The sequence below is a fragment of the Vibrio aquaticus genome, from assembly GCF_003970385.1.
Lineage (GTDB): Bacteria > Pseudomonadota > Gammaproteobacteria > Enterobacterales > Vibrionaceae > Vibrio > Vibrio aquaticus.
In genome coordinates this window covers 230,686-288,356 of the sequence record NZ_RXZH01000004.1, presented here as the reverse complement: position 1 = coordinate 288,356, position 57,671 = coordinate 230,686, and the positions used below count along the sequence as shown (strand labels likewise).

Sequence of the window (57,671 nt, the reverse complement as noted above, 5' to 3'; positions counted from 1 at the left end):
CGGTAAAAGGATAATTATCATGGCAACTCTAGAACTAAAACAAATCCGTAAAACCTACCCGAAAGCGGATCAAGAAACACTCAAAGGGATAGACATCAGCATTGATTCAGGCGAGTTCCTTATCCTTGTTGGGCCGTCAGGGTGTGGTAAATCAACCCTAATGAACACCATTGCAGGGTTAGAGAATATCAGCTCGGGCGAAATCGTGATTGACGGTAATGATGTGTCTGTGGTTGAACCAAAAGATCGTGACATTGCGATGGTGTTTCAGTCTTACGCGCTGTATCCAAATATGACGGTACGCGGTAACATCGAGTTTGGTTTGAAGATTCGTAAAATGCCCAAAGAAGAGATTGATGCAGAGGTAAATAGAGTCGCAGAGATGCTGCAGATTGATCACCTGCTAGACCGAAAACCATCGCAGTTATCGGGCGGTCAGCGTCAACGTGTGGCAATGGGACGCGCACTTGCCCGCAGACCAAAACTCTATCTGTTTGATGAACCATTATCGAACCTAGATGCGAAGCTGCGCGTTGAAATGCGTCATCAAATTAAACGCCTGCACCAGCAACTGAACACGACCATTGTTTACGTGACGCACGATCAAATCGAAGCAATGACACTTGCCGATCGAATTGCCGTGATGAAAGATGGCGAGCTGCAGCAGCTTGGTACACCACAAGAGATCTACAACAAGCCGAATAATATGTTTGTGGCCGGCTTTATGGGCTCACCATCGATGAACTTCATTAAAACCATGGTCGATCTGAATGAGCAAGATAAGCCAGTGATCAAGGTTAAGGGTAGCAATGGTCAAGAACACCACATTAATCTGCCACCGTCGATGCGAGAGCAAGATGGCAAAGAGGTGGTGATTGGTCTTCGTCCGGAACACATCACAGACAGTGAGAACGCAGAGTCCACGGCGACCACTAAGTTGGATCTGACGCTGGAAGTGCTGGAACCGACAGGGCCAGATACGATTGCGATGATTAAAGTCAATGAGCAAGAAGTCGCGTGTCGCTTGTCGCCAGAATTTGATGTGACTGCTGGGCAAGTGGCGCCTCTTCATTTTGATTTATCGAAAGCGGTGTTCTTCGATGCAAGCAGCGAGCAGCGTATCGATTTTCATTAATATTATTTTTATTGATATGTTTGTTAGTAATTTATGCATTATTGACTAAGCTTATAAACATAGCATGAAGCGAGTGTCATGCATTGTGAGTAGAGGTGGGCAGTCATGTCTCCTTATTGCTCACCTCATCTCTTGTAACGAAAATGGCAGCTATTTATAGCTGCCATTTGTTTTTCATCGAAGTAAACATTCATTGGTGAAATATCACCCATTCGGGAGTCTTCAATGGGTGAAAATCCCCCCAATTCCTTGTTGATAAATTTGAAGTTGATACACCTTGTCTATCTTTTTTAAGTTAAGTTGTTGAATTGTATGTCAAATTAATCTTCTAATTACTTGGCTCAGTTATTGCCCTTAATTATGTATCAACACCCATTGATGGGGTTGTTCATTTAACAAGGAGAATAATAATGTTTAAGCCATTGACCCTACTGTCTGCTTCAATTCTTGCTGTCACGAGCTTTAATGCTGCTGCTAACTGTGATCCAGGTGAAACGGTGATTAAGTTCAGTCACGTAACGAATACAGACAAACACCCAAAAGGTATTGCGGCTTCATTACTCGAAAAGCGCGTTAACGAAGAAATGGACGGAAAAATGTGTATGCAGGTTTTCCCAAACTCGACGCTTTATGATGACAACAAAGTGCTGGAAGCACTGCTCAACGGTGACGTGCAACTTGCTGCCCCTTCTCTTTCTAAGTTTGAAAAGTTCACGAAGAAGTACCGTATTTTCGATTTACCCTTCCTATTTGAAGATGTTGAAGCGGTGGATCGTTTCCAAAACTCAGAGTCGGGTGAAAAGCTGAAAAACGCAATGCGTCGTCGTGGCCTGCAAGGTCTGGCATTTTGGCACAATGGTATGAAACAGATGTCGGCGAACAAACCACTGCTGACGCCTGAAGATGCGCAAGGTCTGAAGTTCCGTGTTCAAGCCTCTGACGTACTGGTAGCTCAGTTTGAACAGTTAGGCGCAAACCCACAGAAAATGTCATTCAAAGAAGTGTATGGCGGTCTACAAACTAAGGTTATCGACGGCCAAGAAAACACGTGGTCAAACATCTACGGTAAGAAGTTCTTTGAAGTGCAGGACGGCATTACTGAGACCAACCACGGCATCCTTGATTACCTAGTGGTGACGTCAAAAGATTTCTGGAAAGGCCTACCCGATGATCAGCGCAACCAGTTAGCAAAAATCATTCAAGAAGTAACGGAAACACGTAATGCTGAGTCTTCTCGAGTGAATCTCGCGAACAAGAACAATGTCATCGAAGCCGGTGGTGAAGTTCGTACGCTGACTCCAGAGCAGCGCCAGCAATGGGTTACCGCGCTTCAACCTGTTTGGAAGCAGTTTGAAAAAGATATCGGTACTGATCTGATTGAAGCGGCGCTAGCGTCAAACAAATAATAATAATCTCCCCCTAAACTTTTGGCCCTCTTAATGCCTGACTAACAGGCATATCGGGAAGAGGGCCTTTCTTTACCTGCGATATAGTGAAGTAGCTTATGGAACAGTCAATTTTTGCCAGAATTGGGAAGGTGACGGATGCGATTGAGGAAACCCTCATAGCGTTCTTTTTAGGAGCAATGACCTTGCTCACTTTTGCCAATGTCATTTTTCGATACGTGTTTAACGACAACATTTTGTGGGCGCTAGAGCTCACGGTATTCATGTTCGCCTGGATGGTGTTAGTGGGCGCCTCTTATGGGGTCAAAAAACATTTCCACATTGGTGTCGATGTCATCATCAACCTTGCCCCAGAGCAGCTACGTAAAGTGTATGCGCTGATTGCGGCTGCATGTTGTTTGGCTTTCTCGATAATGTTGCTGATTGGCTCTTGGAACTATTGGTATCCATTTGCGACTGATCGTGCCTGGTATGAAACCGATGATATCCCAATGCCTGAAATGCTCCAGTTCTTAGCCGATTGGCTCAATGAAGGTGAACGCTATGAAAAAATGCCGCGTTTTATTCCTTACATGGCACTGCCGATTGGTATGGCGTTGCTAACGTTCCGCTTTGCTCAAATCACTCTACAAATCATCTCTGGCAAGTTAGACCGCTTAATTGCGGGGCATGAAGCGGAAGAAGAGCTAGAAGCTCTAAAAGAAGAACTGAAAGATGCGGGTGACGCGATGGAGCCGAAGGTCCCAACAAGTTCAGACAACAACGATAAGAGCAAGGAGCGCTAAGCCATGGAAATCCTATTTTTATTCGTCATGGTGATAGGCTTCATGCTGGTGGGCGTGCCAATTGCCGTCTCGCTTGGTCTATCGAGTATGGTCTTTTTGATGATGCATTCTGATGCGTCATTAGCCTCGGTGGCTCAAACCCTGTTTAATGCCTTTGCTGGTCACTACACATTACTGGCAATTCCATTCTTCATTCTCGCTTCAAGCTTTATGTCGACCGGCGGCGTAGCCAAACGCATTATCCGCTTTGCCATTGCCATGGTTGGCTGGTTTAGAGGCGGTCTAGCGATGGCATCGGTCGTGGCGTGTATGATGTTTGCGGCATTGTCAGGTTCATCTCCGGCAACCGTAGTCGCAATCGGTAGTATAGTTATCGCTGGTATGATCAAAAATGGTTACTCGAAAGAGTTTGCTGCAGGCGTGATTTGTAATGCTGGTACGCTGGGTATTTTGATTCCACCATCGATCGTTATGGTGGTGTATGCGGCGGCAACGGATGTGTCTGTTGGTCGTATGTTCCTTGGTGGTGTAATCCCAGGTCTGCTTGCGGGTGTGATGCTGATGATCGCCATCTATATTGCTGCTCGTATTAAGAATCTACCAAAGCAACCCTTTGTTGGTTGGGGCGAAATGTTCGCAGCGGCGAAAGATGCAAGTTGGGGCTTATTGCTAGTCGTGATCATCCTCGGTGGTATCTATGGCGGTGTCTTTACCCCAACAGAAGCGGCGGCGGTAGCGGCGGTTTACTCATTCTTAATCGCGAATTTTATCTACAAAGACATGGGGCCATTCGCTGACAAAGAGAACAAGAAACCCGCCTTGGTGAAGATCGTTCAAGCGTTCGTGCATAAAGATACCAAACATACACTGTATGAAGCGGGCAAGCTGACCATCATGCTGTTGTTCATTATCGCCAATGCTCTGATCTTAAAGCACGTGCTCACTGAAGAGCGTATTCCGCAAATGATCACAGAGTCGATGCTTTCAGCCGGTCTTGGTCCAATTACGTTCTTGATTGTGGTGAACGTATTGCTTCTGATTGGTGGTCAGTTCATGGAGCCGTCAGGTCTATTGATCATCGTTGCACCGCTCGTATTCCCAATTGCGATTGCACTTGGTATCGACCCAATTCACCTTGGCATCATGATGGTAGTGAACATGGAGATAGGCATGATAACCCCGCCAGTTGGTCTCAACTTGTTTGTCACCGCCGGTGTCGCGAAGATGTCAATGATGCAAGTGGTCAAAGCGGCCCTACCATGGGTAGCCGTGATGTTCCTCTTCCTCATTATCGTGACGTACGTGCCATGGGTATCGACTTGGTTACCAACAACATTAATGGGACCAGAAATCATCACTAAGTAGTGATGGCTAGACTCAATGGTTAGATAAAAAAAGCCCCGGACAGGCAGTCGTCCGGGGCTTTCTATTTATGGGCAAGGGGGAGTCAATTAGGAAACTCCCTAGGTATCAGTTCCGTTGATGAAGTGACTATACCCAAGCCCTGATGAACAAAACGTGAACGAGTTATTCACCTTTGTAGTTATTTTTATCTAAACCGTGTTTCTGCATTTTGTCGTAAAGGGTTTTTCTCGGTAGCTGGAGATACTCCATTGTCTCTTTAATTCGGCCGCAATATTGATTCAAGGCTTGTTCAATCATGCTTTTTTCGAACTCAGCGACTTGTTGGGCTAAGCCGACGTCTTGGCTATCTTGTGCCGACTTATCAAGTTGAGACAGCTGCCCCAGTAACACAAATCGCTCTGCCGCATTACGTAATTCGCGAACATTGCCGGGCCAATCGTGTGCCATCAGCTGGTGGATTTGCTGTGCTTCAATTGCCGGGGCTGACTTACCGTAGCGAGAGGCGGCCACCAATAAGAAATGGTGAAATAGGGTAGGAATGTCTTCCTTTCTTTGCCTGAGAGGCGGTAAATCGAGCGTGACGACATTAAGGCGATAGTAGAGATCTTCACGGAATACCCCTTCAGAGGCCGCCACTTTTAAATCGACCTTAGTCGCTGCGATGACTCGGATATCAATAGGGATCAATTCATTCGAGCCCACACGTTCAATTACTCGTTCTTGCAGTACGCGCAGCAAGCGAATTTGCGCTTGCATCGGCATGGATTCGATTTCATCTAGGAATAGGGTGCCACCTTGCGCATGTTCTAGCTTACCGATGCGGGTGCTATCAGCGCCTGTGAATGCGCCTTTTTCATGGCCATAAAGTTCACTCTCAATCAGGTTCTCTGCCACTGCACCACAGTTAATTGCGACAAAGTTACCTTCTCGACGGGAGCTCTGTTCATGGATAGAACGAGCAAACAGTTCTTTACCTGTCCCGGTTTCACCAAACAATAAAATATCGGCATGGGTGTCTGCGATGTGGATGATGGTGTCACGCAAGCTTTGAATTGATGGGGTATCGCCAATGATACGAGGCCCAAGAGTTTGGCTGGCTTTTAAACTGCGTTTGAGAGCTTGGTTTTCAAGTGTCAAAGAACGCTTATCGATGGCTCTGCGAGTGGTGTCGATGAGCCTTTCAATCGGAAACGGTTTTTCGATAAAGTCATAGGCGCCATTTCTGAGTGCATTGACCGCCATTGATATATCACCGTGACCTGTAATCAAGATCACCGGAATGTCTGGGTCTTGGTGCGAGATGCTCGCTAAGATATTTTCCCCTGATAAACCAGGTAAACAAATATCGGTGATGACGACTTTTGGCAGTCCTTGTTCTTTAATTGCGATCAGCGCGTCTTCAGCATTGGCAAAGAAGCAAGCTGAAATCTCTTCAAGCTCGAAGCTCTGTTCAATGGCAAGACGAATATCGCTCTCGTCGTCGATAAAAATGACATCGTACATCGACTTTCCTTACTGGCTTTTAGTTATTGTAGATCGAGCTATTGTTGGCAGTGATAGTGTGAAACGTGCGCCACCTAATGGAGATTCACTCACCGTTAGCGTTCCCTTCATGGCTTGAACGATTTGGTGCGAAATTGAAAGCCCCAGACCAAGTCCATTTTTCTTAGTGGTATAGAAAGGCTCGAACAGCTGAGCTTGCAGGTCAAAAGGAATGCCGGGGCCATTGTCGTCCACCATAATGACAACGCGCTCTTGGGTTTGGTGCGCGCTAAGGTTCACTTGTTTATTACTGCTGTGCTCTAAAGCTTGTATTGCATTGGTCAGCAAGTTGATCAGCACTTGTTCCAATTGAATCGGGTTGATGTTGGCCTGCGCTAAATCATCTTCGATATCGAGTTGGATCTTCACCAACTGAGACTTGAACTGCGGCGCGAGAAGCTCATGCGCGGCAATAAGAATGGGGGCCAGTTCTGCCGGTGAGACTTCGTTGCTATCGCTTTTCTTGGCAAAAGAGCGGAGCTGATGACTGATCTTTGCCATCCGGTCGGTTAACGCAGAAATTCGGCTCAAGTTCTCATCAACTCGATGATAATGAGTTTTCTCTAAAAAGCGGCGACCATTGTCTGCAAAGCTCCGAATGGCCGCTAAAGGGTTGTTCAATTCATGGCTGATGCTGGCCGACATTTGACCGAGTACAGCAAGTTTTGCTGCTTGAATCAGTTCATTCTGGGTTTGGCGCAGGGCATGTTCGGCTTTGGTTCGTTCACCAATCTCAGCTTGTAACTCTGAAGTGCGTTCCATAACGAGAAATTCGAGCTTTTGCTTGGCTTCGAGCTGTAGCTGTTCGAATTGACGCTTTTTGAGCTGACGCTGAAAAGAGAGCTGCATCGACAGATAGACAATCACAAAGATCAATGTCGTGATAAGCCAAAAGCTTAACGTAGACCACAGTAAGGTGATTTTGGATGTGAGTACCCGAAGTGTCAGAGGGTGATTGCTCAGTTGGCGAGATGAAATCAAATAATCATTTTCAAATCCGGGAATAGTCGGGTGAGTCAATTGTGAATGCTTAGCATCGAGATCACCAGAAAAGCCAAATGAACGAATCGGTCTATCCAAATATTGGCGACTGTTGATAATGGTTTGTCGATCATGTTCAGACAAGGTGCTTAGGCTTTTGAATAGCCAGTTTTCGTGGCTTGACATGAAGATGACGTTGTACGGGTCAGTGGCGACGAAAATATTGGTCTTGTTTTGCCAGTTGGCTTCGATCGCCGTGAGATCCATTTTGATCACGATGACCCCAATGGTTTCAGCGGCGTAAGTAACAGGGTAAGAAAAGTAGTAACCGCGCTGTTTTGAGCTTGAGCCTAGGGCAAAGTATTGGCTTGGTTTGCCTTGAATGGCTTCTGAGAAGTACGGTCGCCAAGCGTAGTTACGGCCGAGGAATGAACGTTCTAGGTTCCAGTTACTGGACGCGATGGTATTACCAAACTCATCAAGCAGATATGTGTCGGTGGATTGAATGGTCTGATTGACTTGTTCAAGGTAGCGATTGGTCAATTCAATTTGTGCACTGTTAGTTGGATGCTGTAGCGCTGAGATGAGAGCTTTGTTCTTGGCGATCAATTGCGGTAAGTGCGCATATTTATCGAGCTTACTCGAAATAAACTCGGCAAAGCGTTCGAGTTGTTCATTGTGGGCTTGATACAGTCCGTGTTGGCTTGCATTCCATACCCAATTTGAACCAACCAAAACAACAACGAGATAGAGTATGGCTAAATAGAACTTACTTTTGCGAAATGCCATTTTCTACTGCCTTCTATCCCGGTCTCGAACGTCCATAGCGTAAAGGGTTTTGTTATGAATGTGTTTAATAAGGTTAATAAATTGAGGGGTAAAACCGGACTTAGATCTAGTTTTAATCTTTAATCAAAAAAAAAGATTAGTTTCTCTTGAAAAAGGCATTAATGTCCCCATTTCTGGAAACAAAGAGAGCGTTATTGGCGCTTTTTTTAGCAGTTAAGTGAGTTTTTAGGTGAATCCCGTAGGGATCGTGGGGCTAGACTCGACAGCTACCGATGAGGTCGGTAGAATGCTGCGTCTAAATTTTTATCCTGAGGCTAATCGGAGATACCTTTTAAACGAAGCAATTCGTAAGGATATCGCTAATTAGTCCGATGATTGATTCGTCAGTTGTCGATACTCGATTTATAGAAGAGTACTCATAGAGTACAAACAAGGATGGGCTCTGTCTTCGGAGTAGAGCACATAAGCTCAGATATCTGAGCCAGTTTTGAGGTTAATGAATAATGCAAGTTACTGTTGAAACGCTAGAGGGCCTAGAGCGCCGTCTAAACATTACTGTTCCTGCTGCAAACATCGAAGATGCTGTAACAGCTGAACTACGCAACATCGCAAAAAACCGTCGTTTCGATGGTTTCCGTAAAGGCAAAGTGCCTCTAAAAATGGTTGCGAAGATGTACGGCAAAGCAGTACGTCAAGACGTGATGGGTGAAGTAATGCAACGCCACTTCATCGAAGCGATCGTTAAAGAGAAGATCAACCCAGCAGGTGCACCTACTTTCGCTCCTGTTGAGTCTGCAGAAGGTCAAGACCTAGTATTCAACGCAACTTTCGAAGTTTACCCAGAAGTTGAACTAAAAGGTCTAGAGAACATCACTGTTGAAAAACCAACAACTGAAGTTCAAGACGCTGACGTTGAAGAGATGATCGAAACTCTACGTAAGCAACAAGCGACTTGGACAGAAGTTGAAGCAGCCGCTGGTGAAGGCACTCGCGCTACTATCGATTTCGTTGGTTCAATCGACGGTGAAGAGTTCGAAGGCGGTAAAGCTGAGAACTTCCCACTAGAAATGGGTGCTGGTCGCATGATCCCTGGTTTTGAAGACGGTATCGCAGGTAAGACTGCTGGTATGGAATTCGAAATCGACGTGACTTTCCCAGAAGATTACCACGCAGAAAACCTAAAAGGTAAAGCGGCTAAATTCGCTATCAAAGTAAACAAAGTTGAAGCTCGTGAGCTTCCAGAACTAAGCGACGAGTTCGTTTCTAAGTTCGGTGTGGCTGAAGGTGGCGTTGACGCTCTTAAAGCAGAAGTTCGTAAGAACATGGAGCGTGAACTTAAGCAAGCTGTTAAGAACCGCATCAAAGAGCAAGCAATCGACGGTCTAGTTAAAGAAAACGACATCGACGTTCCTGCAGCTCTAATCGATCAAGAAATCGGTACTCTACGTCAGCAAGCTGCACAGCGTTTCGGTGGCAACCCAGAAGCTGCAGCTCAGCTTCCACGTGAGCTATTCGAAGAGCAAGCTAAGCGTCGCGTAGTTGTTGGTCTTCTTCTAGGTGAAGTAATCAAGTCTGAAGAGCTAAAAGCTGACGACGAGAAAGTGAAAGCACTTATCGAAGAAATGGCGACGGCATACGAAGATCCAACAGAAGTTGTTTCTTACTACGAGCAGAACGAGCAAATGATGAACAACATGCGCAACGTTGCTCTAGAAGAGCAAGCTATCGATGCAATCATCGCGAAAGCTCAGGTGACTGAAGCGAACGTTAGCTTCAACGAGCTAATGAACCAGCAACCTGCTGCTTAATAAGCAATAAATTGCTGAGAAGGTTGACTTAGCGTTAACTATTCTGCTAACAATGGTCCGTATGATATGTATCATACGGGCCATTTATTTTAGGGACATAAGAATATGAGCTACCAAGAAAAAAATACAATGCCATCGATTATGGACGCACTAGTACCAATGGTGGTTGAACAGACTTCCCGTGGTGAACGTTCTTACGATATTTATTCTCGTTTGTTGAAAGAGCGTGTAATTTTCTTAACAGGTCAAGTGGAAGACCACATGGCAAACCTTGTCGTGGCCCAACTGCTTTTCCTAGAATCTGAAAATCCTGACAAAGACATCTTCCTATACATCAACTCTCCAGGCGGTAGCGTAACAGCGGGCATGTCAATCTATGACACAATGCAGTTCATCAAGCCAAATGTAAGTACCGTATGTATGGGTCAAGCGTGCTCAATGGGTGCCTTCCTTCTAGCGGGTGGTGCGCCAGGTAAACGTTACGTTCTACCTAACTCTCGCGTGATGATTCACCAGCCTCTAGGCGGTTTCCAAGGCCAAGCGTCTGACATTCAGATCCACGCGCAAGAGATCCTAACGATCAAGCAAAAATTAAATACACTGCTTGCTGAACATACAGGCCAACCATTAGAAGTGATTGAGCGCGACACGGATCGTGACAACTTCATGGCCGCGGATCAGGCAGTTGAATATGGTCTAGTGGATGCAGTTCTCACTCATCGCGGTGAATAACTAGCAACATTGCCATATATTGATATACACTCAAGTCATACGAGTAAAGGCTAAGAGGTTAGCGAATGACAGATAAAAGCAAAGAGAGCAGTAGCAGTAAGCTTCTATATTGCTCTTTCTGCGGCAAAAGCCAGCACGAAGTTCGCAAGCTAATCGCTGGTCCGTCAGTTTATATTTGTGACGAATGTGTCGACTTATGTAACGACATTATCCGTGAAGAAATTAAAGATGTTCTACCGAAGAAACAATCGGAAGCACTGCCAGTGCCAAGAGATATTCGTGAACACCTTGATGACTACGTGATTGGCCAAGATTACGCGAAGAAAGTGCTCGCAGTAGCCGTTTATAACCACTATAAGCGTTTACGTAATGGAGATACGACGAGCGAAGGTGTTGAACTTGGTAAAAGTAACATTCTTCTCATTGGTCCTACTGGTAGTGGTAAAACACTTCTGGCAGAGACACTAGCTCGTTTCCTAGATGTACCATTCACAATGGCTGATGCAACTACGCTAACAGAAGCGGGTTACGTTGGTGAAGATGTAGAAAATATCATTCAGAAACTTCTACAAAAATGTGATTACGACGTAGCGAAAGCAGAACGTGGTATCGTGTACATCGATGAAATCGACAAGATTTCTCGTAAAGCTGAAAACCCATCAATTACGCGCGACGTATCTGGTGAAGGTGTTCAGCAAGCGCTGCTAAAACTGATTGAAGGCACGGTTGCTTCAGTACCACCACAAGGCGGTCGTAAGCATCCACAGCAAGAGTTCCTACAAGTAGATACCTCTAAGATTCTATTTATTTGTGGTGGCGCATTTGCTGGTCTTGATAAAGTGATTGAGCAACGTGTTGCGACAGGTACTGGTATCGGCTTTGGTGCAGAAGTGCGCTCTAAAGACGAAACCAAGACAGTGGGCGAACTGTTCACTAAAGTTGAACCAGAAGATTTGGTTAAATATGGCCTAATCCCTGAGTTCATCGGTCGTCTACCTGTTACGACAACGCTGACAGAGCTTGATGAAGATGCGCTGATTCAGATTCTATGTGAACCTAAGAACGCATTGACTAAGCAATACGCAGCTCTATTTGAGCTAGAAGATGCTGAACTAGAGTTCCGCGAAGATGCCCTACGTGCAATCGCTAAGAAAGCGATGGAGCGTAAAACAGGTGCTCGTGGCCTACGTTCGATTCTTGAAGGTGTGCTGCTAGAAACGATGTATGAACTGCCATCAATGGACGACGTAAGCAAAGTTGTGATTGACGAGTCAGTGATTAAAGGTGAATCTGATCCACTGCTGATTTACAGCAACTCAGATAACCAAGCTGCAGGCGCAGAATCTTAATAAGATTCACATAATTAGACATCAGTAGAAAGGGAGTAATCAATTACTCCCTTTTTTTTATTCTTTCATTGAATCCAAACAATTAAGCCCCATATACTGCAGATAGGACTAAGCGGAAGAGAGAATAATATGAACTTGGAACGTTCCGAACGTATCGAGATCCCCGTACTACCTCTAAGAGATGTAGTCGTTTACCCGCACATGGTAATTCCACTGTTTGTTGGCCGAGAAAAGTCGATTGCATGCCTTGAAGCGGCAATGGACAACAACAAGCAGGTATTGTTAGTAGCGCAGAAAGAAGCGGATACTGATGAGCCAACGCAAGCGGATATGTTTGACGTTGGTACCGTTGCGACTATCCTTCAGTTACTTAAGCTACCAGATGGCACTGTAAAGGTGCTAGTTGAAGGTCAGCAACGAGCTAAAATTAACCACTTTATTGAGAATGAGTTCTTCTTTGCCGAGGCGGAATACCTAACGACTTCTGAGTTAGATGAGCGCGAGCAAGAAGTGATCGTACGCAGTGCGATCAATCAGTTTGAAGGCTTTATTAAGCTCAATAAAAAGATCCCACCAGAAGTTCTGACTTCCCTGAACGGTATTGATGAAGCGGCGCGTCTAGCGGATACAATCGCAGCGCACATGCCTCTTAAACTTGCAGATAAGCAAGCGGTTCTTGAGCTACTTGACGTGACAGAACGTCTAGAGTTCTTAATGGGCCAAATGGAATCTGAAATCGATCTGCTACAAGTCGAGAAGCGCATTCGCACTCGCGTTAAGAAGCAGATGGAAAAATCACAGCGTGAGTACTATCTGAATGAGCAAATGAAAGCGATTCAGAAAGAGCTTGGTGAAAGCGAAGATGGCGTTGACGAATTCGAGACTCTAAAGCAGAAGATCGAAGAATCGAAGATGCCTCAAGAAGCGCGTGAGAAAACAGAACAAGAACTGCAAAAGCTAAAAATGATGTCACCGATGTCAGCGGAAGCAACCGTAGTTCGTGGCTATATTGACTGGATGTTAGGTGTGCCTTGGAACAAGCGTTCTAAAGTGAAAAAGAACCTAGCCAAAGCTGAAGAGATTCTAAACGAAGACCACTACGGTCTAGAGCGTGTTAAAGAACGTATTCTTGAGTACTTAGCGGTTCAAAACCGAATCAATAAGCTCAAAGGCCCAATTCTATGTTTGGTTGGTCCTCCTGGTGTGGGTAAGACGTCTCTAGGTCGCTCTATTGCTGCTGCAACCGGCCGTAAATACACACGTATGGCATTAGGCGGCGTGCGTGACGAAGCGGAAATTCGTGGTCACCGTCGTACTTACATCGGCTCAATGCCGGGTAAGCTTATCCAGAAGATGTCTAAAGTTGGTGTGAAGAACCCACTTTTCCTTCTTGATGAGATCGACAAGATGTCTTCAGACATGCGTGGTGACCCGTCATCAGCGCTACTTGAAGTTCTAGACCCAGAACAGAACAACGCCTTCAACGACCACTATCTAGAAGTCGATTACGACCTTTCAGATGTTATGTTCGTTGCAACCTCGAACTCGATGGATATTCCTGGGCCACTCTTGGACCGTATGGAAGTCATTCGTCTATCGGGTTACACAGAAGATGAGAAACTGAATATCGCTAAGCGTCACCTTGTTGAGAAGCAAGTGAAACGCAACGGTCTGAAGCCTCATGAGATTGAGATCGAAGACTCAGCGATTATTGGTATTATTCGTTACTACACGCGTGAAGCGGGCGTACGTAGCCTAGAGCGCGAGATTTCGAAGATCTGCCGTAAAGCCGTGAAGAACATCCTGCTAGACAGCGACCTTAAGTCTGTAACGGTTAACATGGATAATCTGAAAGAGTACTTAGGTGTTCAACGTCACGACTTCGGTAAAGCGGACGAGAGCAACCGCATTGGTCAAGTAACAGGCCTAGCGTGGACTCAAGTGGGTGGTGATCTGCTGACTATCGAAACGGAGTCTATGCCTGGCAAAGGTAAGCTGACTCAAACAGGCTCGCTTGGCGATGTAATGAAAGAGTCGATTCAAGCCGCGATGACAGTGGTTCGTTCACGTGCTGAGAAACTGGGTATCAACTCAGATTTCTACGAAAAGCGTGATATTCACGTCCACGTGCCAGAAGGTGCTACGCCAAAAGATGGCCCAAGTGCGGGTATCGCGATGTGTACTGCGCTTGTTTCTAGCTTAACGGGTAACCCTGTGAAAGCAGAAGTCGGTATGACCGGTGAAATTACCCTACGTGGTGAAGTTCTCCCAATCGGCGGTTTGAAAGAAAAACTGCTTGCAGCACACCGTGGCGGCATCAAAACGGTACTGATTCCAAAAGACAACGAACGTGATCTGGAAGACATTCCTGACAATGTAATCGCTGATCTTAAGGTCATTCCGGTGCAATGGATTGATGAAGTTTTGAAAGTTGCGTTGGAAAAAGACCCATCAGGCGTTGAGTTTGCAGCAGTAAAATAGTGATATGTAGCAAAAATAAGTAAAAGATTACGCTGATAAGCACAAAAAGGCTTGTCAGCGTTTTTTTTGGACGCTAACGTTAGCGACGATAGCTTCGAGCCTTGTTACATAAGGGTTTGTTGCTAATTTGAAATGAAATGGAACGTTTAGCTGCCTATAAAAAAATAACCAGGCGGCACAAAGGGGAATCACAGTGAACAAAACACAATTAGTAGAAAAAATTGCAGAAAACGCAGACCTATCAAAAGCTTCAGCTGGCCGTGCACTTGATGCATTCATCGAAGCAGTAGGCGACACTCTGCAATCTGGTGATCAAGTTGCCCTAGTTGGCTTCGGTACATTTAGCGTACGTACTCGTGCAGCGCGCACAGGTCGTAACCCTAAAACTGGTGAAGAGATTCAAATCGCAGAAGCTAAAGTACCAGCATTCAAAGCAGGTAAAGCTCTAAAAGATTCTTGCAACTAATCAAAAAATCGCCACTTAGGCTGATTTTTTCGAACCTTTTTAAATTATGCGCATCTTACTGATGCGCATTTCTTTTTCTGGTATTATCGCGCTAACCAATTTTTATTTTAATAAAGTATTTCGTCCTTTGTTTTAGTGTGTTCAGAGACGATATATAAGCGGAGAGTAGTTTAAGTATGATGGACCGATTGCGCGAAGGCGTTAACAGCATCGCGGTTAAAATTATCCTAGGACTTATCATCCTATCTTTCGTATTTGCGGGTGTTGGTAGCTACATTGTTGGCGGTTCAAACAACACAGCAGCGAAAGTAGGCAATGTTGAGATTGGCCGTGGTGAGTTTGAGCAAGCTTACCAAAACGAACGTAATCGCATGCAAGCTCAGCTGGGTGATTACTTCTCGAACCTATTGGCTGACCCTAGCTACGTAGAGTCTTTCCGTAAATCTGTCCTTGACCGCATGGTTAACGACTTACTTCTAGAGCAGCATGCAGAGTCACTTGGCCTGCGAGTGAGCGATGCGCAAGTACGTACTCTCATTCTAGAAATGCCTCAGTTCCAAGTTGCAGGTCAATTCGACCAAGAGGTTTACCAAACAGCATTACGCCGTGCAGGCTTCAACGCAGAAAGCTTCGCGGAATACTTACGTCGTGACCTAGTACGTAACCAGCTACTCACAGCAATTCAAGGCAGTGATTTTGCGCTTCCAGGTGAAGTAACGGCACAAAGTCAGCTTCTGACGCAAACTCGTGAAATCAAAAAAGTGACATTATCGCTTGAAGATTTTGCAGCGAAAGCTCAGCTGTCTGATGAAGAAATTAACGATTACTATCAACAAAACCCAGAGCGTTACACTCGCCCTGAACAGGTAAAAGTTGCGTATATCGAATTGTCTGCTCAACAGCTAAAAGACAGTATCGTAATTTCTGACGAACAAGCGAAGAAATACTACGACGAGCACCTTGAGAAGTATTCTTCTGAAGAGCAACGTCGCGTGAGTCACATTCTTATCGAAGGTGACGATGAAGCAAAAGCACAAGCCATTCTTGATGAGCTGAATGCCGGTGCTGATTTCGCAACATTGGCGGAAGAAAAGTCTGATGACTTCGGAAGTGCGTCAGAAGGTGGCTCACTAGGTTGGATCGAACGCGATGTGATGGACCCAGCTTTTGAAGATGCAGCCTTTGCTCTGAAAACAGCGGGTGACACGACAGGTCTAGTAAAGTCTGACTTTGGTTACCACATCATCAAGCTAGACGAGTTGAAAGATTCGGTTGCTAAGCCTTATACAGAGGTTGTAGCTGAAATTAAGCAAGAGCTTAAAGATCAAGAAGCCGTTGACCAGTACTACGAATTACAAAGTGAGCTAGAAACGGTTGCGTTTGAGTTCCCTGATTCACTGGATGATGCAGCAAAAGCGATTAACGCTAAGATTCAAACAACGGACTTCATCTCTCAAGTTGATGCTCCTGCATTACTCACAACGCCGGTTGTACTTCAAGCAATCCTTAGCCCAGAAGTGAAAGAAGACGGTCTTAACTCGGAAGTGATTGAAATTGCCCCTGAGCATGTGATTGTTGTTCGCGTTGAAGATGCACGTGACGAAATGGTTCTGCCATTAGAAGACGTACGTGAACAGGTGACGACTACACTAGCGAAGGTAAAAGGCGAGCAGAGCGCTATTGAGCTGGCTGATAAGCTTGTAGCCGATCTTAAGCAGGGCAAACAAGACCTGCTAGGTGAAAACGCGTTAGTGTTTGGTGAATCTGAAACGGTCGATCGTAGCTCTCCACTTGCTGATGTTGTTTTTGCAATGGCAAAACCAGCAGAAGGTGAAGTTGGATTTGCACAGGCGAAAGATCTGAACGGTGACATCGTTGTGGTTGAGTTGACGGAAGTTTCTTCTATGTTTAACACAATGTACAACGAACAGATTGCTCAGCAAATGACACAATCAAATGCTCAGCAAGACCTCGCTGGTTTAATCAGCATTTTGCGTAAAACAATGGATATTGAATACTTTGTTGTGACGCAATAATTGATATCTGTGTAATTGATACATTACTTAAAACGGGCCGCGATTGCGGCTCGTTTTGTTTTTGTGGCTGCTGACTTTTTCAAGGCCGAAGGTTGGGTAACCTATTCGATGTTATTTAACGCAAAAGGAGTTACCTATGTTAGGACGAATCATTTTACTCACCTTATTGACGTTTGCTTCTCCAATCAGCTTTGCTGAATCGGCCAAAGTAAACCCAAAATATGAAGGAATTGAAATCACGGTCAACATTAATGAAGCGAGTGCTGAAGAGTTATCTGCTTTGCTCAGCGGTGTTGGGCTTAAGAAAGCGCAAGCCATTGTGGCGTACCGACAACAAAATGGTGCGTTTGGTTCGCCTAATGATTTGGCTCTAGTCAAAGGCATTGGTGAGGCTACGGTAGAAAAGAATCTTTCTCGTATAAAACTCTGAGCATAAAAAGAGCGCCTAGACGCTCTTTTTTGAAATTCCCTATTATCCACCTAGAACCTCCTTCTATTTCCCTCTATAATTTCACGCCAAACGAAGGTCATGAATTGAGTCATGCACCGAAAATAACGTGGAGTAAAAGATGTCGTCTCATACACCGGTCGTAACCGTTGATGGACCAAGTGGTGCAGGTAAAGGCACGCTTTGTATGCTACTAGCGAAACAGCTAGGTTTTCATTTGTTAGATTCGGGCGCTATTTACCGCGTTCTTGCACTGGCAGCGATTCACCACGGTGTCGATCTTGAATCTGAAGAGGCGCTGGTACCGCTGGCTACTCACCTTGATGTACAGTTCATCGCTGAAGGCGACCTTGTAAAAGTCATTCTTGAAGGCGAAGACGTTTCTGGTGAATTGCGTAAAGAAGAGACAGGAATGGCGGCATCAAAGGTAGCGGCTCTACCGCGAGTTCGTGAGGCATTGCTACGTCGTCAACGTGCGTTCGCTGATGGTGAAGGGCTGGTTGCCGATGGTCGTGACATGGGTACGGTCGTTTTTCCACAAGCTGAAGTAAAAATCTTCCTTGATGCCAGCGCAGAAGAGCGTGCGAATCGCCGCCTTAAACAGTTGCAAGGCAAGGGTTTAGATGTTAAATTTGACGACCTTTTGAGCGAGATCCAAGAGCGTGACGATCGAGATCGTAACCGCCCAGTGGCACCATTACGCCCTGCAGAGGATGCGCTTTTGCTAGATTCTACGTCGATGACTATCGACCAAGTAGTAGAAAAAGCACTACAATATATCAAATCTAAGCTAGTCGCCTAGGCGGCTAGGTCAGAGCGTTGGTCGCAAGGATGATGACTGGCGAATTTAATAACCCCATGCGGTAGGATACCCGTGGACGTTTAATTTATTGAAGATTAAATAAATGACTGAATCTTTTGCTCAACTCTTTGAAGAGTTTCTAAACGAAACAGAATTCCAACAAGGCAGCATCGTTAAAGGTACTGTAGTAGCTATCGAGAACGGTTTCGTTCTTGTTGACGCTGGTCTTAAGTCTGAATCTGCTATCCCTGCTGAACAGTTCAAGAACGCTGCTGGCGAACTTGAAGTTGAAGTTGGCGCTGAAGTAGACGTAGCTCTAGACGCTGTTGAAGATGGTTTCGGTGAAACTCAACTTTCTCGTGAGAAAGCGAAGCGTCACGAAGCTTGGATCGTACTTGAGAAAGCTTGTGAAGAAGCTGAAACTGTTGTTGGTATCATCAACGGTAAAGTTAAAGGCGGTTTCACTGTTGAACTAAACGGTATCCGTGCTTTCCTTCCTGGTTCACTAGTAGACGTGCGTCCTATCCGCGACACTGCTCACCTAGAAAACAAAGAGCTAGAGTTCAAAGTTATCAAACTTGACCAGAAGCGTAACAACGTAGTTGTTTCTCGCCGTGCAGTTATCGAATCTGAGAACAGCGTTGAGCGTGATGAGCTTCTAGAAACTCTACAAGAAGGCGCAGAAGTTAAAGGTATCGTTAAGAACCTTACTGACTACGGTGCATTCGTAGACCTAGGCGGCGTTGACGGCCTACTACACATCACTGACATGGCTTGGAAGCGCGTTAAGCACCCTTCTGAGATCGTTAACGTTGGTGACGAGATCCAAGTTAAAGTTCTTAAGTTCGACCGTGAGCGTACTCGCGTATCACTAGGTCTTAAGCAGCTAGGCGAAGATCCATGGGTAGCAATCGCTAAGCGTTACCCAGAAGGTCACAAACTATCTGGTCGCGTTACTAACCTAACTGACTACGGCTGTTTCGTTGAAATCGAAGAAGGCGTTGAAGGTCTAGTACACGTTTCTGAAATGGATTGGACTAACAAGAACATCCACCCATCTAAAGTTGTTAATGTTGGCGACGAAGTTGAGGTTATGGTTCTTGAAATCGACGAAGAACGTCGTCGTATCTCTCTAGGTCTGAAACAGTGTAAAGCTAACCCATGGCAATCTTTCGCTGAAGCGCAAGCTAAAGGCGACAAGGTTACTGGTAAGATCAAGTCTATCACTGACTTCGGTATCTTCATCGGTCTAGAAGGCGGCATCGACGGTCTAGTTCACCTATCTGACATTTCTTGGAATGTTGCTGGTGAAGACGCAGTACGTGAGTACAAGAAAGGCGACGAAATCTCTGCAGTAGTTCTAGCAGTAGACGCTGAGCGTGAGCGTATCTCTCTAGGCGTTAAGCAAATGGAAAATGACCCATTCAATGCTTACGTTTCTGAGAAGAAGAAAGGCACTCTAGTTAACGGTACTGTTGTTGCTGTTGACGCTAAAGGCGCTACTATCGAGCTAGAAGAAGGCGTAGAAGGTTACATCCGCGCTTCTGAAGTTTCTCGCGACCGTATCGAAGATGCGTCACTAATCCTAAGCGCTGGTGACAGTGTTGAAGCTAAGTTCACAGGTGTAGACCGTAAGAACCGCGTAATCAACCTATCTATCAAAGCTAAAGATGAAGCTGAAGAGCAAGAAGCAATGGCTACACTGAACAAAGCAGACGATGCTTCATTCGGTAACGCTATGGCTGACGCTTTCAAAGCAGCTAAAGGCGAATAATTTAATCGCTTTTAAGAAAAAGGAGCCGAAAGGCTCCTTTTTTATGCTTGGGTTTTAACTAGTGGTAATACCAATCTCTTCAAGCTACTCTGAAAAAAGCACTTTTTCATTGTACACATTGCTCAAATATTGACTAAAATTGAAAGCAAGTGTTTGTTGGAACTGGTATTACTTACTATAATAAGTGATAAATTACTCTATGAGGGCAACTATGACTAAGTCTGAATTGATTGAAAGATTGTGTGCAGAACAAACACACCTTTCAGCGAAAGAGATAGAAGATGCTGTAAAAGATATCTTAGAGCACATGGCGGGAACGCTAGAAAGTGGCGACCGCATCGAGATTCGTGGTTTCGGTAGCTTCTCTTTGCACTTCCGTGAGCCTCGAGTAGGCCGCAACCCTAAGACGGGTGATAAAGTTGAGCTAGAAGGTAAATACGTTCCTCACTTTAAGCCAGGTAAAGAGTTACGTGAGCGCGTAAATCTAGGGTAATCTTCGTATTACATTGATAAAAAAGCGGCATACATAAGTATGCCGCTTTTTTATAGCTCGAATTGCTTAGATAACCATGGTTTGTTTGGAGCTTTTACTGCATAATCGTACGGCAGAACTAATCTTAGGTGATGGACTATGAAAATTATAAAAATCGTTCTTGTACTGGCCCTATTCTTAATTGCACTGGCATTAGGCTCTCAGAACCAAGCTATCGTGACTTTTAATTACCTACTTGCTCAAGGTGACTTCCACCTGTCAACGTTACTAGGTGTGGTTTTCGTCACTGGATTTGGCTTCGCGTGGCTAGTGTTTGGTAGCTTACATTTAAAATCTCAGCTCCAGGTTCGTAAGTTGAAGAAGAAACTCAATAAGCTTTCTCCTTCCACTGAGCAACCGACTCAAGAGAAAGCTTAACAATAATTACTAGGTAGGCTGTTACTTGATGTTAGAAATTCTCTTCTTGCTACTACCGATTGCCGCCGCTTACGGCTGGTATATGGGTAATCGAAGTGCTCAGCAAGATAAGCAGAAACAATCTAATCAAATTTCCCGTCAATATGTGACGGGTCTAAACCTGCTTTTGTCGGATCAGTCTGACAAGGCAGTCGATCACTTTATTGAACTTCTTCAAGTCGATAACGAGACCATAGATACCCACCTTGCTTTGGGGAATCTTTTCCGTTCTCGTGGTGAAGTTGATCGTGCTATTCGCATCCACCAGAATCTCATCTCTCGCTCTGGTCTGACAATCGATCAGAAGAACATTGCTCTGCAGCAATTGGCTAAAGATTACATGGCATCGGGCTTTTTAGACCGTGCGGAAAAAATCTTTGAACAGCTGGTTGATGAGCCCGATCACCGAGAAAATGCACTGCAGCAACTTGTTGCCATTTACCAACAAACTCGCGAATGGAATAAAGCCATTCACTATGCCGCACTGTTGGTGAAAATGGGTCGTAAGCGTATGCGCACCAGCATTGGCCATTTTTGGTGTGAGCTTGCGATGTTAGAAAAGGCGGAGGGTAACCACTCTCAAGCGAAACAGAATTTTAAGCGAGCGCTGACGGAAGATCCTAAATGTGTTCGTGCAAGCATCGCGCTTGGTAAGATCTATCTCGAAGAAGAAGATTACAAACGCACACTTCAATACTTAGAAGCAGTTTTAGAGCAAGACAGCGATTTTGTCAGTGAAGTATTACCGACACTCGCAGAATGTTACCACCACCTTGGCCAAGAAGATGAGCTACTCAACTTCTTACGTCAATGCATCGTGAATAAGGCCGGAGTATCGGCAGAATTGATGTTAGCGCAGATGGTGGCAAAACATGATGGTGTGGCAGCAGCTCAAGAGTTACTGACTCGTCAGCTTGTTAAAAACCCGACCATGAAAGGTTTCTATCGATTAATGGACTACCATTTGGCGGAAGCAGAAGAGGGTCGAGCGAAAGCAAGCTTGGACACCTTACAGAAAATGGTAGGTGAGCAGCTGAAAGTAAAACCGCATTATCGTTGCCGTAAGTGTGGTTTCTCAACCCATGCGATGTATTGGCATTGCCCCTCTTGTAAAGGGTGGGGCACGATCAAGCCTATTAGAGGGCTTGATGGTGAGTAAGTTATTCCCGATTGGGTATTCCAATCATTGATGAGCAGCGGTGATCCCGCTGCTTTTTTTCGATTTGTTTATAGTAAGTTAGGAGATGAAATGATCGACCAAAAAGTTATTGTTGCACTGGACTATGATAACCAAGCAGACGCACTCGCTTTTGTTGATAGAATTGACCCAAGCTCTTGCCGCCTAAAAGTAGGCAAAGAGATGTTTACACTATTTGGTCCTGATTTCGTTAAAGAGTTGCATAAGCGTGGCTTCTCAGTATTCCTAGATCTTAAATTTCATGACATTCCTAACACGTGCTCTAAAGCGGTTCGCGCTGCAGCAGAGATGGGTGTTTGGATGGTCAACGTACATGCAGGTGGTGGTGAACGTATGATGACTGCATCACGTGAAATCCTTGAGCCTTATGGTAAAGACCGTCCGCTTCTCATCGGCGTAACGGTATTAACTAGTATGGAACAAAGTGACCTTGCCGGTATTGGTTTGAATGTTGCTCCGCAAGAGCAGGTAATTCGTCTCGCTAACCTGACAAAAAATGCGGGTCTTGACGGTGTGGTTTGTTCTGCGCAAGAAGCATCCATGCTTAAGAGCGAGCTGGGTCAAGAGTTTAAACTGGTTACTCCGGGAATCCGCCCTGCAGGTGCAGCAGTGGGTGACCAGAAACGTATCATGACGCCAGTTGATGCGATTCAAGCAGGCTCGGATTACCTAGTTATTGGCCGACCAATTACTCAGGCCGCTGATCCAGCCGCTGTGCTTGCAGAAATTAACGCGACACTAAAATAGAGATTTCTTATCTCAGTTGTTAAAGCCAGCAATTGCTGGCTTTTTATTTGCCAAAACTTTATAGAACGTCAGTAAATAAGGTGTACACTTTAGGTTCAACAATATAAGAAACAAAGAGTTGTCTCTTTGCTTAAGGTATATATGGAACCTTTGAACCCAAAACCTAAACAGTGGTTATCTTGCTTTTTCTTCGTCTTGGCGATGTCACTGAGCCCTTCTATTTTTGCTGAGCAAGTAATAGATACTCCGGTCTCTCGCTCAGAGCAAGTGATCAATACGATCAATGCAGAGCTAAAAGATCTCTCCGATACCTTGAGCAGCACAACGGGTGAAGAGCGTGATGCACTGCAACTCAAGTTATTTCAAAAAAATGAAGAGTTGAGATCATCTCTAGCAAATGCGATCAACAGAGAGTCGATTCCTCGAGAGACCCTGATTGCTCAGGTCGACCTACAGCAAAACTATTCGCGCGGGGCGATGACTTACCTTGAAGAAAAAATCAAAGTTCTCAATGAGCAAATCAACAAAGCGAAAGATGACGAACGACTGACTTTACTTAACGACTATCAAGAACTGCAGCATTATTTAGATACCGTCATCGAAGCTAACTGGCAGAACATCGAGTGGCTAAAGCAGCTGGATGTGGATGAGACTCAAGCTGAAGCACAGTTTACAGATTTGGTAAGAAAGCGTCTTAGGTTGATGGCTGCATCGGTCGAGTATTTTACTCAACAAGTGAGTGCGGTTGGTAAGCAGCTCTCTGCGAGCCCAGAATCGGAGAAATCTTCGCTGCAGTTGAGCCAATTGGTGATCAAACAGCGTTTAGAGATTGCAGTTGATAGCCTTAAGTCGTTGATCTCGATTGGTGATCAGCTCGATATTGATACCGCCGAGTATAAGCGTTTGTTGTTTGAGGTCACAGGCAGCATCACTCAAGACCTATTGGACGGCAAAGTCCTACTTTCTATCGTTACTCATTGGTCGACGAGTCTCTGGGATTGGATTGCGAATAACGCCCCACAGCACTTGTTCCAGCTATTCGTGTTTGCCTTAATCTTACTGGCGACCAGTATGATGGCAAAGATCACTCGTAAAGTGATCAGTAAAACCGTCGTCTCTAAGAACCTTAAGCTCTCGCAGCTTATGCAAGATTTCTTCATTGGCATGTCAGGTAATATCGTTTGGATAATCGGTATTATGGTGGCGCTCTCTCAGCTCGGTCTTAATCTTGCTCCTGTTCTAACCGGTTTCGGTATTGCCGGTGTGATTATTGGTTTTGCGTTGCAAGACACGCTCTCAAACTTTGCGGCAGGGATGATGCTGCTGATCTATCGTCCATTTGATGTTGGTGATTTTGTCTTTGCCGGTGGGGTAGATGGAAAGGTAAGCCACATGAGCTTGGTGAACACCACAATTAAGACGTTCGACAACCAGATCATCATTATTCCTAATGGCAAGATATGGGGAGATGTGATTAAGAACGTTACCCATGAACGCGTACGCCGCGTTGACATGGTATTTGGCATTGGTTATACGGATGATCTTCTAAAAGCAGAGCAAGTACTGACGGACATTGTAATGTCTCACCCGTCGGTTTTACGCTCGCCTGAGCCAAACATCAAAGTCCACACATTGAACACCTCATCAGTTGACTTCATTGTACGCCCTTGGGTGAAAACAGATGATTACTGGGATGTGTATTGGGATGTAACGAAAGAAGTGAAACTCCGATTTGATCGTGAAGGTATCTCGATTCCTTTCCCACAGCAAGATGTCCACTTACACATGGTAAAAGAGTCCGAATAAACAAAAAGCTCACTCAGAAATCTGAGTGAGCTTTGACTTAGGAAGGAGCAGAAAACGAGGGATAAATGAAACCGTTAGCTTGCCGCTGCGTTAACGACGGCTTGGTTAAACTCTCCACGTGCTAGCTGCGCTTGATCCGATGCTTCTAGTTTACGTTCTTGAGCTTTAGCCACTTCGCCTAGTGCAACTTGCAGTTCACTGCTTAGCTCTTCAGGGATATGGTGATCTGTAAACTCTTCTTCGCCAGAATGTTCTAAAGCGAATGCACGAATCTTCTTTTTCACCGCAAGAACATGAGCCAGGGCAGCTCGTTCTAATTCAGCCGCTTCCTGCGCCGCATCTTTACTGCGTTCGAAGCGAGCCAGTGCCATACCCTCAGATGACCAAGGGTCCATATCTGGCAGCTCTTCAATATTGATCGTCGGCTCGACATAATCTTCTTGATGGCGCAAGTCCAATGACGTCGCACGTACCGCCGAAATCATCAGCATGACTGAGATCCCTAAGAGTGGTAAACCGCCGACAATGGCTGCAGTTTGCAGAGTGCTCAATCCCCCCAAGAACATCAGTACTGTAGGTAAGAATGACAGGGTAAATGCCCAGAACAGACGGTTCCAGCGCATAGGTTCTTCTGTCACGTTGTTCTGTACCACAGACGCTAAGATGTACGAGATTGAATCAAACGTCGTCGCGGTAAAGATGATACACAGTAGTGTGAATACAGCGATAACCAGTGTGCTCATTGGTAGGGCATTCAGCATAGAGAAAATCGCTTTTGTTGCGCCTTCCGTGTTTAGAATGCCAACGACGTCAAGCTCTCCTGAAAGTTGTAGAGAAAGACCGTAGTTACCAAGAATCATGAAGAATAGGAAACAGCCAAGTGAGCCAAAGAAGATAGAGCCCGATACCATTTGCTTAATCGTGCGACCACGAGAAATACGTGCAACGAACAAACCCATGCTAGGAGCAAAGACTAACCACCAAGCCCAGTAGAAAATCGTCCAATCTTGTGGGAAATGAGTATCGTCAAATGTGCCGTAGCCACCAAAAGGTTCTGCCCAAGTCGCCATGACGAAGAAATTAGACAGCATACGACCAATAGAATCTAGTCCAGTTTCTAGCATGAAGATGGTTGGACCGACTGCCAGGACGAAGGCCAAAAGCCCCATCGCTCCCCAGAAATTGATGTTACTGAGGATCTTGATGCCTTTCTCCATACCCGCATAAGAAGAGTAAGCGAAAATCGCCGTACAGATCAGCAGGATGGCGATTTGGCTCATTGTGCTTTGTTCGATGCCAAATAGGAAGTAAAGACCTTCACCAATAAGTGGAGCAGCAAGACCGAGTGTGGTTGCGGCACCACCGAGTAGGCCAAAGATAAATAAGATATCAACGATTTTGCCTGCAGCGCCTCGTGTACGCTCTTCACCAATCACAGGCATAAGCGCGCTAGAGACTTTCAGCACTGGCTGTTTACGCACGTAAAAGAAATAAGCGATTGGCAGCGCTGGGATTAGGTAGATAGACCACGCGATAGGTCCCCAGTGAAACAAACCGTAAGTGGCAGCCCAACGCACAGCTTCTTCACTGCCAGGCTCAAGTTGAAACGGAGGTGATTGGTAGTAGTAGGCCCACTCAATACAACCCCAGTAAAGGATACTCGCGCCGATACCGCCACAAAATAGCATGGCTGCCCAGGACGCAGTGGCAAACTCAGGCTTTTCGTTAGGTTCACCAAGTTTGATTTGGCCCATGTCGCTGAATACAACATAGATCATAAAGAAGAAGGCACTGATGCCTAAAGCAAGGTAAAGGAAACCAAGCTTGTCAGTCATGAATGTTTTGGCGACTGCAATCCAGTCTGCACCTTGTTGAGGGAATAAAATTAGAGGAAAAATGATGCTCAACAGAAGGGCGATGGCGCCAAAGAAGGTTGGCTTATCAATAAGCGCAAAAGAGTTTCTCACAAGTTAACTTTCCATAAAAAATCGTTACTTGATTATGGAGTGAGCAGGGCCAAGGCGACAAACGAGGTTGTTTGTCGAGATGACCAATAATATTAATACAAACTAGAGTATGGCTAGGAGAATACCACCAACGGTTGCCGCTGCGGAAAGGTATTGCCCTGCTGAGTATGAACCATCATCCTCTTCTTCGATTTTATCAGGGTGATCCATGCCTAATGCTCCATGAGCAAATGACTCCACTTTATCGCCGACGCTCTTGCCGTCTTGCGGAGCCGTTTTACTCTCTTTCTCAATTTCTTGAAGCGCAGCTAAAAGCGCCTTGCCTTCATCAGAAAGGGTAACGGTATTCTGCTCTACTTTAAGTGGCGCAGAGCTTGCCTGTTGGCTTGCATTGGTTGCTTGAGGCTTTACCTGCTGGGTAGGGGACAGCTTAGCTGGTTCCATTCCTACTGGGGTCATGATGATCTCCTTACCTTATCCTCAGACAATATATCGGCGGTCTCGTGAAAAACTTGTGCAAAATATGCAATATTTGTATAAAAATAACTCAAGCATAAACTGTGCCGAATTTGTCACGGAGAGCGCTTCTCCGACTTTTCTTACAAGCATTTATCGCGCCAAAAGCACATCCCTACGCTATATACACTTCAATGTATCATCACGCTTGGATAAATGTTGGTAGGCGGCCATGCGATGTTCCATTTGTACATAGCGCTCTGGTGGTGGAAGCACATTGAGTACAAAGTCACTATTTGGATTATTATCTTCTGGATTGGAATATGGCGTAATCACGACAACGTTTAGGCTGGGATTACGTTTTAGGATAGAAGCTTTGGTCCCGAGCCCCTGCTCAGTATGAAACTTGCCAGCAATATGCAGCACTTGAGTCCCTGAGTGCTCTGTTAAGTAGTTTGTGATGCTTTCAGCCATGGTTTCATCCCAAGTCACTTGGGCGGCATATTGGTTCTGAGTCTGTTCCGGACTGCCATGGTGCATCGAAGCCATAAACTTTTCTTTATAGGGGCTGTCCGCCGTATTGATATCGGCTGCAACATAGTCTCTCTTATGAGGTGGAAGCACTTCCAAATATTCAATACCTTCGCGGCCGATACAACGCACAATCGGTTTTGGTGCGTTGGCGGCAATCACGTCGAGCTGTTTCTGTTTCGCCAGTTCAACGAGGGGGCGGTAATCACTTTCGTAGTTTGGCCATGCATTGCCGCTTTTAATAAGAAATTGTTCACCAATTTTGCCCGCTAAATAGTGATCGACAACGGTCTGCTTATCTCGGGTAAATTGCTCCATTGATAACGCGACTGGGCGTTGGTCTGAAAGTGCATCAAGAAGATCGGTTTGAAAGCGATGTATGCCGGAATGCGTGTGCCATTCTCCAACCAAAATGACATCAGCCTCAAGAAGGCTTTTAGGAAGACTTGTTAATGAAATGGGCTCAAGTACTGGGCTATACAGCTGATAGTCGTAGAAATGGCGTACTTTTGTTTCTGTCGAGTCAGATGTAAATCCAGAGCAAGCGGTCAAAGCCAATGTGGTAAGGGATAGGGCAACAAGCCGAAACATAACAACCTCCATTCATGTTCAGGACAATAGTAATGGAGGCGTTAAGATAACTCAATGCAAATGAGAAGTGTTCTCTATATTGCTAGGTTGTTTTGCGATAAACCCGAATCATAAAGTCTGCCTCGCACTCATACAGTGTAGTGGACTTTAGTTTGTCTCTTAGTTCTTCAGAAGCTTTCCAAGCAAAAGGGGTCATTTGCAACAAATCATGCGCATCACCATCAGATAATGCCATGGTGTAGTTGAGCTTTTCTTCATGCTCTAAAGTGAAGCCGTTGAGTAATTCTGGCTCTTCACTGTGCAGACGGACATCTGAGTAAATCTCTTCTCTAAGCTGATAAAGGTGGCGAGCAGCGGGTGTCACTGTCATCACTATGCCTGTGTCAGTAACGACTCGCTGGAGTTCCTCTGCTTTGCATGGCGCATAAATTCTGAGGACAGCATCAAGACTACCGGATTCAAAAGGTAAACGATGGCTAGAGGCGACACTGAATGCACAATTTAAGTATCGTTTGGCAGCGTATCGAATCGCTACTTTAGAAATATCGAGACCGTAGACCTTTGCGCTAGCATCTTGCTCAAGCAGTGCGTTTGCAACAGCAGTGGTGTAATACCCTTCACCACAACCAATGTCTAATAGTGTGTGGTTTGTCTTAACCAGTCGCTCTGCACTTAATGAAGCGATACGTGATTTTAGAGGTTGGTAATGATCTTTTTCTAAGAATCGACGCCTCGCCTGCATCATCTCTTTATTGTCACCAGGATCTTTTGAACGTTTGTGCTGAACAGGCATTAGGTTGATATAGCCTTCTTTCGCTAAATCAAAAGCATGATTTTTTTCACAGCGGTAACTGCGTTCGTTCAAAGTGATAGGTAGATGACAAAGAGGGCAGGTGTAAGACATAAATAACTCAGTTCGGTATTTGTGAGCGCAGAGTCTAGCAGGAAGTGCTTAGATGAAAAAGTGTTAGTGATAGATAGCCCCAACCTTGGCTGAGGCTAATGGAGTAGCGATGATTACTTAGAGTAAACCGTGGTAACAAGCTGGTGGCTTTCACCCGGTTGCAGCGTTTTTCCTTGCTCAATTGATGGCGCATGGAGGGTTGATTCCACACACAAGAATGTCTTGTACCCATCATCTTGCATGTCGCTCATACCTTGTGCTCCTTCAGCCCACGGGTTCCACAATACTGCCGAGTTGTGACCTTGGTTTTCAACAATCACAGAACGTTTAAGTACAGGGTCTGAAACCGTAATCTGAGCTGCAGGTTGAGTGTAAACTCGGTCGATAGTGTCAGTCAGTTGCAAGGTCTCACCACCCTGGCACACTTCACCACCTTTAAGGCCATCGATGTATTCAGGGCCCATGCCTGTCGTTGTCGTTTGCTCGATATCACCCACGGTTAGGTAAGTGTGTAGCGCACCTGAGAAGGTCCAAGCCTGAGTATCGGTATTGGTTACGTCTAGTGTGACTTTTAGTTCATCACCAATCTCAACCAATAGGTGAGCCTGGAACTGATAAGGCCAAACTGCCAATGTTGATTCTGAAGGAAGTAAACCAAGCTCTACAATCACGCCGTTTTCACTTTCGCGATGTTCTAGCAGGGTCCATTGACTGTTGCGGGCAAAGCCGTGCGCTGGGGCTGCAATACGACCAAACCATGGCCAGCAAATCGGAATACCACCACGAAGAGCCGCTTTCCCATCAAAGTTCGCTTGCTCGCTCATCCAGATCAGATCTTCTTGACCTTCGGGCTTAAATGAAATGACATGGCCACCATGGAGACAGATACCTGCCGTAGCCTTATCGTGAATAACACGAACGATTTTGGTTTGATCGATCTCAACAATGGTTACGTTATCGGATAGGGCGGTAAGGGTTGGAAGAGATTTTAAATCCATATTCTAGGTCCTCAACAGAAAGGCTGACTCAAAATTTAGATACAAAAAAGGCGACTCGAGAGCCGCCTTTTACAAGATTCTGCGCTAAACGCTTATCTTAAAGTAATGAATTACTTAGAGATGTGTGCGATTAGGTCTAGAACTTTGTTTGAGTAACCGATTTCGTTGTCGTACCAAGATACAACTTTAACGAATTTGTCAGTTAGAGCAACACCAGCTTTAGCATCGAATACTGAAGTCTGAACTTCACCGATGAAGTCTTGAGATACAACTTGATCTTCAGTGTAACCTAGAACGCCTTTAAGTTCGCCTTCAGAAGCTTCTTTCATTGCAGCACAGATTGCTTCGTAAGATGCAGCTTCTTTTAGGTTAACAGTTAGGTCAACTACAGAAACGTTAGCAGTTGGTACACGGAAAGCCATACCAGTTAGAAGGCCGTTTAGTTCTGGAAGAACAACGCCTACAGCTTTAGCAGCACCAGTTGAAGATGGGATGATGTTCTGAGAAGCACCACGACCACCGCGCCAGTCTTTAGCAGAAGGACCGTCTACAGTTTTTTGAGTAGCTGTAGTTGCGTGAACTGTCGTCATAAGACCAGATTCGATACCGAACTTGTCGTTAAGAACTTTAGCTACAGGCGCTAGACAGTTAGTAGTACAAGAAGCGTTAGAAACGATGTCTTGACCAGCGTAAGTTGAATCGTTTACGCCCATAACGAACATTGGAGTTGCGTCTTTAGAAGGACCTGTAAGAACAACTTTCTTAGCACCAGCAGTGATGTGCTTACGTGCAGTCTCGTCTGTTAGGAAAAGACCAGTTGCTTCAGCTACAACGTCAACGTCGATAGCATCCCACTTAAGGTCTTCTGGGTTACGCTCAGCAGTAACACGTACAGTCTTACCGTTAACGATTAGGTTACCACCTTCAACTTCAACAGTACCGTTGAAACGGCCGTGAGTTGAATCGTACTTAAGCATGTATGCCATGTACTCTACGTCGATTAGGTCGTTAATACCTACTACTTCGATGTCGTTACGCTCTTGCGCTGCACGGAAAACGAAACGGCCGATACGGCCAAAACCGTTAATACCTACTTTGATAGTCATTATAGTTGCTCCACAACTTAATTTCTGATTAAAGATAACTGGTAGTAAAATTACATAATCCAGTCAAAATCTGCAACTGATAATCGGACTTAACTTGTTTAAAGTCAAAAAAAAGCATCGCTTTTTTTCACAATTAGTCGCAAATGGTTATCTTTTGAACGGATTACTGGTTCTTTCCCTAACCAGTTGACGTAAAATAGAGAAGATGCTGACAGCGATGCTGAAAGTTTAACCATCTCGTTATGGGTTCAAAGTATGTGCTACAAAGGCAATCGTTCGCAAGTTTTTCGCGAAAAAAGTCATAATAAAAAATGAGAATATGGAGAAATTATTCCGTGAAATATAAGGTAGAAAAGGTCGTGAAGCCAGATGAACACTGGCGTGAGGTGTTATCTGATGAGGAGTATCGAGTATGTCGAAATCAAGGTACAGAAGCCCCTTTTAGCGGTAAGTTGCTCCACAATAAGCAAACAGGTGTCTATTCTTGCACTTGCTGCCAAGCGCCACTTTTTCAGTCAGATAATAAATATGATTCAGGTTGTGGGTGGCCTAGCTTTGATGCCCCTATCAATGACAAGGCTATTCGCTATTTAGAAGATCTGAGTCACGGAATGACTCGAACGGAAATCCGATGTGCGGCCTGTGATAGCCACTTAGGTCACATTTTTCCAGATGGACCTAAAACGACGGGGGAACGCTTTTGTGTCAACTCGGTGTCGTTAATTTTCAACAATTCATAAAAAAAGCGGTGAATTAGTCACCGCTTTTTGTTTTATCCTTTCATTTCTTTACTTTTTTCGAAATGTGGGAATCATTGCTGCTGTAAAGGTGCCATTTTTGATCGCGTCTTCAATATTCTCGGCGATATCATCTAATTGGTCATAGGTGCTTTGGTCAAAGCCATACAACAGCTGCAACTCACTTTGGGAGGCAACGGGCACCTCATGGCTTTTCGCCACTTCTGTCCATATATAGGCTTCTTCCTTAAGCCCAAGTCGATACGTGGTACTGGCGAGTGACTTAAATACTTCCGTATTCACCTTGTTTCTTCCGGTGAGTTCCAATGAATGGAGAAGGAGGTGGCGTGTTTTCTGTTGATCTCGGCTGGTATAAAATGTCGCGAGTGCGTATTGCATCTCTGCGGTTTCGAGAACCGGAGTACCTTCTAGCTGTAAAAACTGCCTTTGTGCTTGGGTGCTGCCAGTTTGGCTCCAAAGAAAATAGAACGCCTCAGGGGAGTTGGCCATTTCTAATGCTGAAATGATGCTTTCTAAGTCTTCACCTGCGTTGACTAAGGCGCTAAAACGGCGCTCTTTAAGGTTAGACTGATCGATGGGTTGGATCTGTGCCGCCAATTCTAGGCATTTTTTGTATTCAGCAAGAAGGCCATACTCTTTTATCTTGTTCTCATCATTTGGGTTTTTCTGTAATTCATAGCGGTGCCAAATGAGGTCAGTTCTAGGGATTCTGCATTGACCATCACCCATATTCAGCCGTTCACACTGTAAGCCAGGGTTGTTGCTACATAGTTGCTCTGTATTTTTGTTTGATTCAAAACAGCCTGCTAAGGCAAAGCCCATGCTAAACAGCGTAAGCGCTTTAATTGGTTTCATACTGATGCTTGTGATCCGTTACACTTAATTATTGTTGTTTCCTTGACTCACTCTACTAGCCAGTTAATGTTCATCTTAAATTTCCAAGATGAATAGTTAGGATAGACCATGGACGCAGAGCAGTTAATTGATGCGATTACTCCAGAGGCTTATGAGCGCCTACTTTTTGCTGTAGAAACAGGAAAGTGGCCTGAGGGTAGCCCACTTTCACAAGAGCAGCGAGACTCTTGCATGCAAGCTGTGATGTTGTATCAATCTAAGCATAATTCAGAAGCGCAACATATGACAGTCGCAAAAGGTGGGGAAATCAGTTTTAAGTCTAAAGCTGAGCTCAAAAAACAGTTCCAGCAAGGGCAAGACGACATCGTGCGAGTAAACCCTAATAACGAACAGTAATGAAAAAGGCAGGATTTCCTGCCTTTTTTAGTTTACCCACAACACTTTTTAAATTTTTTGCCACTGCCACAAATACAGGGATCGTTGCGGCCTACTTTTAAGCTTTGTACCGATTGTGAAAGGCGTGGGTCTTGTTCTGGTTCCGGAAACGTCCCATCAATGTAATACCACAAGTCATTTTCTCTCACAAAGCGCGAGCGTTCTTCTAGGCAATATTGTTGACCTTCTTGGTTAAACGTTGCTTTGAAGATGACAAAACCTTCATCAGCGTGGCTGCCTTCTGTTGATTCAACAACTTCCAATCCACACCAATCGCTGTCAATCGACTCTGCTATTTCTTCTCGCTGCTCCTCTGCATGACAGCTCGGGTGATAGGTATCAACAACGTAATCGACTAGGCCTTTGACGTGTGCGCTGTAGCGAGAACGCATGAGCTTTTCAGGTGTTGTGGCTAGCGCGTGATTGTGATGAATAGGTTCGCAGCACTGGCTGTAGTCGGCTGTGCTTCCACATGGGCAGGTGGTCATAGTGTTTCTCATTAATTGGTTTTAACGCTTAGCAACTCAGCAGTCCATTTCACGGACTCGTCGTAACATTCACTCAGAGTTTCCTGATCGAGTGCGAGCTTATTGCAGTATCCGTTGACTTCATCCCATTCCGCTTTTTCATACGCCACGGTGAGGGCAAGAATATCGCCGAGTGCACCTTGGTGGCTGATGATCGCGTCTTTAACGGAGTCATCGACAGAAATCTCTTCAACAATTTGCTCTAAGGGTCTATCGAGCAAGCTATCTAAGAGTGAAAACATACCTGTTAAGAACGCTTGGCCTGACTCAAGCTTCTGGTCCAATTTTGCCCCAACCAGTTCACAGTATCGAGCTCGTTGAATGGATAACCCATACAGGTAATCGGGTTTGCTATTTTGGGTAGAGGCAATGGCCACCAGCGAGATGAATTTACGTAGTTTGTCTTCGCCCAAATAGACCAATGCTTGTTTGAATGAGTGGATTTTCGTTCTCACGATAGAAGAGGCATTCACAAAAGAGAGCAGTTTGTAAGACAGTGTCACATCTTTGCTGATGAGTGATTCAATCGCAGCGTAGTTGATGTTCTCTTTAGAAATCTCGGTGATCAGCTGAACGACAGCCATAAATGAGGGCTCTAATGACTTTCTCGTGATCATTTCGGGTTTACTAAAGAAGTAGCCCTGGAAATATTGAAAGCCAGCGGTTCTCGCTTGCTCAAACTCCTCGTAGGTCTCGACTTTTTCAGCGATGAATTCAATATTAGTGCCACTCAAACGCATAATAAACATCGCCGCTTTTTCGATAGAGACTTGGCGAATATCGAACTTAATGATCGAGATATAAGGCAAAAACGCTTTCCACTCCTTGCTTGGAATGAAGTCATCAAGTGCGATTTTGTAGCCTAATTTCGCCATCTCTTTTACTGCTTCCAACAGTTCTGCCGTTGGCGCGCAGTCTTCGAGAATCTCCACCACCAAGTTTCCGCTCGGGAACAGAGTCGGTACTCGATTAATCAAACTTTGATAAGGGAAATTCACAAAGCCGAGTTTATCACCCAGTGCTTCGTAATGAGTGGATAGAAAATGGTCAGAAAGTAATCGGCTTGTCGCCTGTTCAGGATCGATTTCTGGGAAGGTGTTTTGAGGACCATCCCTAAATAGCAGCTCATATCCCACGGTTTGCTTTTCTTTGTTAAGAATAGGCTGTCTAGCAATATAAGAGTATTTCAAGGTAAGTGCTGTGCTCCGTGTAATCGTCACCACAAAAAACCGGAAAGCGTCGTTTCTGAGTATGTGGTTAAGCCGACATTCTAAAATCAGTGTCAATAAGCTCTGTTGTTTTTGTATTTCTTTTACAGAGGCTTACTTTATTTGGAACCGTTGCCAAAAGGTCTTTGTTGTAGTTCGAATGTGTTTTTATCGTACACCAGTACAGAACCTTGTGTATACCAGTCGCCTAACACAATTCTAGTATACTTAGTGTCGTTTCTATCAAATGAGTGGACGTTGGGTCTGTGCGTATGGCCATGTATCATAAGGTCGACATTATAATGGTCCATTACGCGTACAACTTCGCTTTGCGTCACATCCATAATATCGAGCGATTTGGTTTGCTTGTCCGTTTTGATATCAGACTGAACCTTGCTGACGATTTTCTGCTTCAAAAACATAGGAATGCGGTTAAACACCCATTGCAGCCAGGGTTGATGAACTTTGGCCCGAAACTCGAGATATTTAACGTCTTCAGTACAAAGGGTGTCTCCATGTAAGACAACGGCCTTTTGACCATAGATATCAATGACGGTTTCATCACTAAGTAAGGTAACACCTGTCTGTTTTGCAAAGCGTTTACCAACCAGAAAGTCTCTATTGCCCTGAGTAAAAAAGCAGGGAACACCAAGTTCAGTGAGCGTTTTAAATTCATGACGTATCGAACTGGCGAAGTCTGATTTGTCGTCATCGCCCACCCAAAATTCGAATAAGTCACCGAGTACGTATAGGGCATCTGCGTGGATCGCTTCTTCACGCATGAATTTCACAAAGCACTGGTTGATTTCGGGTGTAGCAGGGGATAAGTGCAGATCGGAGATAAATAGTGTGGTCATAGTCAAATAGTAAGAGAGCGCATAATCATGCGCTCTCTCAATCCAAGATTATTCTTCGATTGTAGTACCGGTGATCAGTACGTCTTCTAGTGGTACATCTTGGTGCATGCCGTAAGAACCCGTGCTCACGCCTTTGATCTTCTCAACAATGTCCATGCCTTCGATAACTTCACCAAATACACAGTAACCCCAACCGTCTAGGCTTTCGCTACGGAAATCTAGGAACGTGTTGTTGTTTACGTTGATGAAGAACTGAGAGCTCGCTGAGTGCGGTTCCATAGTACGAGCCATCGCCAACGTACCCACTTTGTTGCTTAGGCCGTTGTTCGCTTCGTTTTTGATTGGTGCACGACTTGGCTTCTCACGTAGGCCAGACTCCATGCCACCACCTTGAATCATGAAACCATCGATAACACGGTGGAATAGTGTGTTGTCGTAGAAACCATCACGGCAGTACTGTAGGAAGTTTGCGCTTGTTTCTGGTGCTTTTTCTTCATTTAATTGAATTTTGATGTCACCAAAATTTGTGTGAAGGGTGATCATGATTATGTCCTTTACATAGGTTTTTGACTTGAGCTAAGGATTCTATCGTAACTTTTCGTCTGTGAATACGTGAAAAGTAATGGTTGAGAGGTGAGTATTGGTGTTAACGGTGTCTTTTTGCTCAATTGAGGGATTACGAAATAGGACATGAGTTGATATACTGGTGCACTATTTTGTTTCACCCAATTATTAGATAGAGATCATGTTAAAGATATATAACACACTCACAAGACAGAAAGAGGAATTCAAACCAATCACTGCCGGTAAAGTTGGCATGTATGTCTGTGGGGTAACCATCTACGATCTCTGTCATATCGGTCACGGTCGTACTTTCGTTTCTTTTGATGTGGTTTCTCGTTACCTACGTTATCAAGGTTATGATCTAACGTTTGTTCGCAACATCACTGATATTGATGACAAGATCATCAAGCGCGCGAACGAAAACGGTGAATCTTGTGACTCTTTGACTGAGCGCCTGATCGGTGAAATGCATGCAGACTTTGATGCGCTAAACATGAAGCGTCCAGATGTCGAGCCTCGTGCGACAGAATACATCAAAGAGATCATTGAGCTTGTAGAAACTCTGATTGAGCGTGGCTTCGCTTACGTCGCTGACAATGGCGACGTAATGTTCGAAATCGCGAAGTACGACGAGTACGGCAAACTTTCTGGCCAAGACTTAGACCAGCTTCAAGCGGGTGCTCGTGTTGAAATCGAAAGCGCGAAGCGCAGCTCTCTAGACTTTGTTCTTTGGAAAATGTCTAAACCAGGTGAACCTACATGGGAATCGCCATGGGGCCCAGGTCGTCCAGGTTGGCACATCGAGTGTTCAGCAATGAACTCATCAATTCTTGGTAATCATTTCGATATTCACGGCGGCGGTTCTGACCTTCAGTTCCCTCACCATGAAAACGAAATCGCTCAATCATGCTGTGCGCACGGCACTGACTATGTGAACACTTGGATGCACAGCGGTATGGTGATGGTTGACCGTGAGAAGATGTCTAAGTCTCTAGGTAACTTCTTCACTATCCGTGACGTTCTAAGCCATTACGATGCAGAAACCGTGCGTTACTTCCTAATGTCAGGTCACTACCGTAGTCAGCTGAACTACAGCGAAGATAACCTGAATCAAGCGCGCGCCTCTCTTGAGCGTCTATACACGTCACTACGCGGTCTGGACTTATCAGTAGAGGCGACAGGTGGCGATGAGTACGTTGCTCGTTTCACTGAGGCGATGAACGATGACTTCAATACGCCTGAAGCTTACTCAGTACTGTTTGACATGGCTCGTGAAATCAACCGCATTAAGGGTGATGATGTGGCTACGGCAAGTACACTGGGTGCAGTAATGCGCAAACTTGCTGACGTTATCGGTATTCTCCACCAAGATCCTGAAGCCTTTTTGAAAGGCGATGCGGGTAACGATGATGAAGTGGCTGAAATCGAAGCGTTGATTAAGTTACGTAATGACTCTCGTGCATCAAAAGATTGGGCAAACGCCGATATGGCACGTGATAAGCTGACTGAAATGGGTATCGTCTTAGAAGATGGCCCAGAAGGCACAACGTGGCGTCGTAAGTAATCGATAAACGTATGTTATTTTAAGGGCTGTTTATTCAGCCCTTTTCTTTGATTTTTATAAATATTTATACAGGACACGACAGTGGCTCAGATGTATTTCTATTACTCGGCGATGAATGCGGGTAAATCAACCACTCTTCTTCAATCTTCTTTTAACTACCAAGAGCGTGGTATGACGCCGGTGATCTATACCGCGGCGCTTGATGACCGTTACGGCGTAGGCAAAGTGAGCTCTCGGATTGGTTTGCAGTCAGAAGCTCAGCTATTCAATGCAGAGAGCGATCTTTACCAAGAAATCGTCGCTTTAAATGAAGTTGAAAAACGCCATTGTATTTTGGTTGACGAATGTCAGTTCCTTTCTAAAGAGCAGGTTTACCAATTAACAGAAGTGGTCGATAAACTGCATATTCCCGTGCTTTGTTACGGTCTGCGTACAGACTTCTTAGGTGAGCTTTTTGAAGGCAGTAAGTACCTACTTTCTTGGGCAGACAAACTGGTTGAGTTAAAAACCATTTGTCACTGTGGCCGCAAAGCGAACATGGTTATCCGTACTGATGAACATGGTGTGGCGATTGCTGAAGGTGATCAAGTCGCAATCGGTGGTAACGACCGTTATGTATCTGTGTGTCGAGTGCATTATAAAGAAGCACTAGGTAAATAGCCTTTCTTATCTTAAGTGGTCACCTAAGCAGGTATTATTCCACAAGCCGCTAAATTGGCTCTTTTGCCAGTGGTGACATCAGCGGTTTTAGCGCATGCATGTTACATAATACCTTCTTAGGCAACCAATCATACTCTGGAACAACATGAACGGGCATTGCGAACAAGCATGCGTTAGCCTATGAACTTTGGGCTAGCGAAGATCTCAAACAAGCGGATTGTAGAAGCAATACTTGTTTATGTTGTTTGAGTTTGGGATGACTTTAGGAAACAAAAAAGCGAAGCACTGGGCTTCGCTTTTTTGTCTGTATTCGACTAATTCGGAATGCGCTAGGCAGTCAGAGATTAACGAGCACGGAAGACGATGCGACCTTTAGATAGATCGTATGGAGTCATCTCTACAGTTACTTTGTCACCAGTAAGGATACGGATGTAGTTTTTACGCATTTTACCAGAGATGTGAGCAGTAACTACGTGACCATTTTCTAGCTCAACACGGAACATTGTGTTTGGTAGAGTATCAAGGACTGTGCCTTGCATCTCAATTACGTCTTCTTTAGCCATTTAATCCTCTTTTAAAAATGGACAATTCTTACCGGCGCATAATGCCGATAAAAATGAATTAAGTAAAGTTGGGGCGTATTCTACCCTTGCCAACGCTGATTTACTAGCCTTTGATGACGTTGAAATCGGACTTTATAGTTCATCGCAGGGCATTCATCGATCTGATACCCCAAATAAAGCCACTGCTTACCTTGCTGTTGGCAATACTCCAATTGATATAAGACGCCTAGAGTGCCGAGTGAAATCTCATAGTCTGGGTCATAAAAGGTGTAGAAGGCACTGGCGCTATTAGACAGAATATCCGTCACTGCGATGGCGATCAGCTTGCCGTGATCATAGACATGCAAGTATTGCGTATTAAGCCAAGCACAGTTAGAAAAAGAGGCAAATTCGGATTTCTTTGGTGGGTACATTGAACCATTTTGGTGGCGCGCTTCAATGTATCGAGCGTACAATTCAAACCAATCTGTATCCATGTCACTTTTCAATTGCCAGTCAAAAGATTTCGCTTTGTTGAACAGGCGCTTTTGACTTTTCGATTGGGTAAAATCAGGGACTGATACACGCAATGCTTGGCAAGATTGGCAAAGATCACAGTGAGGCTTATAAATGGTGTCGCCGCTACGTCGAAAACCATTCGCCAATAACACTTCATAGCTTGAACCACAGTGCATTCCAGGATCAAGCGCCACCGCCACTCGCTCCTGACGGTCAGCGAGATAACTGCACGGGTGGCAATCGGTTAATCCTATACGAATTTGTTGTAGATCAGAGCTCATCTATCTCCCCATTGAGATTGGTTATCCATTGATTGTTAAAGCAACCATCGGCTAAAGGCGCTTCTTTTAAGGATAGCAGCCTTTGCATGAAATCTTCACGTTCGAGCTCTTTTGCGCCCAAAGACTCAGTGTGTGGATTTAATACTTGGCAGTCAACCAGCTGCCCGCCATGCTTTTGAAAATGTTCGCAAAAGTACCACAGCGCTACCTTAGAGGCGTTGGTCGCTAAACTAAACATCGACTCACCGCAAAAAAGTTGCCCCACAGAAAGACCGTACATGCCCCCAATCAGCTTTTCATTGTGCCATACCTCGACCGAATGACAGTGACCTTGCGTCGCTAATTGTTTGTAAGCGGCACGCATATCGTCATTGAGCCAAGTTTCTTCTGCAGGGCGAGTGGATGCACAGTAGTCAATGACATCGTCGGTGGCTTGGTTGATACTGACAGTATATTGATGCTTTTTTTGAAATCTTTTGAGACTTCTTGAACAATGAAATGTCTTAGGATCGAAAGTGGCACGAGGAGAGGGACTCCACCATAAAATGGGTTCTCCCGGGCCATACCAAGGAAAGATACCGTTTTGATAGGCAAACAGAAGCCTTGCTGGGTCTAGGTCGCCTCCGACCGCGAGCAACCCATTCGGGTCATTGAGCGCATCAAAAGGTGATGGGAACCAGATTTCATCGGGATCAAGCTCTGTAAGATAACGTGCCATGCAATATAGGGGACAGAAATGAAGAAGTTACTATGGATCATATTGGTTTTTCCACTTATTGCCAATGCAGCCTACCAAAGAAATACCGCAAGGCCAGTGAACGAAGTGGTCTTTGGTTCGGTGGAGACGGTTAGGTATATTACCCAGCAGGAAATCATTGAGTCGAAAAGCTCCGGGTGGGAAACCTTACTAGGCGCAGTTGCTGGTGGCTTGATTGGTAATCAATTTGGTGGCGGTACCGGCAAAGAAGTCGCGACGGCAGTAGGAGCGGTTGCTGGGGCAGGTATAGCCAGAAATCACGCCAATCAGACTTATAAAGTAGAATACCGACTCGTTGAGATACTAATAAAAACCGAAAAGGGTAAGCTAATAGATGTGATCCAAGATATCGACAGCAACATGCTTTTTGAACGTGGAGACAAAGTCCGCATTCTCTATTTTGATGATGGCGTAAGAGTCGATAAAGAGTATTGATAGACCTTTTTATTCGTTCTGAGCTGACCACATAATTATTCAGTTTTATTCGTGTTTTAGCTCTGGTTTTAACGAAGCTTTTTAGATAGTCTGCAAGTACGAAGAATATTCATCGCCTCGTTTAGGAAGACGAGGTGAGCAAGGAATGACGATTTTAATGGAAAGCCTTACGTTACAACCTATCAATAAAGTCAATGGTGAGGTCAACTTACCAGGTTCAAAAAGTGTTTCAAACCGAGCGTTGCTACTTGCTGCGTTGGCGAAGGGCACAACACGCCTTACTAACCTTCTCGATAGTGACGACATTCGTCACATGCTGAATGCTCTTACTCAATTGGGTGTGAACTACACGCTGTCTGCAGATAAAACGGTATGTGAAGTCGAAGGTTTAGGTAAACCTTTCAATGCACCAGATGCTCTTGAGCTGTTCTTAGGTAATGCCGGTACAGCGATGCGCCCACTGGCTGCGGCGTTGTGTCTAGGTGGTGGTGAGTATGTACTGACTGGCGAACCTCGCATGAAAGAGCGTCCAATCGGTCACTTAGTGGATGCACTGCGCCAAGCGGGTGCAGAAGTGGAATACTTAGAAAACGACAACTATCCGCCGCTTAAAATTCATGGCACAGGCCTGAAGGGTGGTACGGTTGAGATTGATGGCTCAATCTCTAGTCAATTCCTGACTGCATTCCTGATGTCAGCACCACTGGCTGAAGATGATGTGACGATTAAGATTATTGGTGAGTTGGTTTCAAAGCCATACATCGATATCACGTTGCACATCATGGCTCAGTTTGGTGTTCAAGTTGAAAACAACGATTACCAAGAGTTTGTGATTCGCAAAGGCCAGTCTTACGTTGCACCGGGCGATTTCTTAGTGGAAGGGGATGCGTCATCTGCGTCCTATTTCCTTGCAGCCGCCGCGATCAAAGGCGGTCAGATCAAAGTAACAGGCATTGGTAAAAACAGTATCCAAGGTGATATTCAATTTGCTGATGCGCTTGAAAAAATGGGCGCTGAGATTGAATGGGGCGATGACTACGTGATTTCACGTGTCGGCGAGCTAAAAGCGGTTGATCTAGACTTCAACCATATCCCTGATGCCGCGATGACGATTGCTACCACAGCGCTATTTGCAGAGGGAACAACGGCGATTCGCAACGTGTATAACTGGCGTGTAAAAGAAACGGACCGTCTAGCCGCGATGGCAACTGAACTGCGTAAAGTCGGGGCGGAAGTTGAAGAAGGTGAAGATTACATTGTAGTTACTCCGCCAGCTCAACTGACGCACGCTGCGATTGATACGTACGATGACCACCGCATGGCAATGTGTTTCTCGCTAGTGGCGCTCAGCGATACCCCAGTGACCATCAATGACCCGAAATGTACTTCTAAGACATTCCCGGATTATTTCGATAAATTGGAAGGTTTAAGCTCGTAACAGGCTGAAAGAGTTAAGAGTCCAATATACCGTCATTCCATAGAGTGACGAAGGAGCGAGTAGGGAATCTTTGTTAGTTTTCTACTTGCTTCAAGAGATCCTCAACTCACTTGTTCCTCGCTCTCGAGGATGGCGTATTAAGTCATTGAAAACCAAAAAGGGTTGGCACTGTGCCAACCCTTTGCTTTTCGTCTTTGTTAGTTTTCTAACGTAAACTCTTTCGATAAATGATGCGCAAGGTATTTAAACATGTTAAACACAGCGGTTGTTTGTGGTGTTGGTAATCCGTTGTCATCCAAGAAGTAGTTGCCTTTAAAGACTAAAACGCCTTCTTTTTCTTCAACGCTGTCGGTTCGCATACCTTCCAAGTAATCGTCGTGTTCTTGAATAACATGGTTGGCAATCATCAATAACTCAGCGTGTGAAATGACTTTTTTCTCGCTCATCGGTAATACCTTTGTTGTTTTATTTGAACCCGAAGTTTTGTGCTATTCATCGTAAACGGGCATGCTTTAGCGAAATTGTATGGAACTCTGCTAGAAATTCAAATGCGATAGATCAAGTTACAAAAGACGTATCTGTAGGAAACGATGAACGTGGGTTTTGTGACTGGTGACTAAAAAAGTCGTCTTGCACTGGCGTAAAGATTCTTTGCCCGTTTAGTATGTGCCCGCTTTCTATATCTATAAGCGCGGCAAGGTTTCAGCGAATGTTGGGTTATCAATAAAACATCGTTGATTTGTCGAGCAGTCAATTGAGAAATTTAAAAAAGATATTGATCTTCTTGCAATCTCGCTCAATAGTAAAAAAAGAAGCGAAGTTTTAAGTATGTTGTGCGTTAATTGCGCACTCGATAAAGGACACTTGAGTCAATTATGGGTAAGTCACTGGTTATTGTGGAGTCGCCGGCCAAAGCGAAGACCATCAATAAGTATTTAGGTAAGGACTTTATTGTTAAGTCCAGTGTAGGTCACGTACGTGATCTGCCGACTGCTGGCCAAAGTACCGGTCAGAAGGCAGCTGCTGTTTCGACCAAGGGCTTGAGCGCAGAAGAAAAAGCACGAATCAAAAAAGAAAAAGATCGCAAATCACTGATTAAGAAGATGGGTATCGACCCTTACCACGGCTGGGAAGCGAATTATCAAATCCTACCGGGTAAAGAGAAAGTGGTTGCGGAACTGCAAAAATTAGCGAAAGACGCAGACCGCGTTTATCTCGCAACCGATTTAGACCGCGAGGGAGAGGCTATCGCTTGGCACCTTCGTGAGATCATCGGTGGCGATGAAGAGCGATACAAACGCGTTGTCTTTAACGAGATTACGAAAAATGCTATTCAACAGGCGTTCGAGAAACCGGGCGAACTGAGTTTGGATGGCGTTAATGCGCAACAAGCGCGCCGTTTCATGGACCGTGTGGTTGGCTTTATGGTCTCACCACTGCTTTGGAAAAAAGTGGCACGTGGTTTGTCTGCTGGGCGTGTACAGTCGGTTGCGGTGAAACTGCTTGTTGAGCGAGAGCGTGAAATCAAAGCGTTTATCCCTGAAGAATTTTGGGATATCCATGCGAACACGAAAACTCAAGACAAAACCGATTTCCGTTTACAGGTAGCACAAAAAGATGGTGTTGCGTTTAAGCCAGTCAACGAAGCTGAAACACAATCAGCGGTGGCGGTATTAGACAAAGCACGTTACGAAGTGTGTAAGCGTGAAGACCGCCCAACGTCGAGTAAGCCATCTGCACCATTCATTACTTCTACTCTGCAACAAGCGGCAAGTACGCGCTTAGGTTACGGTGTTAAGAAGACAATGATGCTTGCTCAGCGACTGTATGAAGCGGGTTACATCACCTACATGCGTACCGACTCGACTAACCTGAGCGCAGAAGCCGTAGAAACGGTTCGTGGTTTCATTGGCGATGAGTTTGGTGACGCATACCTACCGTCTAAGCCAAATGTTTATGGCAGTAAGGAAGGCGCACAAGAAGCGCACGAAGCGATTCGTCCTTCAGATGTTGCAGTGAAAGCCGACGACCTTAAAGGGATGGAAGCAGACGCTCATAAGCTCTATTCACTGATTTGGAATCAATTTGTCGCGTGTCAGATGACACCAGCTAAATACGATTCAACAACAGTAAGCGTGAAAGCTGATGAGTACACGCTAAAAGCGAAAGGCCGTATTCTTAAGTTTGATGGTTGGACTCGTGTTCAGCGCCCACTGGGTAAAAACGAAGACCAAATTCTACCGGCTGTACAAGTTGGCGACTCCATCGAGCTTGTGACGCTTGATCCTAAGCAGCACTTTACTAAGCCCCCAGCACGCTTCACTGAAGCGGCACTGGTTAAAGAACTTGAAAAACGTGGTATTGGCCGTCCATCAACGTATGCGTCAATCATCTCTACCATTCAGGATCGTGGTTACGTAAAAGTTGAGCAGCGTCGATTCTACGCTGAGAAAATGGGTGAAATTGTAACTGACCGTCTAGATGGCAGTTTCGATGAGCTTATGAACTACGAGTTCACTTCTCGCATGGAAGAGAAACTTGACCAAATCGCTGAAGGTGATGCGAATTGGAAAGGCGTACTCGATGATTTCTTCAATGACTTTACTGGCGACTTGTCAAAAGCAGAGTTGGACGAAGAAGAAGGCGGTATGAAGCCTAACCACATCGTTTACACGGATATTGAGTGTCCGACTTGTTCTCGCCCTATGGGAATTCGCACAGCATCTACAGGTGTCTTCCTTGGTTGTTCGGGTTACGCGCTGCCACCGAAAGAGCGTTGTAAGACAACGATCAACCTAGGTGATGAAGAAGGCATTATCAACGTTCTTGAAGAAGACGTTGAAACGGCTGCACTGCGTGCGAAGAAACGTTGTCCAATTTGTGAAACCGCGATGGACGCGTACCTAATCGACGACAAACGTAAAATGCACGTTTGTGGTAATAACCCGAACTGTGAAGGTTACATTGTCGAGCATGGTGAGTTCAAAGTGAAAGGTTACGATGGCCCGGTTGTCGAGTGTGACAAGTGTGGCAGTGACATGGAACTTAAGAACGGTCGTTTTGGTAAATACATGGACTGTACTAGCCAAGAGTGTAAGAACACGCGTAAGATTCTTAAGAATGGCGAAGTAGCGCCACCAAAAGAAGATCCTGTGCACCTTCCTGAGCTTCCATGTGAAAACTCAGACGCGTACTTCGTACTACGAGATGGCGCATCGGGCTTGTTCCTAGCGGCAAGTACGTTCCCTAAATCTCGTGAAACACGCGCACCATTGGTTGAAGAGCTCGTACGATTCAAAGATCGTATTTCGCCTAAGTTCGTGTACCTGACAGAGGCACCTGAAAAAGACCCAGATGGCCTACCAATGGTTGTTCGCTTTAGCCGCAAGTCGAAAGAGAACTATGTACGTTCTGAAGTCGATGGCAAGCCATCAGGCTACACGGCGCTTTACGTTGATGGTAAGTGGGAAATCACGGATAAGCGTAAGAAACCTGCCAAAGCAAAAAAGTAACACATAAGTTGTAAGAAAAAGCAGCCGAAGTGGCTGCTTTTTTTATGCGATAACTTTCATTACCTTTTCATGATGATGCGATCGTTGCTTTATTCTGATACTTTGCCTCTTTTCTATGATAAGGATTCTCGTTTCTGATTTTGACAATTTGAACACTAACACCTATTGGTTTAAAGGTTCAGTTGGAAGGACGCCATGAAACAGAGAATTAAATTACTATTATTAGTGGCGATCAGCAGTCTTGTCTTTGTGGTCGTTTCCTATCAAATCTCGAGGCACGTTATTGATCAAGTTGTCGCAGACTTGCTGTGGAAATACGCGAGTGTTTCTGCTCATTACGATGCCCACATGCTCCTTCCACCCATTATCAAAGAAGCTCAATTCGCAGAAAAGATTGCCAAGCACCCCAATATTACTTCTTGGGGGCAGAATAGTGGTGATGATGTCTATCGACAGGTCGGTGAAGAAACGCTTGAAAATTACCGTTGGCAGTTTAAGTCAAAAAACTTTTTCATTGTTCTCGATGATGACCTTGGGTACTACTACAACGATGTCGACAGTGTTCAAACTGGATCGTATTTCCGCCATTACTTAGAACCAGGGTCATCATCGGATCAATGGTATTTCGAACAAAAGAGCAGCGGTAAACCACTCACGGTCAACATACAGAAAGATACGCGCCTTGAACTGACTCGGCTTTGGATCAATCAAAGCATTTATAAAGATGGTCGTTTCTTAGGCATTGTCGGTACCGGTATCGAAACCTCTTCTCTCTTTGAGCAGCTTGTCCATCATCACAGCAGTGAGCTTAGAACCATGTTTGTTGATGAGGATAAACGGGTACAAATGGAATTTGATGGGGAAAACGTCGAATATCCGCAAAGAGCCGCGAGTAAGGTGAAGCCTCACCTGTATGATTTGGTCAGTAACCCAAGAGATTACCAAGCGCTCGAAGAATTGATGTTGCGACAAAAGCGCGGCATGGAGTCAGAGGTGTTGGCCGTTCAACAGGGCAAAGGCAGTGCCGTTGTCGCGATTAAATATATCGAAGAGCTCGGGTGGTATGAGCTCACCTTCGTCAGCGTTGATGAAATGATGCCAGCTTGGGCTGCATACGCCATTTATATACCCTTAACGCTGGCCACTTTTGCCTTTGGTTTAGCCTGCTATATCTATGTTGTGCGTAACTGGCTAATACCCACCGAACAATGTAAGCAGCGTCTAGCCACAATCGCCTCCGGGGCCGCTGAATTAAAGGGCACAGCCGACCATCGCCTTCTTGAACTTGATTGTTATCTTGACGTGATTGATAAGGAGCTCTGCCATAGCCGCTGTGGGGTAGAGAGCTTGGTGGCGATGAAAACCAAAGCCTTAGACGAGCTGACCATCTATGACCCCGTCACACATCTACACAACAAACGTGGCCTAGAGCAAGAACTCAAAAAGGAGCTTGCCCGCAGTGCGAGAGAGCGGTATCAGTTTGGGTTACTTTGGATTGATACCAGTCTTCACAAAACAATCGATGATTCTAAAGAGAACAGCGGGTATGAACAAGCCTTGATGATGGTGGCGGAAGGTCTGTTAGAAGCTGTCCGAGAGTACGATGTCGCAGCTCGTTGGGCGGATGATGAATTCCTTGTTTTGGTCAGGAGCGAACAGGCAAAAACGCTGCGCCAAATCTCTAAGCGAATCATGCATCATATTGAAAAAGAAAACCGTGCCAGCAATAGAGAGACGAGTGAGATTGAGCTCTCCATTGGCGGTATCCTCGTCACCCCGGATATGTCAATGCGCCAAGCGTTAGCGTTAACCGACAGTTCTCTCTATATTGCGAAATCCGAAAGGTCTAGCCGAATCTACATTCATACTCCTCCCACAAACAGAAAGTCTGCTTAGTATCTTAGCGCTATTTTATTGATTATATGAACAGTACCGCCTGCGAGTGAAGTCACGCTCTTGTAGGTGTAATGTTAACTAATTGTGTGTGTGCAGCGAGATAGTGTGAGCTATATCAGGGCGCTAAAAAGTAATCAATGTGACCCTAGAGGTACAGCATATTTTAAATTGTAATCTTCCTGAAATACGATAAGTTATAATAAACGTTTTGCACAGGTAGGGATTGAGTATCTGGTCGGTACCCACAACTTATAGATGTCTGTGCTATGGCTGCATGCTTGGTCACTTTATGGTGGCTGAGTGATAAGGAATTAAGGCGAATCCCCCTAAAATCAGATTCGCCAATACAATAAATAATAAAATGGAGAGAAATAATGGCTGGTGTTTTGGGAATGATCCTTGCTGGAGGGGAAGGGTCACGCCTTCGTCCACTAACGGAATCTCGCAGTAAACCCTCGGTACCCTTCGGCGGTAGCTACCGTCTGATTGACTTTGCACTGAATAACTTCGTAAATGCAGACCTCATGCGCATTTATGTACTGACTCAGTTTAAGTCTCAATCTCTGTTCCACCATATGAAAAAAGGTTGGAACATCAATGGCATTACAGATCGCTTTATTGACCCAATCCCTGCTCAAATGCGTACGGGTAAGCGTTGGTATGAAGGAACAGCGGATGCGATCTACCAAAACCTGCGCTTTATGGAGCTTTCAGAGCCTGAGCAAGTGTGCATTTTTGGTTCTGACCATATCTATAAAATGGACATTAAGCAGATGCTTGATTTCCACAAAGAAAAAGAAGCTTCTCTTACCGTTTCAGCTCTGCGTATGCCTCTATCAGAAGCGTCACAGTTTGGTGTGATTGAAGTAGACAAAGAAGGGCGCATGGTTGGTTTTGAAGAGAAGCCAGCGAACCCTAAATCTATCCCAGGTGATCCAGAGCATGCACTTGTGTCGATGGGTAACTATGTCTTCGAAGCTCAGAGCTTATTTGCTGAGTTGATTGAAGATGCAGATAACCCAGATTCATCGCACGATTTTGGTAAAGACATCATTCCAAAAATGTTCCCTCGTGGTGACGTGTTCGTTTATGACTTCAGTACTAATCGTATTACCGGTGAAAAAGAAGAAGTGTATTGGCGCGATGTCGGTACCATCGATGCGTACTGGCAAGCTCATATGGATCTTCTAGAGAAGGACGCACCGTTCTCGCTCTATAACCGCAAATGGCCTCTGCATACTTACTACCCACCATTGCCACCTGCAACCTTTACCGACTCAGACAATGGCCGAGTTCAAATCATTGACAGCTTAGTGTGTAACGGCAGCTACGTGCGTGGCTCTCGTATTGAAAAATCCGTGCTTGGTTTCCGCAGCAATATCGCATCAGCGTGTGATATCAGTGAAAGTATCCTACTTGGTGATGTGAAAGTGGGTGAGGGCTGTGTGCTACGCCGAGTCATTGTTGACAAAAATGCTGATATTGCCCCTGGGACACAAATCGGTGTTAATCTAACTGAAGATAAAAAGCACTATCATGTCTCGGATGATGGCATTGTTGTTATTCCTAAAGGAGCACGAATTGGCTACTAAGAATCTCTCCATTCTCTTTGTAGCATCAGAAGTTGAAGGTTTGATCAAAAGTGGTGGCTTAGCCGATGTGGCTAAGGCACTGCCGAAAGCGCTTTCCACGCTTCAACAAGATGTTCGTATTACGTTGCCTGCCTATCAAAAAATGGCAGGCATCGAGCAAGCAGAAAACCTGTTAGAGACGCAACTTGAGCATTGGCCGCATACCGCCTACTCAGTAAAAGCTTTGCAAGTCGACGGGGTTTCTGTTTACGCGATTGATTGCCCTCAGTACTTTGACCGTCCTGAAATGTATGCCGAAAACAACCAAGCGTACAGTGACAACGGGGAGCGCTTTGCGTTCTTTAGTGCAGCGTGTTTAGACATGCTGCCTAAGCTTGGTTTCCAACCGGATATTGTCCACGCGAATGATTGGCATACGGGTTTTGTTCCGTACTTGCTGAAACACCGTTATGGGCAGGCACCGTTTTTCGCCAATACGAAAAGCGTCTTGTCGATTCATAACGCTGTGTTTAAAGGTGTGTTTAGCTATGAGGAGCTCCAAGTCCTACCTGAGATGCACACTCGTTATGCGCCAGACGCAGCGGTAAGCCACACTCATGTCACTATGCTACGAGCAGGTGTCTTGAATGCAGACAAAATCAATGCAGTGAGTCCAACTTACGCTCAAGAACTGAAAACGGAACTGGGTAGCCACGGTATGGCGGCCGAGTTCCAACAGCGATCGTCTGACTTAGTGGGTATCTTGAACGGCTGTGATTACTCAGCGTGGAGCCCACAAACGGATAGCTTTCTGCCTGTGAACTACAAGGCCAACCGCCAAAGCATGGTTCGAGGCAAAAAAGCGTGTAAGCGTGAATTGCAGCAGCGTGTTGGGTTAGAGCAGCAAGATGTCGCGGTTTATGGCATGGTTTGTCGTTTAACTAATCAAAAAGGCATTCACTATCTGTTGCCGATTTTGTCTGAATTTCTTAAGCACGATGTTCATGTTGTGATTGTGGGTACCGGAGACCCTGTTCTTGCGTCTCAGCTGAAAGAGATCGAAGCGCTACATAGTGACAAATTCTCTTTTGTTGAAGCGTATAGCAACGAGCTTGCGCATTTGGTGGAAGCTGGTTCAGATTTCTTCCTAATGCCGTCCGAGTTTGAACCGTGTGGTTTAAATCAGATCTACAGTATGGCTTATGGGACGTTACCGATTGTCCGTGGAGTCGGAGGCTTACGTGATAGTGTGAACGATTACGATGAGGATCCTGATAATGCAACAGGTTTTGTGTTCGATGCACCAGAGCCAGCCGCATTGTTGAATGTGCTTCAACGTTCGCTTTTGCTGTATGCTCAACAACCTAATGAGATAAAAAGAGTGCAACTGTACGCGATGGGGCAGAACTTCTGTTGGAACAAAGCAGCAGATGAATACCTTGCTCTCTATCACAGTGCAACTAGAGCATAAACTCAGGAAAAGGCGTCATATTGGCGCCTTTTGTACACTTTTAACCGCTTTTTCACTTAATCTAACAAAGAAATAGAGCGGACAGGCTGCTTTACTTCTATCCTTTGTGTTACTCTCCCTCATCATAATTGCGCGAACCGAATCTAACCTAATATGAGCGAAGCTTTACTTTTCCACAAAACATTTCCCCATCCTACCAGTAAGGAATGGGTGGTATTTGTGCATGGTGCTGGTGGCAGTTCATCCATTTGGTTTAAACAGATCAAAGCGTATAAACAGCATTTCAACCTGCTGCTTATTGATTTGCGTGGTCATGGCAAATCTAATCAACTGCTTAAAGAGCTGATTTCAAATCGGTACACCTTCAAAGCCGTCACTCAAGACATTTTAAAGGTGCTCGACCATCTCAAAATTCAATCCGCGCATTTTGTTGGAATGTCTCTTGGTACCATCATTGTTCGAAACGTGGCAGAACTTGCCGCGGAACGCGTTAAATCGATGGTATTGGGCGGCGCAGTGACACGTCTTAATACGCGCTCTCAGTTGTTGGTGAAGCTTGGGAACATGTGTAAGCACATTGTCCCTTATATGTGGTTGTACAGCTTGTTTGCGTATATCGTTATGCCTCAAAGAGCGCAAAAAGAATCTCGCCACTTGTTCATTCGAGAAGCAAAGAAGCTGTGTCAGAAAGAGTTTAAGCGTTGGTTTATTTTGACGTCTGAGGTGAACCCTCTGATGCGCTATTTCAAAGACCGTGAATTACCCATTCCGACACTCTATTTGATGGGCGACAGAGACTACATGTTTATTCAACCGGTTAAAGAGATGGTGGCTGCCCATCGAGACAGCCAATTACTGGAAATCGAAAACTGTGGGCACGTGTGTAATGTAGAGCGCCCAGACGAGTTTAATCATCACTCGATTGCTTTCATTCAAGAGCAAATCAAAGCCTAGTCATTTTATGAAGCGCTTGTACCACATTGCCAACAAGCGCCAAATTGCCCCTCATTGATCTCACCACACCCATTACACTGCCAATTTTCTTGATGTTGGCTTGCTTCATACTCTTTCAGGGTTTGTTGAGCGAGCGCTAACTTCTCTTCATCGAAAAGCCATACGTAAGGGGCACTGCTTTCGCCAAACGGTATTTCACCTTGCAGTCCAAAGATGCCTTCCCCCCGAACTTCACAATGAATACGTTGCGTTTTAAGAAGCTCACAAACGATGTGAGCCTCGGTTGGAGTTGACGCGGAATACACTTTCATGACGCGTTTCCATTCGGCGCTGAGGGTTGGGTTCTGAGCTTACCCATTACCCACTTAGCGATAACAGGGAATAGGCCTAACAGAGCAAATGAAGCTAATACAGTCGGAGAAACGATACCGGATAGCGACTCAATTTGAGCAAGTTGTGTGCCTGCATTTAGGTAAACAGCCGTTCCGGGTAACATGCCCAACTGACTGACTAGGTAAAAACGCAGTGTTGAAAGTGGTGTGAGTCCCATCAATAGGTTGATTAAGAAGAATGGGAATACCGGGATCAGTCTTAACGAGAACAGGTAAAACGCGCCATCTCGCTCAACACCTTGGTTGATCGCATTCAGTTTATCGCCAAACTTCGACTGCACCCAATCTCTGAGTAAATAGCGGCTACTCAAAAATGCTAACGTTGCGCCAATGGTACTGGCGAAAGAAACTAGGATTAGGCTGGTCCAAAAGCCAAACAGAGCCGCCCCAAGCAGTGTAACGACTGCCGCACCAGGAATAGAAAAGGCGGTAATGGCGACATACGCGATGAAGTAAGTCGCGGCAGCAATGGTGAAGTTATCAGCGATAAATAGCGCTAATTCTGCCTGCTGAGCCTTGGCGTTGTCTAACGTGAGGTATTGACCAAAATTGACGCCTAAAAGGACGATTAATGAGACGAATAAGACGCCAAGGATGATTTTTTTATTCATTGTACTGCTCCATCAGAATAAGGCTGAGATAGCTCAAGTGTTATTAGAGTAGACAGACAAAGCAAGTAAGAAATTTCAAACAGATAGAAAAAAGTCAGCCCTGAGGCTGACTTTTAAATAGTGAGGTTAGTGATTGAGCTGGTTAAGCAGCTCATCTCTGCGAGTCTGAGGTATCACGGACCAATGTGTTCCTTTGATTGCCCCTTCCAATGCCCACAGTAACTCAACGTTAATATCCGCAGAGTGTGAAGAGCGGATCGCTTCAAAAGCTTTGACTGCCCCGGTTTCTTCAAGGTTTTCAACGCTATCGATGCCTGCTTTTTTTAGCATGCGCTCGGTGGCCAACCTTAAGTTAGGTAAATCTTTGAGCCTATTTGGTTTGGTCTGCGCTTGAGTCTGTTTTTCATTGTTCGCGGCATGCAATGCAGCACGAGCGATCTCAATGGTTTTCTCTGAATCATCTGCCCAATCTTGTGCCAAAGCAAAATACTTTGTCACGACGGGGAAGCCGCGCTTCTTATAAACATAAGGTTCTAAGTCGAGTGACTTAAATTTTTTAGCAAGAGCATCATCCGCGCGGACGTGCAACTTGTCTTTTACGACCAATGCGAACATTGTGTCATCAGCAAAAATGCCAAAGCCACCAAACATTGAGCGCGACTTGATAGTGCCAAGTTGCTCAAAGAGACGCATTGAGTCTTTTAGTATTGGTTTATCCATGCTGTGTATTCTCGGTGTATATGTATACGCCACCAATTCAGGTCCGAGAGAGTAGCAAAATAATGCAGGTTTCTTGTCAATTAGGTGTCATAGGAGTGCTATTAAATTCCTACAACGAATGCATATTTACCATCGGCAACCCCGCTACCAAACAAAAAATTGTTGAAGGCCGGAGGCTTTGCGTCCCACCCTTTCGGTGTGGTTTGCCCTGTTCGTGGCATAATCGAACCTAATAAGGATAAAGGGAATTTGGGCTGAGTATCACGTCTTATTGGGATAAGTGTGATCTTGGTTCAGTAAATAGGAGTGAGAAATACGCCTAGTCAATATAATTCATATGGCTAGGCGTAGAGCGGTAGGTTATTTCTTAATGTTCTGTACGGTGCTTCTTTCAACAATCTCAGGGTGCATTTCGAAGATGCGCTTCTCGTGCTCTTTATCTTTGATGCGCTCAAGAAGAATCTCAAAAGCGTTTTTACCCACACGACGTTTTGGTTGGTGAACCGTTGTCAGAGGAGGAGAGAAGTACTCTGCTAACTCAATATTGTCATAACCAATAACAGACATATCTTCAGGGATGCGAATACCGTGCTGCTGTAAGCGGCTCATTAGGCCTAGAGCCATCGTGTCGTTAAAGCAGAAAACAGCACTTGGCTTGCTATCCATTGCGGCAATCTTGTCTGCAGCAAGAACAGCGGTGTCACACTCGAAGTTGCCTTCTAAAATCCAGTCATTGTCTACCGTAAGGTTAGCTTCATTCATTGCACGCTTAAACCCACGGATACGTTCTTGGCAGGCTGCTTTTTCAAAGTGACCGCTCAAGCAAGCAATATCGGTATGACCTCGGTCGATGAGGTATTTCGTCGCTAGATAGCCGCCTTCTTCAGAGTTATCAATGATTTTGTCAGCTTGTGAACTTTCCGGACCCCAGTCCATCACCACTTTCGGGATGTCTTTATGGCGGTCAAGCATTTCGCTCAGTTCTTCTGTTAGGTCTGAACACATCACAAGAATGCCATCAACACGCTTTTCAGCAAGCATGCGGATGTAGTCACGCTGCTTCTCGTAGATGCCACCTGTATTACACAAGATCAGAGTGTAACCTTGACGATAGCAGTAGCTCTCAACGCCATCGATCACTTCTGAGAAAAACAAGTTTGTTGATTGAGTCACGAGCATGCCGATAGTGCGAGTCGAATTGCACTTCAAGCTACGAGCAACGGCACTGGGTGCATAGTTTAGCTCGTTAACCGCTTCCATTACTTTTTCTTGAGTAGCTTCAGCAACAAAGCGAGTTTTATTGATTACGTGTGACACAGTTGTCGTTGAAACACCTGCAAGGCGAGCAACGTCTTTAATAGTGGCCATAAGGTTCTGTCCTGTCGATGACTGCCGGGGTTTATATTCAGTTTAGAATATGGCGGCAGAAAGTATCAGAAACACAAAAACCGCTCTATTTAGCGGTTTGTATTTGATTCGTTTGTTTTTATCGTTTGCGGTCACAATATTAGACCGCAAACCGATTTAGAGCAAACAAAAATACGTCATTGTGCCTAGCGTAAGGTCACAATGTTTTGTTTTACTCGCCCAGTAGGTAGCGACAATCCAACGCCAGGAATGAAGCGGTTAGCGTACTGATTGCAGAGTAAAAGCCGAACTCGTCGAGTGCTTGGCATTTATCGGCAAATTGTGGCACCCAGCTCATTAAGTGCTGGCGAATAAACTGCTCTTGGCCAGTTAAAGCTTCTTCTAGTTCAACTTCGTCTTCGATTTGATTTGAACGAACGATAAGGTTGCCAAGAAAGTCTAGCTCAATCGCGATGTGGTCTGCTGGTTCGTTAAGGTCTTTGTGTACCTCAACGTTGTGTTCAGTCATCAGGGCAACCATCTCGTTAGCAGGCTCATCGTTTAGCAAGCCACTTTTACCGATATACATTGAAGCGTACGGCAGTGCTGAGTCACGGTCAGATTTCAAAAATAGGTCACAAAAGTCAGCCGCAAGTTCTAGTTGAGCGTCTTCGCGATCCATTAAGCGGTTAAGTGCATCAACAACACGATCGATGGCAGGCTTAAGCGCTTCGTTGTCACCCAAACCACCTAAAAAGGCACGAATTTCAGGTGAATGATACTGAGCGATATTCTCTTCGGTCAGTTCTTTGGCAAACAAGCTTGATAGCCACCAATAAATTTCAGCGCGTTTTTCGTTAAATGCTTTGATTTCTTGCATTAGGTTCTACTCCCCAAATAATTCCCGCTATTGTAACCAATAAAAATGAACAGGGGTAATGGCTTGTGTGACAAGTTAAAAACAAATATGGGCAGATATGAATCAATGCGAAAGTTTTGTCTTGAATCAATAAAAAACCATCTTTCCCATTTTTAATTCGATAAATACTAGAAATGTTACTATTTATGAATAGAATAATAGCAAGACCAATTCCCAATGTAATTTAAGTGGTATAGATGAGTTATCATGTACTAGTTGTAGAAGATGACGCAGTGACCCGCAGCAAGCTTGTTGGCTACTTTCAAAATGAAGGTTACAGCGTAAGTGAAGCTGAAAGCGGCGAACAGATGCGTGAGATGCTACAGAGCAACGCGATTGATTTGGTGATGTTAGACATAAACCTACCTGGTGAAGATGGGTTAATGCTAACACGCGAACTTCGCAGTCAGTCTGACATTGGAATTATCCTGGTAACAGGACGCACGGATAGCATTGATAAAATTGTTGGCTTAGAGATGGGAGCGGATGACTACGTCACCAAACCATTTGAGCTGCGCGAACTGTTGGTACGCGTGAAAAACTTACTGTGGCGTATTGCCGCGGCTCGTAACGTTAACAATAATGTGGAAGCTGAAAAGTCGAATGAGAATGTCGTTCGTTTCGGTGAGTGGACGTTTGACGTTCAACGTCGTGCGTTAAGTCGAAATGGCGAGCCTGTGAAGCTAACCAAAGCAGAATACGAACTGTTGGTGGCTTTATCGTCTTACCCAAATCAGGTACTTAGCCGTGAACGCATTTTAAATATGATCAGCCATCGTGTTGATGCACCGAATGACCGTACGATTGATGTTCTTATTCGTCGCATGCGAGCGAAGATGGAGTTCGATCCTAAGAACCCACAAATCTTCGTGACGGTCCACGGTGAAGGCTACATGTTTGCCGGCGACTAACCGAACTGAATAAAAAAATACCGAGGCATGCCTCGGTATTTTTTTATCTATTAAAGTTTACTTTCACCTGCTTGCAGACTCTTTTCTTCGTAGTCTGACGCCCAATCTCGTAACGTTTGCCAAATTCGTCCTAGCGTTTCATGCCAGTAACGTTCAGTTTGCTCTAAGTAGGTGGCTTTGGGGGTGTATTTAGCCCAAGCCTGCGTGATGTTATCGTGCGCAAGGTAATTCGTCGGCGCTGGGTAGGGTTTCATACCCGCAGAATGAAACTCATTCAGTGCGCGTTTCATATGGCTTGCTGAGGTGACAACAACCAACTTTTTCGTTGTAACAAAAGCCGCCGCCTGTCTGGCTTCTTCCCATGTGTCTTTTGCCGTTTCCAGTAGAATAATATCCGACTTTGACACGCCGAGTGCTAACGCTACTTTTGCCATCATTCGCGCGTTACTGACTTCTGATCCTCCGGCATAACCAGAAAGAATCAGCTTGGCGCCAGGATAGATACGCATAATGCGAATGCCTTCAGCCAAACGCATCAATCCGGTCCGACTGAGCTCTGACGTTGGAGGGATTTCGTCATCCACCACGTGGCCGCTGCCAAGCACCATTACGTAGTCTATCGATTCATCAACAGGGAAAAATGCGGAATACTGGCGCTCTAAAGGCATCAGTAAACGAGAAGAAACCGGTTGGAATGCAATAAGGAAAATACCGATAAAAGAGAATAGGACAACAAAGCATCCTGTTTTCTGTTTTCGAGTGAACATGATCAACATTAGGCCAAGCAGTCCGATGATAAGCATCGCCGGAAGGGG

At 45.1% G+C, this 57,671-nt stretch carries 54 protein-coding genes and 1 riboswitch (2 of these 55 only partly in view); of the genes, 31 read left to right on the top strand and 23 right to left on the bottom strand.

Annotated elements, in window-relative coordinates:
• The 5 genes from EJ063_RS12020 to EJ063_RS12000 form a co-directional block, all read left to right on the top strand.
• Positions 1-14 carry the 3' end of a carbohydrate ABC transporter permease gene (locus EJ063_RS12020; RefSeq protein ID WP_126574518.1) on the top strand. It extends 844 nt beyond the left edge of the window, so 14 of the gene's 858 nt are visible here — the last part of the coding sequence; its start codon lies off the left edge, out of view; the stop codon is at positions 12-14.
• A 5-nt stretch (positions 15-19) separates the two neighbouring features.
• Complete coding sequence (locus tag EJ063_RS12015; protein WP_126574517.1) at positions 20-1,135, top strand: ABC transporter ATP-binding protein; 1,116 nt, start codon at positions 20-22, stop codon at positions 1,133-1,135.
• A gap of 410 nt (positions 1,136-1,545) precedes the next feature.
• Complete coding sequence (locus EJ063_RS12010) at positions 1,546-2,541, top strand: TRAP transporter substrate-binding protein (RefSeq protein ID WP_126574516.1); 996 nt, start codon at positions 1,546-1,548, stop codon at positions 2,539-2,541.
• A 98-nt stretch (positions 2,542-2,639) separates the two neighbouring features.
• On the top strand, positions 2,640-3,326 hold the full coding sequence (locus tag EJ063_RS12005; RefSeq protein ID WP_126574515.1) for a TRAP transporter small permease: 687 nt from the start codon (positions 2,640-2,642) through the stop codon (positions 3,324-3,326).
• 3 nt (positions 3,327-3,329) lie between these two features.
• Positions 3,330-4,691, top strand: coding sequence for a TRAP transporter large permease (locus EJ063_RS12000; protein WP_126574514.1), 1,362 nt, complete (start codon positions 3,330-3,332; stop codon positions 4,689-4,691).
• Positions 4,692-4,853: 162 nt separating this feature from the next.
• Here EJ063_RS12000 and EJ063_RS11995 read toward each other — a convergent pair whose 3' ends face one another.
• Positions 4,854-6,194 (bottom strand): sigma-54-dependent transcriptional regulator, encoded by a 1,341-nt coding sequence (locus tag EJ063_RS11995; protein ID WP_126574513.1) that lies wholly within the window; start codon positions 6,192-6,194, stop codon positions 4,854-4,856.
• 9 nt (positions 6,195-6,203) lie between these two features.
• Positions 6,204-8,003: a sensor histidine kinase gene (locus tag EJ063_RS11990; RefSeq protein ID WP_126574512.1), complete on the bottom strand. Its 1,800-nt coding sequence runs from the start codon at positions 8,001-8,003 to the stop codon at positions 6,204-6,206.
• Positions 8,004-8,506: 503 nt separating this feature from the next.
• On the opposite strand from EJ063_RS11990, the gene tig reads away from it, so the two are divergent.
• The 14 genes from tig to EJ063_RS11920 all read left to right on the top strand — a co-directional run bounded on the left by tig (position 8,507) and on the right by EJ063_RS11920 (position 24,599).
• Positions 8,507-9,811, top strand: coding sequence for a trigger factor (gene tig, locus EJ063_RS11985; RefSeq protein WP_126574511.1), 1,305 nt, complete (start codon positions 8,507-8,509; stop codon positions 9,809-9,811).
• Positions 9,812-9,916: 105 nt separating this feature from the next.
• Positions 9,917-10,543, top strand: coding sequence for an ATP-dependent Clp endopeptidase proteolytic subunit ClpP (gene clpP / locus EJ063_RS11980; protein WP_053438318.1), 627 nt, complete (start codon positions 9,917-9,919; stop codon positions 10,541-10,543).
• A gap of 65 nt (positions 10,544-10,608) precedes the next feature.
• Positions 10,609-11,892, top strand: coding sequence for an ATP-dependent protease ATP-binding subunit ClpX (gene clpX / locus EJ063_RS11975; RefSeq protein WP_126574510.1), 1,284 nt, complete (start codon positions 10,609-10,611; stop codon positions 11,890-11,892).
• 129 nt (positions 11,893-12,021) lie between these two features.
• The gene (lon, locus tag EJ063_RS11970; RefSeq protein ID WP_126574509.1) at positions 12,022-14,373 is read left to right on the top strand and encodes an endopeptidase La; all 2,352 of its coding nucleotides are present in this window, start codon (positions 12,022-12,024) and stop codon (positions 14,371-14,373) included.
• Positions 14,374-14,566: 193 nt separating this feature from the next.
• Positions 14,567-14,839 (top strand): non-specific DNA-binding protein Hbs, encoded by a 273-nt coding sequence (gene hbs / locus EJ063_RS11965; protein ID WP_004414742.1) that lies wholly within the window; start codon positions 14,567-14,569, stop codon positions 14,837-14,839.
• A 176-nt stretch (positions 14,840-15,015) separates the two neighbouring features.
• Entirely contained in the window at positions 15,016-16,875 is a 1,860-nt protein-coding gene (ppiD, locus tag EJ063_RS11960) for a peptidylprolyl isomerase (RefSeq protein ID WP_126574508.1), read from the top strand.
• Positions 16,876-17,011: 136 nt separating this feature from the next.
• Positions 17,012-17,305 carry a ComEA family DNA-binding protein gene (locus EJ063_RS11955; RefSeq protein WP_126574507.1) on the top strand — a complete coding sequence of 98 codons (294 nt, stop codon included), beginning with the start codon at positions 17,012-17,014 and terminating at the stop codon, positions 17,303-17,305.
• 139 nt (positions 17,306-17,444) lie between these two features.
• Positions 17,445-18,125: a (d)CMP kinase gene (gene cmk, locus EJ063_RS11950; RefSeq protein WP_126574506.1), complete on the top strand. Its 681-nt coding sequence runs from the start codon at positions 17,445-17,447 to the stop codon at positions 18,123-18,125.
• A 103-nt stretch (positions 18,126-18,228) separates the two neighbouring features.
• Positions 18,229-19,899 (top strand): 30S ribosomal protein S1, encoded by a 1,671-nt coding sequence (gene rpsA, locus EJ063_RS11945; RefSeq protein WP_126574505.1) that lies wholly within the window; start codon positions 18,229-18,231, stop codon positions 19,897-19,899.
• A gap of 211 nt (positions 19,900-20,110) precedes the next feature.
• A complete protein-coding gene (gene ihfB, locus EJ063_RS11940; protein ID WP_126574504.1) occupies positions 20,111-20,392 on the top strand; it encodes an integration host factor subunit beta in 282 nt (93 codons plus the stop codon).
• A 138-nt stretch (positions 20,393-20,530) separates the two neighbouring features.
• Entirely contained in the window at positions 20,531-20,809 is a 279-nt protein-coding gene (locus EJ063_RS11935; RefSeq protein WP_126574503.1) for a LapA family protein, read from the top strand.
• 28 nt (positions 20,810-20,837) lie between these two features.
• A complete protein-coding gene (gene lapB, locus EJ063_RS11930; RefSeq protein WP_126574502.1) occupies positions 20,838-22,007 on the top strand; it encodes a lipopolysaccharide assembly protein LapB in 1,170 nt (389 codons plus the stop codon).
• Positions 22,008-22,097: 90 nt separating this feature from the next.
• The gene (gene pyrF, locus EJ063_RS11925; protein ID WP_126574501.1) at positions 22,098-22,793 is read left to right on the top strand and encodes an orotidine-5'-phosphate decarboxylase; all 696 of its coding nucleotides are present in this window, start codon (positions 22,098-22,100) and stop codon (positions 22,791-22,793) included.
• A gap of 141 nt (positions 22,794-22,934) precedes the next feature.
• Complete coding sequence (locus EJ063_RS11920; RefSeq protein WP_126574500.1) at positions 22,935-24,599, top strand: mechanosensitive ion channel family protein; 1,665 nt, start codon at positions 22,935-22,937, stop codon at positions 24,597-24,599.
• Between the two features lie 74 nt (positions 24,600-24,673).
• Here the strand turns inward: EJ063_RS11920 and EJ063_RS11915 are convergent, their stop codons facing one another.
• The 6 genes from EJ063_RS11915 to gap all read right to left on the bottom strand — a co-directional run bounded on the left by EJ063_RS11915 (position 24,674) and on the right by gap (position 31,152).
• Entirely contained in the window at positions 24,674-26,566 is a 1,893-nt protein-coding gene (locus tag EJ063_RS11915; protein ID WP_126574499.1) for a BCCT family transporter, read from the bottom strand.
• A gap of 102 nt (positions 26,567-26,668) precedes the next feature.
• Complete coding sequence (locus tag EJ063_RS11910; protein WP_126574498.1) at positions 26,669-27,025, bottom strand: hypothetical protein; 357 nt, start codon at positions 27,023-27,025, stop codon at positions 26,669-26,671.
• A gap of 177 nt (positions 27,026-27,202) precedes the next feature.
• Complete coding sequence (locus EJ063_RS11905) at positions 27,203-28,144, bottom strand: ChaN family lipoprotein (protein WP_126574497.1); 942 nt, start codon at positions 28,142-28,144, stop codon at positions 27,203-27,205.
• 82 nt (positions 28,145-28,226) lie between these two features.
• Positions 28,227-29,048: a 23S rRNA (guanine(745)-N(1))-methyltransferase gene (gene rlmA / locus EJ063_RS11900; protein ID WP_126574496.1), complete on the bottom strand. Its 822-nt coding sequence runs from the start codon at positions 29,046-29,048 to the stop codon at positions 28,227-28,229.
• 113 nt (positions 29,049-29,161) lie between these two features.
• The gene (locus EJ063_RS11895; protein ID WP_126574495.1) at positions 29,162-30,046 is read right to left on the bottom strand and encodes a D-hexose-6-phosphate mutarotase; all 885 of its coding nucleotides are present in this window, start codon (positions 30,044-30,046) and stop codon (positions 29,162-29,164) included.
• A 110-nt stretch (positions 30,047-30,156) separates the two neighbouring features.
• On the bottom strand, positions 30,157-31,152 hold the full coding sequence (gap, locus tag EJ063_RS11890; RefSeq protein ID WP_049846785.1) for a type I glyceraldehyde-3-phosphate dehydrogenase: 996 nt from the start codon (positions 31,150-31,152) through the stop codon (positions 30,157-30,159).
• A gap of 311 nt (positions 31,153-31,463) precedes the next feature.
• Here gap and msrB point away from each other — a divergent pair, with 311 nt between their 5' ends.
• The gene (gene msrB, locus EJ063_RS11885) at positions 31,464-31,892 is read left to right on the top strand and encodes a peptide-methionine (R)-S-oxide reductase MsrB (RefSeq protein ID WP_439333286.1); all 429 of its coding nucleotides are present in this window, start codon (positions 31,464-31,466) and stop codon (positions 31,890-31,892) included.
• Between the two features lie 48 nt (positions 31,893-31,940).
• On the opposite strand, the gene EJ063_RS11880 is transcribed toward msrB, so the two are convergent.
• On the bottom strand, positions 31,941-32,765 hold the full coding sequence (locus tag EJ063_RS11880; RefSeq protein WP_126574493.1) for a DUF2989 domain-containing protein: 825 nt from the start codon (positions 32,763-32,765) through the stop codon (positions 31,941-31,943).
• A gap of 108 nt (positions 32,766-32,873) precedes the next feature.
• Between EJ063_RS11880 and EJ063_RS11875 the strand changes: the two genes are divergently transcribed.
• The gene (locus tag EJ063_RS11875; protein ID WP_126574492.1) at positions 32,874-33,161 is read left to right on the top strand and encodes a YeaC family protein; all 288 of its coding nucleotides are present in this window, start codon (positions 32,874-32,876) and stop codon (positions 33,159-33,161) included.
• Between the two features lie 32 nt (positions 33,162-33,193).
• Here EJ063_RS11875 and EJ063_RS11870 read toward each other — a convergent pair whose 3' ends face one another.
• From EJ063_RS11870 to EJ063_RS11855, 4 genes are all read right to left on the bottom strand, one after another.
• Positions 33,194-33,688: a YchJ family protein gene (locus EJ063_RS11870; RefSeq protein ID WP_126574491.1), complete on the bottom strand. Its 495-nt coding sequence runs from the start codon at positions 33,686-33,688 to the stop codon at positions 33,194-33,196.
• 11 nt (positions 33,689-33,699) lie between these two features.
• On the bottom strand, positions 33,700-34,917 hold the full coding sequence (locus tag EJ063_RS11865) for an EAL and HDOD domain-containing protein (protein ID WP_126574490.1): 1,218 nt from the start codon (positions 34,915-34,917) through the stop codon (positions 33,700-33,702).
• A gap of 137 nt (positions 34,918-35,054) precedes the next feature.
• A complete protein-coding gene (lpxH, locus tag EJ063_RS11860; RefSeq protein WP_126574489.1) occupies positions 35,055-35,792 on the bottom strand; it encodes a UDP-2,3-diacylglucosamine diphosphatase in 738 nt (245 codons plus the stop codon).
• Positions 35,793-35,840: 48 nt separating this feature from the next.
• On the bottom strand, positions 35,841-36,335 hold the full coding sequence (locus EJ063_RS11855) for a peptidylprolyl isomerase (protein ID WP_126574488.1): 495 nt from the start codon (positions 36,333-36,335) through the stop codon (positions 35,841-35,843).
• 202 nt (positions 36,336-36,537) lie between these two features.
• Here EJ063_RS11855 and cysS point away from each other — a divergent pair, with 202 nt between their 5' ends.
• Positions 36,538-37,920 (top strand): cysteine--tRNA ligase, encoded by a 1,383-nt coding sequence (cysS, locus tag EJ063_RS11850; protein ID WP_126574487.1) that lies wholly within the window; start codon positions 36,538-36,540, stop codon positions 37,918-37,920.
• 81 nt (positions 37,921-38,001) lie between these two features.
• Positions 38,002-38,580, top strand: coding sequence for a thymidine kinase (locus tag EJ063_RS11845; RefSeq protein ID WP_126574486.1), 579 nt, complete (start codon positions 38,002-38,004; stop codon positions 38,578-38,580).
• A gap of 344 nt (positions 38,581-38,924) precedes the next feature.
• Here EJ063_RS11845 and infA read toward each other — a convergent pair whose 3' ends face one another.
• From infA to aat, 3 genes are all read right to left on the bottom strand, one after another.
• Positions 38,925-39,143, bottom strand: coding sequence for a translation initiation factor IF-1 (gene infA, locus EJ063_RS11840; protein ID WP_001040192.1), 219 nt, complete (start codon positions 39,141-39,143; stop codon positions 38,925-38,927).
• An 80-nt stretch (positions 39,144-39,223) separates the two neighbouring features.
• Positions 39,224-39,922, bottom strand: coding sequence for an arginyltransferase (locus EJ063_RS11835; protein ID WP_126574485.1), 699 nt, complete (start codon positions 39,920-39,922; stop codon positions 39,224-39,226).
• Positions 39,912-40,640 (bottom strand): leucyl/phenylalanyl-tRNA--protein transferase, encoded by a 729-nt coding sequence (gene aat, locus EJ063_RS11830; protein WP_126574484.1) that lies wholly within the window; start codon positions 40,638-40,640, stop codon positions 39,912-39,914. The genes EJ063_RS11835 and aat overlap by 11 nt, the downstream gene beginning before the upstream one ends.
• A gap of 18 nt (positions 40,641-40,658) precedes the next feature.
• Here aat and EJ063_RS11825 point away from each other — a divergent pair, with 18 nt between their 5' ends.
• Together EJ063_RS11825 and aroA are read left to right on the top strand one after the other, a co-directional pair.
• Complete coding sequence (locus tag EJ063_RS11825) at positions 40,659-41,114, top strand: outer membrane lipoprotein (protein WP_126574483.1); 456 nt, start codon at positions 40,659-40,661, stop codon at positions 41,112-41,114.
• 157 nt (positions 41,115-41,271) lie between these two features.
• A complete protein-coding gene (aroA, locus tag EJ063_RS11820) occupies positions 41,272-42,552 on the top strand; it encodes a 3-phosphoshikimate 1-carboxyvinyltransferase (protein WP_126574545.1) in 1,281 nt (426 codons plus the stop codon).
• Positions 42,553-42,749: 197 nt separating this feature from the next.
• Here aroA and EJ063_RS11815 read toward each other — a convergent pair whose 3' ends face one another.
• Entirely contained in the window at positions 42,750-42,998 is a 249-nt protein-coding gene (locus EJ063_RS11815; RefSeq protein ID WP_126574482.1) for a YciN family protein, read from the bottom strand.
• 429 nt (positions 42,999-43,427) lie between these two features.
• Here EJ063_RS11815 and topA point away from each other — a divergent pair, with 429 nt between their 5' ends.
• The 5 genes from topA (at position 43,428) to EJ063_RS11790 (ending at position 51,956) form a co-directional block, all read left to right on the top strand.
• Positions 43,428-46,064, top strand: a complete 2,637-nt coding sequence (gene topA, locus EJ063_RS11810; protein ID WP_126574481.1) for a type I DNA topoisomerase — start codon at positions 43,428-43,430, stop codon at positions 46,062-46,064.
• A gap of 195 nt (positions 46,065-46,259) precedes the next feature.
• Positions 46,260-47,960, top strand: coding sequence for a GGDEF domain-containing protein (locus EJ063_RS11805; protein WP_126574480.1), 1,701 nt, complete (start codon positions 46,260-46,262; stop codon positions 47,958-47,960).
• Between the two features lie 374 nt (positions 47,961-48,334).
• Complete coding sequence (glgC, locus tag EJ063_RS11800; protein WP_126574479.1) at positions 48,335-49,552, top strand: glucose-1-phosphate adenylyltransferase; 1,218 nt, start codon at positions 48,335-48,337, stop codon at positions 49,550-49,552.
• Positions 49,542-51,002 carry a glycogen synthase GlgA gene (gene glgA, locus EJ063_RS11795; protein ID WP_126574478.1) on the top strand — a complete coding sequence of 487 codons (1,461 nt, stop codon included), beginning with the start codon at positions 49,542-49,544 and terminating at the stop codon, positions 51,000-51,002. The genes glgC and glgA overlap by 11 nt, the downstream gene beginning before the upstream one ends.
• A 153-nt stretch (positions 51,003-51,155) precedes the next feature.
• A complete protein-coding gene (locus EJ063_RS11790; protein ID WP_126574477.1) occupies positions 51,156-51,956 on the top strand; it encodes an alpha/beta fold hydrolase in 801 nt (266 codons plus the stop codon).
• Positions 51,957-51,961: 5 nt separating this feature from the next.
• Here the strand turns inward: EJ063_RS11790 and EJ063_RS11785 are convergent, their stop codons facing one another.
• The 5 genes from EJ063_RS11785 to torD all read right to left on the bottom strand — a co-directional run bounded on the left by EJ063_RS11785 (position 51,962) and on the right by torD (position 55,906).
• Positions 51,962-52,267: a putative signal transducing protein gene (locus EJ063_RS11785; RefSeq protein WP_126574476.1), complete on the bottom strand. Its 306-nt coding sequence runs from the start codon at positions 52,265-52,267 to the stop codon at positions 51,962-51,964.
• On the bottom strand, positions 52,264-52,959 hold the full coding sequence (locus tag EJ063_RS11780) for a TVP38/TMEM64 family protein (RefSeq protein ID WP_126574475.1): 696 nt from the start codon (positions 52,957-52,959) through the stop codon (positions 52,264-52,266). Before EJ063_RS11780 ends, EJ063_RS11785 begins: the two co-directional genes overlap by 4 nt.
• A 126-nt stretch (positions 52,960-53,085) precedes the next feature.
• Positions 53,086-53,679: a TfoX/Sxy family DNA transformation protein gene (locus EJ063_RS11775; RefSeq protein WP_126574474.1), complete on the bottom strand. Its 594-nt coding sequence runs from the start codon at positions 53,677-53,679 to the stop codon at positions 53,086-53,088.
• 131 nt (positions 53,680-53,810) lie between these two features.
• Positions 53,811-53,897: riboswitch (cyclic di-GMP riboswitch) on the bottom strand.
• A 142-nt stretch (positions 53,898-54,039) separates the two neighbouring features.
• Complete coding sequence (gene purR / locus EJ063_RS11770) at positions 54,040-55,047, bottom strand: HTH-type transcriptional repressor PurR (RefSeq protein ID WP_126574473.1); 1,008 nt, start codon at positions 55,045-55,047, stop codon at positions 54,040-54,042.
• A 211-nt stretch (positions 55,048-55,258) separates the two neighbouring features.
• Positions 55,259-55,906, bottom strand: a complete 648-nt coding sequence (gene torD / locus EJ063_RS11765; RefSeq protein WP_126574472.1) for a molecular chaperone TorD — start codon at positions 55,904-55,906, stop codon at positions 55,259-55,261.
• A 236-nt stretch (positions 55,907-56,142) separates the two neighbouring features.
• Here torD and torR point away from each other — a divergent pair, with 236 nt between their 5' ends.
• Positions 56,143-56,856, top strand: coding sequence for a two-component system response regulator TorR (torR, locus tag EJ063_RS11760; protein WP_126574471.1), 714 nt, complete (start codon positions 56,143-56,145; stop codon positions 56,854-56,856).
• 50 nt (positions 56,857-56,906) lie between these two features.
• On the opposite strand, the gene elyC is transcribed toward torR, so the two are convergent.
• Positions 56,907-57,671 carry the 3' portion of an envelope biogenesis factor ElyC gene (gene elyC / locus EJ063_RS11755; RefSeq protein ID WP_126574470.1) on the bottom strand. It continues 39 nt past the right edge of the window, so 765 of the gene's 804 nt are visible here — the last part of the coding sequence; the start codon falls outside the window, past its right edge — the gene reads right to left on this strand; its stop codon occupies positions 56,907-56,909.

Excerpts from the sequence above, each read along its gene's own strand:
- EJ063_RS12015 (WP_126574517.1), top strand. The coding sequence starts at position 20 with ATGGCAACTCTAGAACTAAAACAAATCCGTAAAACCTACCCGAAAGCG.
- EJ063_RS12010 (WP_126574516.1), top strand. The coding sequence starts at position 1,546 with ATGTTTAAGCCATTGACCCTACTGTCTGCTTCAATTCTTGCTGTCACG.
- EJ063_RS12005 (WP_126574515.1), top strand. The coding sequence starts at position 2,640 with ATGGAACAGTCAATTTTTGCCAGAATTGGGAAGGTGACGGATGCGATT.
- EJ063_RS12000 (WP_126574514.1), top strand. The coding sequence starts at position 3,330 with ATGGAAATCCTATTTTTATTCGTCATGGTGATAGGCTTCATGCTGGTG.
- EJ063_RS11995 (WP_126574513.1), bottom strand. The coding sequence starts at position 6,194 with ATGTACGATGTCATTTTTATCGACGACGAGAGCGATATTCGTCTTGCC.
- EJ063_RS11990 (WP_126574512.1), bottom strand. The coding sequence starts at position 8,003 with ATGGCATTTCGCAAAAGTAAGTTCTATTTAGCCATACTCTATCTCGTT.
- tig (WP_126574511.1), top strand. The coding sequence starts at position 8,507 with ATGCAAGTTACTGTTGAAACGCTAGAGGGCCTAGAGCGCCGTCTAAAC.
- clpP (WP_053438318.1), top strand. The coding sequence starts at position 9,917 with ATGAGCTACCAAGAAAAAAATACAATGCCATCGATTATGGACGCACTA.
- clpX (WP_126574510.1), top strand. The coding sequence starts at position 10,609 with ATGACAGATAAAAGCAAAGAGAGCAGTAGCAGTAAGCTTCTATATTGC.
- lon (WP_126574509.1), top strand. The coding sequence starts at position 12,022 with ATGAACTTGGAACGTTCCGAACGTATCGAGATCCCCGTACTACCTCTA.
- ppiD (WP_126574508.1), top strand. The coding sequence starts at position 15,016 with ATGATGGACCGATTGCGCGAAGGCGTTAACAGCATCGCGGTTAAAATT.
- EJ063_RS11955 (WP_126574507.1), top strand. The coding sequence starts at position 17,012 with ATGTTAGGACGAATCATTTTACTCACCTTATTGACGTTTGCTTCTCCA.
- cmk (WP_126574506.1), top strand. The coding sequence starts at position 17,445 with ATGTCGTCTCATACACCGGTCGTAACCGTTGATGGACCAAGTGGTGCA.
- rpsA (WP_126574505.1), top strand. The coding sequence starts at position 18,229 with ATGACTGAATCTTTTGCTCAACTCTTTGAAGAGTTTCTAAACGAAACA.
- ihfB (WP_126574504.1), top strand. The coding sequence starts at position 20,111 with ATGACTAAGTCTGAATTGATTGAAAGATTGTGTGCAGAACAAACACAC.
- EJ063_RS11935 (WP_126574503.1), top strand. The coding sequence starts at position 20,531 with ATGAAAATTATAAAAATCGTTCTTGTACTGGCCCTATTCTTAATTGCA.
- lapB (WP_126574502.1), top strand. The coding sequence starts at position 20,838 with ATGTTAGAAATTCTCTTCTTGCTACTACCGATTGCCGCCGCTTACGGC.
- pyrF (WP_126574501.1), top strand. The coding sequence starts at position 22,098 with ATGATCGACCAAAAAGTTATTGTTGCACTGGACTATGATAACCAAGCA.
- EJ063_RS11920 (WP_126574500.1), top strand. The coding sequence starts at position 22,935 with ATGGAACCTTTGAACCCAAAACCTAAACAGTGGTTATCTTGCTTTTTC.
- EJ063_RS11910 (WP_126574498.1), bottom strand. The coding sequence starts at position 27,025 with ATGACCCCAGTAGGAATGGAACCAGCTAAGCTGTCCCCTACCCAGCAG.
- EJ063_RS11905 (WP_126574497.1), bottom strand. The coding sequence starts at position 28,144 with ATGTTTCGGCTTGTTGCCCTATCCCTTACCACATTGGCTTTGACCGCT.
- rlmA (WP_126574496.1), bottom strand. The coding sequence starts at position 29,048 with ATGTCTTACACCTGCCCTCTTTGTCATCTACCTATCACTTTGAACGAA.
- EJ063_RS11895 (WP_126574495.1), bottom strand. The coding sequence starts at position 30,046 with ATGGATTTAAAATCTCTTCCAACCCTTACCGCCCTATCCGATAACGTA.
- gap (WP_049846785.1), bottom strand. The coding sequence starts at position 31,152 with ATGACTATCAAAGTAGGTATTAACGGTTTTGGCCGTATCGGCCGTTTC.
- msrB (WP_439333286.1), top strand. The coding sequence starts at position 31,464 with ATGAGAATATGGAGAAATTATTCCGTGAAATATAAGGTAGAAAAGGTC.
- EJ063_RS11880 (WP_126574493.1), bottom strand. The coding sequence starts at position 32,765 with ATGAAACCAATTAAAGCGCTTACGCTGTTTAGCATGGGCTTTGCCTTA.
- EJ063_RS11875 (WP_126574492.1), top strand. The coding sequence starts at position 32,874 with ATGGACGCAGAGCAGTTAATTGATGCGATTACTCCAGAGGCTTATGAG.
- EJ063_RS11870 (WP_126574491.1), bottom strand. The coding sequence starts at position 33,688 with ATGACCACCTGCCCATGTGGAAGCACAGCCGACTACAGCCAGTGCTGC.
- lpxH (WP_126574489.1), bottom strand. The coding sequence starts at position 35,792 with ATGACCACACTATTTATCTCCGATCTGCACTTATCCCCTGCTACACCC.
- EJ063_RS11855 (WP_126574488.1), bottom strand. The coding sequence starts at position 36,335 with ATGATCACCCTTCACACAAATTTTGGTGACATCAAAATTCAATTAAAT.
- cysS (WP_126574487.1), top strand. The coding sequence starts at position 36,538 with ATGTTAAAGATATATAACACACTCACAAGACAGAAAGAGGAATTCAAA.
- infA (WP_001040192.1), bottom strand. The coding sequence starts at position 39,143 with ATGGCTAAAGAAGACGTAATTGAGATGCAAGGCACAGTCCTTGATACT.
- EJ063_RS11835 (WP_126574485.1), bottom strand. The coding sequence starts at position 39,922 with ATGAGCTCTGATCTACAACAAATTCGTATAGGATTAACCGATTGCCAC.
- aat (WP_126574484.1), bottom strand. The coding sequence starts at position 40,640 with ATGGCACGTTATCTTACAGAGCTTGATCCCGATGAAATCTGGTTCCCA.
- EJ063_RS11825 (WP_126574483.1), top strand. The coding sequence starts at position 40,659 with ATGAAGAAGTTACTATGGATCATATTGGTTTTTCCACTTATTGCCAAT.
- aroA (WP_126574545.1), top strand. The coding sequence starts at position 41,272 with ATGGAAAGCCTTACGTTACAACCTATCAATAAAGTCAATGGTGAGGTC.
- EJ063_RS11815 (WP_126574482.1), bottom strand. The coding sequence starts at position 42,998 with ATGAGCGAGAAAAAAGTCATTTCACACGCTGAGTTATTGATGATTGCC.
- topA (WP_126574481.1), top strand. The coding sequence starts at position 43,428 with ATGGGTAAGTCACTGGTTATTGTGGAGTCGCCGGCCAAAGCGAAGACC.
- EJ063_RS11805 (WP_126574480.1), top strand. The coding sequence starts at position 46,260 with ATGAAACAGAGAATTAAATTACTATTATTAGTGGCGATCAGCAGTCTT.
- glgC (WP_126574479.1), top strand. The coding sequence starts at position 48,335 with ATGGCTGGTGTTTTGGGAATGATCCTTGCTGGAGGGGAAGGGTCACGC.
- EJ063_RS11790 (WP_126574477.1), top strand. The coding sequence starts at position 51,156 with ATGAGCGAAGCTTTACTTTTCCACAAAACATTTCCCCATCCTACCAGT.
- EJ063_RS11785 (WP_126574476.1), bottom strand. The coding sequence starts at position 52,267 with ATGAAAGTGTATTCCGCGTCAACTCCAACCGAGGCTCACATCGTTTGT.
- EJ063_RS11780 (WP_126574475.1), bottom strand. The coding sequence starts at position 52,959 with ATGAATAAAAAAATCATCCTTGGCGTCTTATTCGTCTCATTAATCGTC.
- EJ063_RS11775 (WP_126574474.1), bottom strand. The coding sequence starts at position 53,679 with ATGGATAAACCAATACTAAAAGACTCAATGCGTCTCTTTGAGCAACTT.
- purR (WP_126574473.1), bottom strand. The coding sequence starts at position 55,047 with ATGGCCACTATTAAAGACGTTGCTCGCCTTGCAGGTGTTTCAACGACA.
- torD (WP_126574472.1), bottom strand. The coding sequence starts at position 55,906 with ATGCAAGAAATCAAAGCATTTAACGAAAAACGCGCTGAAATTTATTGG.
- torR (WP_126574471.1), top strand. The coding sequence starts at position 56,143 with ATGAGTTATCATGTACTAGTTGTAGAAGATGACGCAGTGACCCGCAGC.